The sequence below is a fragment of the Elusimicrobiota bacterium genome (genome assembly GCA_016180815.1).
Lineage (GTDB): Bacteria > Elusimicrobiota > Elusimicrobia > JACQPE01 > JACQPE01 > JACPAN01.
Genome location: JACPAN010000002.1, coordinates 57,672 through 115,342, shown reverse-complemented (window position 1 = coordinate 115,342; position 57,671 = coordinate 57,672). Strand labels below are relative to the sequence as shown.

Below are 57,671 nucleotides of genomic sequence, written 5' to 3'. Positions count from 1 at the left end.
TGTCGGTCCGATTCTTGGAGGCGGCCCAGGAAACGGGCGGCAACAACGGCAAATCAAGGCTGCCGCTGCCGCTGACCGACTCTTTTTCGACCCGGCCCTCGGAAAGCTGGGAAACCAAGTTTGATCCCGTTTGAATGACGCTGGGCGTTAAAACCACCTCGCGGCTGCCGGAAACGCTCAACGGCATGAACGAGAGCCGCGTGAAGTTTAGATTGGCCGTCCGCTGGCTCAACCCTTGGTTGAGAATGGCCTGACCCGGACTCTCAAAATCCTGGTTGTAAGATTTATAGGAGAACCCCCAAGTCATCCAGCGGGGCAGGTTAAAATCCATGGACAAATACTTGGCGACGCCTTTTTTATCCCGCGGTTCGAGCATGAAAATATCGTTGAGCCAGACCTCGTCGTTGATCGCCGGAGCGCCGGCGGGCAAAATAACGCCGGCCACCATTTGCGTGACGTTCGACAAATTGGGGTTTCCCGTGACGCTCACGCCCACGCCCAACTCCGAACGATTCTCAGGAAAAACGTCGTCGACATTGCCGTCCTTGTTTCGATCCTCCAGCCGGATCTTGAACAAATACCATTGCCGGTTCACATTGCCCTGGCCAAGGGGAACGCGGTATTCATAGTAGTCGCCGGCTGAGCCGAACTGGAAAAAGAAGCTGGTGCCCGCCGGCAGCGTGGTTGCCGGACCGTTGAAAAAGAACGCCAGAACCTTATGGCTCTGAAGATTGACGGGGCGCACGAAGGACAGCCGCGTATTGACCGATCCCGGCGATCCGCCGGTGGGTGAGAAATTTTGCAGCGAAATCCTCAACGCCTGCTCGCGTCGCCGCCGCTGCGTTTGCGCAGCCAAGCCGCCGGGCCCAGACTGATTGCCGCCGTAAAGCTCGTCAAAAACCGTTTGGGTCTCCCCGCCCGCTGAGTAAAGGGGTTGATACCCGATATCATCCACATTGTTGATAGGGCCGACCCGCACCGTTCCCGACGAGGAAACCAGCGCCGGGCGCTCCCAGCGGCTGCCCGCAACCCCGATCCTGCCGATGCGCACCGAGCCCATGGTCTTGCCTCCGGGGCGGCGCTTGAGCGTAACCCTCAAGGCCTTGATGCTGACCCACTGGCTTTGATTAGAGGACGTGACGCCCAAGGATACGGCCGTGCTTCGCCATGTGTCGAAATCAACGACGCTCGAAGTGGAGCCGGCCACCAGCCCGAAGCGCCCGCCGATCAACGGGTCTTCGCTGTCCAAGCGGCCGTTTCGATCCAAATCTTCGCTGTCCAAGCGGCCGTTTTGGGGGCCGATTTTTTCGGTCGTCGCATCCGGGTTGTCGTAGGTCCAACCGATATCTTCGCCGAAGTTCAAGCCTCCGTCGCTGTTGACGTCTTCGGTGTCGAGCCGGCCGTCGCCGTCCGCGTCCTCGTCAACGCGGCCGAGATGAAAGGAAATTTCCGGGCCGTCGTTGGAAGTCGTATCCCCGATCAAGGCCAGCTCCAAAAACTCTTTATTTGAAAAATCAAGGCCGATCGGAGAAAACAAAAATTGCACGCTGGCCGCGCTGGAGGCGCTAAAATCGTAATTTAAACGGAGCACTTCCTGGGTATCGTTGTCGCCGACGTCCGCGCCCGGGTTGATGGCTTTGATGCGCTCGCTTTCAGCCGAAAGAGAAACAGTCCCCAGCTTGGCCGGCGTATTGCCCGGAGGATTGGCCGCGGGGAACCAAAATAAAGGCTGCAAAACCACATTGTCTTCGATTTTGATCCCTTCCATGGATTCGATCAGCGCTTTCTTGAAGGTGTTCGGCGAGCGCAAGCTCTGCGCGATTTCACCGTGGAGACTGCTGGTAAACGGCACCATGGGCAGCTTCAAGGAATCCATATGAAGATCGCCCTCGTAAATGGAGTAGCTCGTCGGCAGCGACCGGATGTCCGGGATCGTAGCCGGCTTGGCGGCCTGCTGGAGCAAGATCGAGGAGCCCATGGAGAGCTTGCTCATGGAGAAAGAGCCCAGCTGCACGTTCTTGAGTAAGTCCAGCTCGCCCCGGGCGCCGATCAAGGTTTCGGTCAAACGCGAACCAAACGGAGCGACTTCGTAAGTCACTTCGATCTGGCTATCGGGCCTGATGAGTTCTGGCCTCAGAAACGTCAAAAAGCCCGAATCATAATCAATGAAATAGTCCAGATCGCGGGTCATCAATTGCCCGTCCCGGTACACTTTCTCCGACTGCAAAACCATGTTGGGCTGCAGGATATAGGTCTTCAAAACGAAACGGATTTCAAAAGCGAAGAGGTATTTCGAAATCGGCGTGGGCAAATAAACCTCCGCGTCCGGAATCGGGGCCGCCAGTTGGAACGTGCCCTGCTCGAAGTCCACCGCGATTTGATCGGGATATTTGATCCCCAAAGTGCCGGAAACGTCTTTTCTGCTGCCGTTTTCCAGCAGCTTCAAGATAAAACTGCCTTTGCCGTCGTCTCTTAAAATCTTATTGCGGCGGAAGGAATAAAACGTTTTCGCCTCGCGCCGGTAACCCGTTTCATTGGTCGCGTCCGCGATGGGAAGATCGTTGTCCGTCTTGATAATCTTAGGCTTGCCGGTGCCGGATAACGATGAAAGCTGCTGACCCGATGCCGTGATGTAATTGACCGCGATGATCGCATTGGGAGCCTGGGAACCGGTAAAACGCAAGATGCCGTTTTGATGGTCCACGACATAATCCACCCCCGCGATCAAAACATCCATTTTCCCCGAATATGTCGATGAGGGCACCGCAAAATCTTCGACGCCCGTCTCTTGCGCGTTGGAGTCGTTCGTCGGGTTCCTGTCGTCGCGGAAAACCACGACGCTGCCTGCTTTTAACGGCAAATGGGTTTGAGAAAACGCCAGGTTGTAATAGGTCCGGCGAATATAATCCGTGTCCTTGATGTCCCCCGACTCGAATTGATATTGCCCGGAGAATCGCTTGATGGCGAATTGGCCCTTGGTTTGGCTGCCCACGACCATCAGGCGCGCGCGCCTGAAATCAAACTCGCCCTTGATGCCGAAGAGCTGCTTGGAATAGGACGTGAACTGCGTCTGGGGAAGATTCAGCGTGATGTCGCCGAAGGAAATCTCTTTGACCGTTTCCCCGGGCGCGCCCTTGTACACGATGGAGATATCTCTTTTGTTTTCCTTGGTGTCGTCGTAATCTACGTTGACCATGACCCGGTCCGACACATTGCCGCTGATTCTTAACTGCAGTTCCTGCCTGAGATCGAACGTGGGTTTGGGTTGAGAGCGCGGCCTCAAGGGATGGGGCGCATTGGTGAATTTCTTATTCTGGATATTGAGCGCGATCAGCTTGCGGCCGGCAATGGAAACCTTCCCTTCCCAGGCCGGAATTTCAAGCTCGGGAGGCCTGGGCCTGGGGGTTGCGGCAGGCAGGGCGAGCGGGACGGAAATCGCCAAACGCTTGGCGATTTCCACCTCTTCGTTTTCAAAGGCCGTCAGCGCGCGCTCTTGAAATTCCACTTCTTTCCTGGCCTCATGATAAAGACGGTGCCTGAGACGCAAAGGCCTAAAGCGCGCAATGAAGTCTTCCCAGGGCACGGCTTCCTCTTCGATCACTTCCTCCTCGATGGGGTATTTCAAGCTGGGCAAAATGGGTTCGCCGGATTTTCTGGGGAAGATGACGAAACTCGCGCCTGGGGAATACATGCGCTCGACCTCTTCCATCAGCCAGGGGTCTTCCAGATGGGAAGCGAGCGCCTTGACGGAAAAAATTCCCAAAACCGCCAACAGCGCGGTCCTAAAAAATACCTTAAGGACCTTACGAGACAAGCCCTCTCCCTCCTGTCATACGCAGGCGCAATAATACCTTCTTCAGCCAGGTGGCCACTATCATTGGCTGAAACATAATAAGGCCTCCCCCTAGGGGAGGCGCGCTACCTATAGTTTTATGGAAACAACCCGGAAATGCAATAAAATCATTTGGAAATTGAAAATCTTTTTCTACGCGTTCCTAAAAGAGTGGCTGGGCAACTTTTGCCTGGGAATCGGTATTTTCAGCCTTTTTTTCTTTTTTGCCGAATCATCAAAAATTTTTGAATTAGCCCTGTTGGTCGCAGGCAGCAGCCTCTCGGTTTTTCTGGGCTCGCTTGGCTACCTCTACGCCCAATACTGGATGACCGTGGCCGGATTCATCTGCCCCATGGCCTTGCTCCTGGGCATTGCGCTGACCATGGCCAGGCTTCACGAAGACAATGAGCTGATCGCCTTGGAGAGCCTGGGAGCGGCCGTCCACAAACACCTGCTGGCGCTCTTGGCTGTTCTAGGCGCTGTTCTATCCGCTTGTCTTTTCCCCCTGATCCACCACGCAGGACCATTGGCCCGCCTGCATTTGAAACGATTCGCCTATGAAGGCCGGGATATCGCCAAAAATTTCAGGGTGGAGCCGCAAACCTGGATTGATTTGGGCCGGACTCAAATCTTCGCCGAAGAGGTAACCGGCAACCGTTTAAACAAAGTGGTCATTTATTCGAGCCGGGATCAAAACGCATCCAATGCGGAACAAAAATTTCCCTATAAAGTCACCGGCTCAAGCGCGGTTTACCGGATTCAAGAAGACGCCGAAGGAAAGCCGGGGCTTTTCCTGCGGGTGTTCTCAGGCAAATTGGATTATCCCGACCTGACTGAGCCCGGCAACCTGACCACCTGCTCCTTTGCCACTTATGAAAACACGCTCCCCTTGCTGCCTCCCGCACAACACGAATTATCCCCCAGAGAGATGGTCAGCCGCGAACTTAAAAAGGCGGCCGGCGATTCCCTGCAGCATCGCTTGGAGCTTGAATCAAGGCACGCGCTGGCTATTTCTCCCCTGGCCCTGGCCTTGGCCTGCGGCTTGGTTACGGTTAAATTACGCCGGCGCTCCAAAGGCTTCGGTTTCGGCCTGGCCTTGGCCATGCTGGGGGCTTATTGGCTTCTCCTTGTTCTGGCCACCAGCGTTAAAGAGCCCTGGATGGCCAACCCGGCTTTTCTCTCGTTAAGCTGGCTCTTGTCCCTGCTGTTGGCGCCATGATCAACCGGCATCGTTTCCTTTACGACCGGCATCTGATGAAAGAGTTGGTCTTTCAATTCACCCTATGGTGCGGCTTTTTCACGATTCTTTTCGTTCTTTCCGTATTCCTGGAAAAACTCGACGTTTTTATGAATCACAAGGCGACGATCGGCGCCATCGGCGCTTACTTCGGATGGCAGCTTCCCTTCTGGATTTGGAAAGCCGCTCCGCTGGCCTTTTTGGGGAGTTCCTTGACGGTTTTAGACGACGCGCACCGCACCGGAGAATTGACCGCCTTGGAAGGCCTGGGGATCAGGCCGGCCCGGATTTATCTGCCGTTGATCGCCGCGGCTCTGCTGCTGAACTTGGCCGGATTATGCGGCGTTGAATCCAGGGCGCCGGTTTTCTACCGGCAAGCCAAGGACTATTTAAAAACGGTGATTCAAAAAAAGAACAAACCCTCAGGGCCTCTCGAAAATTTTGTCGCGAAAGGCCGGGAAGGGCGCTATTTCGCTTTCGCATCGTTCGACCCGAAGGACGAAAGCTTCCGGGATTTCTGGCTGGACGAATGGGATGGACAGCGCCATGTGCGCGAGGTATTCGCCAAACGGGGACGCTTCGACGGTAAACGCCTGCTGTGGATGCTTGAAGAGGTCGCGGAACACGCTTATGCCCCCGGACAAATAGATGACACGCAGCCCGGCGCCGTTACCACCAACATCACGTCCAGGCGCATTTTGCAGCTCGATGAAACGCCCGGCGACCTGCTGCCCTGGGCCTGGAGTCCGGATATGATGACTGTGCCGGAGCTGACCGAAAACCTGAAAATCATGCAGCAACGCGGCTTGGCGCACAGAAATCTTCTGACCGAATATCATGCCCGCTGGGCCTGGCCCAGCTCGTTTCTGATCATGGTCATTCTGGCGATTACGGTATTAAACGTCCTGCCTAGGAAAATTTTTAAGGGAAAACTGGTTTTATTCGGGATAACGATCGTTTTAGGATTGGCCTATTGGTTCGTCTTAAACCTGTCCAAGACCCTAGCCGGGCACGGCCTGATTCATCCCCTTCTGGCGGCCTGGGGGCCGCATCTCGTTTTTATTGCAGCGGCTCAAGCGACACGCTCTCCAAAACTTCTTGGTAAATAACCTGATAGGCGGCTTCTAGGGCCTATCGCGTCGTACAGGCATTCCCCGCAGCCAATCTGACCACATCACGGTCAAGACGGCATGCTCGCTCACGCAATTCTAAGTTGACGCCGCAATCTCTCATACGCAGCTCCGCCCGGAAGCCGTCCCATTGACTATCGCTGTCGCAGCGAAAAGAACTCCGTCTGGCTTTTTTAGCCTCGGCTTTATCAAAAATTTTCTCCATATCTTCAATGGCCATGGAAATAATTTGCAGCTTCGCTTCCACGTCAGCCATATTAATCTCTTCACCCTCAAGTCTTGGACCCATCGTTTCCCTATCCAATTCCTCCGTCTGGACCTTAAATTCATCGAGAGAACTCCGGAAATTTCTCCAAATAGTCCTTGGAACATACCAAAAACCGCCGACATGCCTTTCACTCAACCTGCTTTCGAGGTTTTGACACTTGTTATTAAGACCTTCGGCGTTCTCGGGCGCGTTATCTCCAAGACGATCTCTTAGGACAACCAGCAGAGCGGTACAACCATGGCTCACATCACTCTGGGCAGCTTCTATAGTATCGCCTTCCACATCAACGGTCTGTACGGCAAACACATTGCCTAATCCGACAAAACTCATCAGCACGCTTAAAGTGACCCCCCTGATGGCATCTCTGTTTCTCATGCTAGTCCTCCTCCCCAACCGTAATTCAATTTCTCCCCTACCTATGATTTAACAGGGGTTCCCTAAAAAATCAATAGGTAGTAAGGAGACCCTTTGTGCGCGGCTTTTGACGATTGGATGACCCCGGTTACGGGAGGCAGGATTTAAAAAGCCTGTTTGAGACCGGATGAAAACAAAAGCTTGGGTTGGGTTAATTTCTGGACCTGATCCAAAGTGACGCCTTCGGCGAGTTCTTTGACTGCAAGGCCTTGGGGCGTCACTTCCATGACCGCTAATTCGGTGATGATTAAATTCACCACGTTTTTGCCGGTCAAGGGCAAATTACATTGATTGACGATTTTAGGCTGGCCGTCTTTGGTGGCGTGTTCCATGGCGATGATGACTTTTTTAGTGCCGCAGACGATGTCCATGGCTCCGCCCATGCCTTTGACCATTTTCCCCGGGACAATCCAATTGGCCAAATCCCCGTTTTGGGCGACTTGCAGCGCGCCTAACACCGTGACATCCAAATGCCCGCCGCGCACAATGCCGAACGAGTCTACGGAACTAAAATAGGAGCAGCCTGGGAGCTCGGTGATGGTTTCCTTGCCCGCGTTGATTAAATCAGGGTCTTCTTGCCCCTCCCAAGGGTAAGGCCCGTAGCCCAACATGCCGTTTTCCGTGTGAAAAGTGACGCGCACGCCATCGGGAATGTAATTCGCCACCAAGGTGGGCAAACCGATGCCCAAATTAACGTAATCGCCGTCTTTTAACTCTCTGGCGGCCCGGCGCGCGATTTTTTCCCGAATATCCATCAGACTGTCGCTGTTTCCCTCTTTCTGACCGTCCGGCGTTCGATGGGTTTCTCATAACGCTCGCCTTGGAAAATACGCTTGACGAAAATGCCGGGCGTATGGATTTGATCGGGCGGGATTTGCCCGATCTCGACGAGCTCCTCGACCTCCGCGATGGTGACTTTAGCCGCGGTCGCCATCATGGGATTGAAATTCCTGGCTGTTTTTCGGTAAACCAAATTTCCGGCCTTATCCCCCTTCCAGGCGCGGATAAAGGCGAAATCGGCCTTTAGCGGCTTCTCCAATACGAACCAGCGCCCGTCGATTTGCCGGGTTTCTTTGCCTTCGGCCACGATGGTGCCGTAGCCCGTAGGCGTAAAAAAACCGCCGATGCCCGCGCCCCCGGCGCGGATGCGCTCAGCCAAAGTCCCCTGCGGCGTCCATTCCACGTCCAGTTTCTTATCCAAAACCAAACGCTCGAAATGCTTGTTTTCCCCGCCGTAGGACATGATCATTTTTTTGACCTGGCCGTTAGCGATGAGAATCCCCACGCCGTATTGATCGGTCCCGGCATTATTGCCGATCATGGTGAGGTTTTTAACGCCCTTGTCCCTGAGGGCGTGCAGCAAATTTTCCGCAATGCCGCAAAGGCCGAAGCCCCCCGCCATGATCACGGCGCCGTCGGCGATATCCTTGACGGCTTCTTGGGCGGATGAGACGGTCTTGCCCACGTTGAACCTGCGCGCTTAAGTTCCCAACTCCCAGCTGTTGAGGTATTTTTCCTGCTCGTCGCTCAAGGTATCGATGGAAATGCCCAACGTCTTGAGTTTGAGCGCGGCGACCTTCTTGTCGATCTCTTTGGGAACATCGATGACCTCGCGGCCCAAGGCTCCGGCTTTCTGTTTTAGGTAAACGACCGAGAGCGCCTGATTGGCGAACGACATGTCCATAACCGAGGACGGGTGCCCCTCGGCGCAGGCCAAATTGACCAAGCGGCCTTGGCCTAGGACAAAAACGCGGCGTCCGGTTTTCAGGAGATATTCCTCAACCAGGGGCCGCGTTTCCCGGACGGATTTGGTCATGGTTTTCAGCGTCTTCAAGTCGATTTCAACGTCAAAATGCCCGGAGTTGGCTAGAACGGCGCCGTCTTTCATCAAAGCGAAGTGTTCTTTGCCCAATACCGTGGTATTTCCCGTGACCGTGACGAAAATGTCGCCGATCTTGGCGGCTTCTTTCAACGGCAACACGCGGAATCCGTCCATCACCGCTTCCAGAGCGCGCACCGCGTCGACTTCGATCACAATGACCTGGGCGCCCATGCCGCGAGCGCGGCTCGCCACGCCGCGGCCGCACCAGCCGTAGCCGCACACGACGAAATTCTTGCCGGCCAGTAAAAGGTTGGTGGCGCGGATGATGCCGTCAACCGTGGATTGCCCGGTGCCGTAGCGATTGTCGAAAAAGTGCTTGGTGTCCGCGTCATTGATGGCGATGATGGGATAGCGCAGTTTCCCGCTCGCGGCCAAGGACTTCAAACGGATCACGCCCGTGGTTGTTTCCTCTGTGCCGCCCATGGGCGGACGCTCCCCGTGCACGCCGTTTTGATGAATCAACGTCACCAAATCAGCGCCGTCGTCCATGGTGATTTCAGGCTCGATCGCAAGCGCCTTCTTGATGTGACGGTAATAAGCGTCGCGGCCCACGCCGCGCACAGCGTACACGTCAATGCCGAAATCCTTGACGAGCGAGGCCGCCACTTCATCCTGCGTCGAGAGAGGATTGGAGGCGCACAGCGCCACTTTGGCGCCGCCTTCTGAAAGCGTCCGCATCAAATTCGCGGTTTCCGCGGTGACGTGGAGGCAGGCGGAAATGTTCATGCCCTTCAACGGCTTGGATTTCCTCAACTCCTCGCGGATGCTGGCGACGACCGGCATGCCCCGGTCCGCCCACTCGATTTTGTTGAAACCGGCTTTGGCCAGCTTTAAACTTTTAACTTCTGATGACATCATTTCCTCCTGATAATCCTTAAATCAAGCCGCGACTGCGGCTGCTTTGGCCGAACGATGATTCGAATGGCCGTTTTTGACGCCCAACGTTTCCCGCAAAGCCTCGACTTTGTCCGTCGCTTCCCACGGAAACTCCGGACGGCCGAAATGCCCGAACGCTGCAGTCGGCCTGAAGATCGGCCGGCGCAGTTTGAGCTGATTGATGATCCCATTGGGCGTCAATGAGAAAACCTTGCGCACCACTTGAGACACGCGCTCTTCGGAAAGTCCGGGAAGCCCTGTTCCCTGAAAGTCGATATGCACGCTCACCGGCTCGGCCACGCCGATGGCATAGGCCAAGGTCACATAAACTTTCTCCGCCAGCTTGGCGGCCGCGATATTTTTGGCGATGTAACGGGCCATATAAGCCGCGGAACGGTCCACTTTTGTCGGGTCTTTTCCCGAGAAGGCCCCGCCGCCGTGAGGCGCGATGCCGCCGTAAGTGTCCACGATAATTTTGCGCCCGGTCAACCCGGTGTCGCCCGCCGGGCCGCCGATAATGAACTTTCCGGTGGGATTGACCAAAATGCGCGTTTTAGGGTCCAATAATCTCGGCCCTAACACAGGCAGAATAACGGCCTCGATGATTTCTTTTCTGGCTTTTTCGGTAATTTGGCGTCCCGTCTTATCCAGAATCTCATCCGTATGCTGCGTGGATAAAACCACGGTGGTGACTTTCAGCGGCTTGCCGTCCAAATACGTGACCGACACCTGGGATTTGGCGTCCGGGCCCAGGTATTTCAAAACGCCTTTTTCGCGTACCTCTTTCTGGCGGCGGATCAGCTTATGAGAAAGCATGATGGTCAAAGGCATCAATTCCGGCGTTTCCTGGCAGGCGAAGCCCACCATCATGCCCTGATCCCCGGCCCCGCCCGTATCCACGCCTTGGGCGATATCCGGCGATTGTTTGCCGACCACGTTGAGCACCGTGCAGGTTTCCGGCGTCACGCCGAAACGCGTGTCCGTGTAACCGGTGTCTTTGAGAACTTTATGGACGATGCCTTTGACATCGACGTCCGCCTTGGTCGTAATCTCCCCGCCGACGACGATCAACTGAGAAGTGGCGAAGGTTTCGCAAGCCACCCGGCCCGTGGGGTCCTGCCCCAACACCTCGTCTAAGACCGCGTCTGAAATCTGATCGCAGAGTTTATCCGGATGGCCCGGACCTACGGATTCGCTGGTTAACTCATAGTACCCTTTGGACATATGTCGTTGTTCTCCTTATATTTTGATCGCCTATTGCGGATTGGCGCTTAACACAGCGCCTTCGAAAAAAGCCATGTTTTCCTTTAAAACGGCCCCGTCAGCCAACACGCATCCGGAGACGCGCACGCCCGCGGACACTTTGACTTTTTCCCACAAAATCGATTCATCGATCACCGCGCCGCGGCTGATATGGCAGCCGTCGCCGATGACGCTATACGGCAGGATTTTAGCGGATTTTTCAACGGTTACGCCACGGCCGATGGCGACCGGCCCTTCGATGGACACGCCGCTCCCGATGCGGGTCTTCTCCCCGACCCAAACGCCCGGCTCGATTTCTTCCCCCGGAATCTTGACGCGGGTTTTGCCGTCTAAAATATCCTTGTGGCAGCGCCGGTATTCCTTCAAATTGCCGATATCGCACCAATAGCCGTCGAGCACATAGCCGTTGACGACCTGGGATTCGGCCAAAAGCCTGGGGAAAAGTTCGCGCGCAAAATCAAAAGGCCCGTCGCCGGGAATCCAGTCGAGGATTTCCGGCTCGAACATATAAATGCCGGTGTTGACATAAGGGGCGAAGGCCTCGCGCCAGCTCGGCTTCTCGATTAAAGTCGTCACTTGATGGGCGCCGTTTAATTTCACCAGCCCGTAATCAAAACGCGCGTCCACCTGAGCCAAGACCACCGTGGCGATGGCGCCGCTTTTGCGGTGATGCATTTCAAGCTCGTTGATGTTGAGTTCGGAAACGCCGTCGCCGGATAAAACCACGAAGCTGTCTTTTTTAAAAAAATCCTTCAGCGGCGCGATGGAGCCCGCTGTTCCGCGCAATTTTTTCTCTTGGGAATAGCGAATCCCGATATTCCACGTTGTTCCCTTGCCGACGTATTTTTTAATCAGATCGGAATGAAACCAAAGATTAACCGCGGCATCTTTGATCCCTGCGTTAGACAACTTGTCCAAGACATGGCCGATATTGGGCCTGTTGACCACGGGCACCATGGGCTTGGGCCTATCCAGCGTCAACGGGCGCAGACGCGTCCCTTCGCCGGCGGCAAGAACCATGGCTTTCATGGGCTATTTGGAACTCAGTTTCGTTTTCGCCCAGCCTGAAGCCAAGCCCAGCAGTTCGCGCGTCATTTTCTTCGTCGCGGACTCCGCGTAAATCCTCACCAAGGGCTCGGTGCCGGAGGGCCGCAGCAAAAGCCAGCTGCCGTTGTCGAAAAACGCCTTCAACCCGTCGATCATCACTTTTTCCTTCAGCCGGTAGCCGCTGGACTCAAGCCCGGGCAAAAGCTCGCTGACCGCGGCCTCGCGAAAGGCGTCCGCCTGAACGGTCTCGCTTAAATGAAGATCAAAACGCTCGTAATAAGAAGGACCGAATTCCTTAAAAATGCGCTCAACCAATTGACTTGGCTTCAAGCCCAATTCCAGCAGCAGTTCCACCATCAGCAACGCATTGGCTGAGCCGTCGCGATCCGGCAGCAAGCGGCCCAGAGCATAGCCGCCGGATTCCTCGCCGCCTAAAAGAACGTCGCCGGCAACCATGCGTTCCGCGATGTTCTTAAAGCCCACGGGAACCCAGGCGAAAGGAAGGCCGGCTTTGCGGGCCACGCGCTCCCCCAGATACCCCAAAGAAACGCCCTGGACGATTTCGCCGCGATTCTTTTTATGCAGGGCCAGGTAATACGCGTACATCGGGAAAACCGTGGTCGGGGCCAGATAATTGCCTTTGTCATCCACCAGGCTGACACGATCACCGTCGCCGTCTAAAGCCACGCCCAACAACGCCTTCGACTTTTTAACCAGCGTTTTCAACTCCCCCATATTTTTCTCAATGGGTTCGGGAGCGATGCCGCCGAATTCCGGATCCCTCTCTTTGCGCCTAGCCACGATGGAGCGCTCGCCCAGCGCCTCCTCAAGAAATCCGGCTCCTGAGCCATGAAGATAATCAACGGCGATTTTTTTACCTCTCAGCTTCGAGCGCACCCGAACCGCCATTTGCCTCAAATAGGAAACATATTCCCGGCGCAAAGTGCCGTCGGCCAAGCAACGGGTTTTGGGAAGCTCCTCCGGCGCCTGCAGCGTCAAAAATTCGATTTCTTTGGTCATACGCACCGGAGCCGAAGCGCCGTCGGGCGTTTTAATCTTCAAACCGTTATGCGTCGGCGGGTTATGGCTGGCCGTGACGATCAACGCATAAGCCTTGCTCTTCTTCGCCAAATAAGAAAAAGCGGGTGTCGGCAAAATATCGTTGGCCAGGCGCGTCTCGATGCCGGCGCCCGCGGTCACGGACGCGGCCTCTTCCGCGAATTCTCGCGAAGCGAAACGCCGGTCATAACCCACGAAAACCGCTTTGCCGGGGGCATTTTTCTGCATCCAATGGCCCAGGGCCCAGGCGACTTTCCTCACGTTGGCGAATGTAAATTCTTCCGCCATCACCGCCCGCCAGCCGTCCGTGCCGAAACGGATGGGGCTCTTGGGCGCCCGATGCTCCGGCGATTGGCTCACGCGTTCCACGACCTCCATGAATCCCTCGCTTTCATCCGGAAACGCTTGCGGAACGCCTGCTCGGCGCGCCGATCATTTCTCGGAAATACTTAATAGTTTGAGTCAGACCTTCCCTTAAATCGACTTTAGGCTGCCAACTCAACACTTGCTTGGCCAGCCGGATATCGGGGCGGCGTTCCTTCGGATCGTCCGTCGGCAAATCGCGCATCACGATTTTGCCGCGGCTGCCGGTCATCTCCTTAATGGCCTGAGCCAATTCCAAAATCGTCATCTCCGCCGGGTTGCCCAAATTCATGGGGCCGTTATACCCGGACAATAAAAATTTATAAATGCCCTCCACCAAATCGGAAATGTACATAAAGCTTCGCGTTTGGCTTCCCCGGCCGTAGACCGTTATGGGTTTGTGCCGGAGCGCCTGGGTGATGAAATTGGGGATGGCCCGCCCGTCATCCGGGCGCATGCCCGGGCCGTAGGTGTTGAAAATCCGCAAAATACGCACCGGGATGCCGTGAACCCGGTGATAAGCCATAGACATGGCTTCAGCGAAGCGCTTGGCTTCGTCATAAACGCCGCGCGGGCCCACGGGATTGACATTGCCCCAGTAAGTTTCGGGCTGGGGTGAAACCTGGGGATCGCCGTAAACCTCGCTGGTGGAAGCCAGCATGAATATCGCTTTTTTGGCTTTGGCCACGCCCAAGGCGTTATGCGTTCCCAGAGCGCCGACTTTCAACGTCGGGATCGGGTGCTTCAAATAATCGATGGGGCTGGCCGGGCTCGCGAAATGCATGACCGCGTCGATCGAACCTGAAACATGGATGTAATCGCTGACATTGGCGTTGATGAGCTGAAACCGACCGGTTTCATAGAGGCTTTCGAGATTGCGCAAATGCCCGGTCAGCAAATTATCGATGCCGATGACATGATGCTTTTTGGCCACCAGATGGCGCGTCAAATGAGACCCGATGAAGCCCGCGCAGCCGGTTAAAAGGATACGCATCAACGGCCCTAATTGCGGCCGATGCCGCGGTAGCGAAAGCCCAGACTCTTGAGCTTGGCCGAGTCCCAATAATTACGGACATCGATAAGAACGGGCAAGGCCATTTCCTTTTTGACTCGGGCAAAATCCAGCCCGCCGAATTCATCCCATTCCGTGACCAGAATCGCGGCATGCGCTCCCTTCAAGCAGGCGTACGGATCCTGGGCGAAAGAAACGGTATGGTTGCCTAAAATCTGCTTGGCTTTATCCATGCTGGCCGGATCATAAGCCCTGATCAGCACGCCCCGGGACAACAACCTTTTAACGATGTCCAAGCTGGGAGCGAAACGCAAATCATCGGTGTTCGGCTTAAACGACAAACCCAGGATCGCGACGGTTTTCCCCTCCAGATTCCAGAGCTCCTCCTCGAGCTTGTTCAAGACATGGTCTTTCTGCGTTTCATGAATTTCCTTGACGGCTTGCAGCAGTTTGAAATCATAGCCCATGCGCTTGGAGATGTGATAGAAAGCCTCAAGGTCCTTGGGCAGGCAAAAACCGCCGACTAAACCCGGGTTTAAAAAAGCCCGCCCGATTCTTTTATCCATGCCCACGCCCTTGATGACTTGGGTGACGTCCGCGCCGATCAAATCGCAGATGCGCGACAAAGCGTTGGCATAGGCGATTTTGGTCGCCAAAAAAGAATTGGAGGCGTGTTTGATCAACTCCGCGGATTTAATGTCCGTCACGATCACCGGCGCCTTCACCGAAGAGAACAGTTCCCTCAACATTTTCTCGGCGCGCGGCGAATTGACGCCGAACACCACTCGATCCGGCTCGAAAAAATCCTCGATGGCCGTGCCTTCCCTTAAAAATTCGGGATTGCTCGCCACGTCGAAAGGAATATTTTTGGAATTTTCGCCGCCAATGACGCGGGCCACCTGCTCGCCGGTAGCCACCGGCACCGTGGACTTTTCCACGATCAGCGTGTAGTGGCTCAAATTTCTCGCAATTTCGCGGGCCACGGCCTCGATGGCCGAAAGGTCCGCGCTGCCGTCGGATCGCGGCGGGGTGCCGACGCAGATAAACACCACTTCCGCATGGCGCATCATCTCCGCGATGCTTGATCCGAAGCGGAGTTTCCCCTGCCGCTTGGCTTTGGTCAATAATTCGGGGAGTCCGGGCTCAAAAAACGGCGGCTTGCCCTTCTTGAGAACGTCGATTTTCGAAGAATCGTTGTCAACGCAAAAAACATCATGGCCCATTTTTGAAAAACAAGCGCCGGTCACCAAGCCGACATAGCCGCAGCCGATGACGCCGACTTTTTTCGATTTTGAAGGGGAGCGGCCGGGCATATTTAATGAATCGCGCTGAGTTGGCCGCCCGCCGGCGCTTGTTCGCCGTCCGTTTCGAAATAACGCCAGGTTGCGAGCAATCCGGCTTCAAACGCCATCTGCGGTTTGAATTTAAGCAAGCGGCGGGCTTTGGCGATGCTCGCCGAGGTTTTGCGCACGTCGCCGTGGCGGCGAGGCTGAAATTGTTTTTCGAGTTTGCGTCCGATGATCTTTTCGATGATCCGGATCAAATCAAGCAATGAATAACTTTTGCCGCTGGCCACGTTGAAGGCCTCGCCGTAGGCCTTTACCGGGGCCTTAAGCGCCAGCAAATTGGCCTGGACCACGTCGCCGATGTAAGTGAAATCCCGCGACTGACGTCCGTCCCAATGAATCTCAAGCGCCCGGCCTTCCTTGGCTAATTCCATAAAACGGGGGATCACGGCCGAATAAATGGATTCGGGATCCTGACGCGGTCCGTAAACATTGAAATAGCGCAAAGAAATCGTCGGCAGGCCGAAGGATTTGGCGAACACCCGCGCGTAAAGCTCTCCGGCTAATTTGCTGACCGCATAAGGCGAAATGGGTTTGGGCATCAATTCTTCGTGCTGGGGGAATACAAGCCCGTCGCCATAGAGCGATGAGCTTGAAGCGTAAACCACCATTTTGACGCCGGCTTCCTTGGCCAAGCGCAAGACATTAAGCGTCCCCGTGACATTGACGTTATTGGAAAGATTGGGTTGATCCACGCTTTTGGGAACGGAGCGGATGGCCGCCTGATGAAACACATAGCGCACGCCGGATAAAGCCTTCTTTAAAGCGCTTTCGTCGGTAATGCTTCCTTGGTGAAGATCGACTTTGCTTTCGAACAAATGGATGTGCGCTTTTTTTCCGGTGGAAAAATCATCCAGAATGCGCACCTCATAGCCGCGCTCAAGCAAGGATTCCGCGATATGCGAACCGATGAATCCCGCGCCTCCCGTGACCAGCGCCAATTCCTTAGGCATAGGTCGAAATTGTAGCCAAATTTAAAACATGTTCAAAAGGGGCGACGGCTCGAAAGGAGCCGAGAACCGCGGTGAAAGCCGGCGACGGCGGCTTGATCGCTTCGCCGAGGGCGGCGCCCATGGATTCAAAAACCCGGACACGGGTCCCCCCCAAGGCCGGCTCCCCGGCCAATGCCGCGGGCGAGCAGGATCGCGGCGAGTCAAGACCGCCTAGATAAAATTCCTCGAAATGCGGGGACAATTGCCTGAGCATGGCCGGATAATCCTTGTCTTTCATGAAGCCCAAAACAACTCGTCTGGGCCGGACGTCAAAAAACGGCGAACGCCGCCATGTTTTTAGAAAGCAAGAAACAGCCTGCTCATTATGCGCCACGTCCAAAACCCAGGGTTTGCTATCAACGCGGCGCAACTGCCATCGCCCCGGTAGTTCGGCCCTGCCTAAACCCCGCCCAATCGCAACCGGGGATAATTCGAACCCTCGATCGGCCAAGACCTTGAAAATCTCGGCCACCAAAGCCGAATTCGCCGGCTGCTCGGCGCCCAATAAACGCAAGGAATATTTTTGCCCGCCGTATTCGACGCGTTGAAGAGCCTCCTCCCATGAATAAACCGAACGCAAACCGGAAAAATCAGGCTGATGCAGGGCAGCGGATTTGGCTTGGGCGATTTCCCTGATCACGCGCTCGGCTTCGGGCGGCAGCGATCCGGTGAAAACAGGAACATCGTTTTTGACAATGCCTGCTTTCTCGCGGGCGATCTCTTCAATCGTCGAGCCCAAAAAATTCACGTGATCCATGCCGATCGCGGTAATGACGCTCGCCAAGGGCCGCACGATCACATTGGTGGCGTCCAGGCGTCCTCCCAAACCCGTTTCCAAAATGACCGGATCGGCGCCGGTTTCCCGAAAATAAACAAAGGCCGCAACCGTCAGCAATTCGAAATACGTCAAATCATCATGGCCGGGGATGTCCCTTAACCGGCTGATGATAGCCGCGAAATCCGATTCAGGAATCGGCCCGTTTCGGGTTTCAATACGTTCCGTAACGTTGATTAAGTGTGGAGAGCTGTAATGCCCGGCGTTGAATCCCCCCTCAACAAAAACCTGGAAAAGCATTTTGCAAACGGAACCCTTGCCGTTGGTTCCCGCGACGTGAATGACGCGCAAACCATCCTGAGGATTGCCGATGGCCGCCAGAAACCGCCTGACCCGGTCCAAGCCGAGAAGAATTTTTGATTCCTGTTTCCGATCAAGGTAACGCAGGGCCTCGCCGAATAAATCCATTTAAGCCACTCTTTGATAACGGACTTCCACAAATCGCTTGATCCGCGCGCCCAAAGCCGATAATTTTCCCTCCAGATTTTCATAGCCGCGGTCGACGTGATAAATTCTGGAAATCACGCTTTGGCCTCCGGCGGCCAAGGCCGCGGCGATTAAGCCGGCCCCGGCCCTTAAATCACCGGCCATGACCTTGGCCCCGGTCAACGTTCCCGCGCCGCGAATCAGCGCCCGGTCTCCCCTGACGGCGATATCCGCGCCCATGCGGTTTAACTCCGCGACATGAAGAAAACGATTTTCAAAAATGGACTCTTGAACCGTGGTCCGTCCGCGCGCGCGCGACATGAAAGCCGTCCACAACGGCTGAATATCCGTCGGGAAGCCGGGATAAACCTTGGTTTTAATCGACAACGGCCGTGGCCGGAAACCTTTGGGCGTCGATACCCGGATCGCCTGGACCGAAGTTTCGACGCTCACGCCCGCCTTGCGGCAGGCGTCCAGCAGCGCCCGGTTATGCTCCGGCACGCAGCCGGTGATTTCTAACGATGATCCGGGCGCCGAGGCGGCGAATAAAACGAACGTCCCGGTTTCAATGCGGTCCGCGATCACCGCATGATCGGTTCCGCGCAAATTTTTATTCCCCCGGATAACGATCCTCGAGGTCCCCGCTCCTTCGATCATCGCGCCCATGTTTTGAAGCATCGAGGCCAAGTCCGTGATTTCCGGCTCACGGGCCGCGCGCTCGAGGACGCTGACCCCCGGGCAAAACGCCGCGGCCATCATCAAATTTTCCGTGGCGCCCACGCTTTCAAAATGCAAACGGTAACGCGCGGCCTTCAAGCCTGTTTTGGGCGCGGTCAGCTCCAGATCGCCGCCGTGAACGCTGATTTTGGCGCCCATGGCTTTGAAGCCGTCGAGATGAATATCGATGGGTCTCAGGCCGATAGCGCAGCCGCCGGGCAACGAGACTCTGGCCTTTCCCCATCTAGCCAGCATGGGGCCCGCTGAAAGAATGCTGGCGCGCATTTGCTTGACCAAATCATAAGGAGCGGTAATTTCCCTGAACACCGCCCTTGAAAAATTTTTTTCTTCAAGGCAAACCACGTCGCCTCCCTTGAACGCCTCTTTGCCCAACGTTTTCAACAACGAAAGCGCGGTATTCGTGTCCCGGAGAACGGGAAGGCGCCGGATGCGCACGGGTTCGGGTGTCAACAAAGAAGCGAACAAACAGGGAAGGGACGCGTTTTTCGAACCGCTGATTTCAACCGAGCCGCGCAGAGCAAAACCGCCGTCGATTTTATAAGCATCCATGATGGAAGATTATGTTAACTCGCTCTTGCTAAAACAACTCTAAAGAAACCCTGATAATCTTTCATCAGTTTCAACGAATGGAAACCATTTTGTTTAAGAAGAGACTCGATGGTGCGTGCCTGGCCGCGCCCGAATTCAAAGGCCAATAACCCGCCGGGGCAAAGACGCCGGGGGGCCTCATGAATCAACGGCCGGATCACCGCTAAGCCGTCCGGCCCGGCTGCCAACGCGCTTTTAGGCTCCCAGCGTTTGATTTCAGGAGATAGCCGCGCCCAATCGCCCTCGGCAATATAGGGAGGATTCGATACGATCGCGTGAAAACGAATCTTCGAGGGCAATCGCTCAAACAACGGGCCTTTAACCCAACGGATGGAGCCTAGATCGTTCAAACGCCGCCCGTTCTTCCTGGCCACACTTAAAGCCGCAGAGGAACAATCAGTGGCCCAGATTTCAAGAGAGTAGGCATCGCCTAAAAAACGTCGCAGGGCCAAAGCAATATTGCCTGAGCCCGTGCCGATATCCGCGATTGTCAATTTTGCGCCCGCAGACCAGGATAATTTGATTTCCCTGACCGCCAGCTCGACCAAAGACTCGGTTTCCGGTCTGGGGATCAATACCGCTCCCGGGCGCAACCTTAAATCGAGACCCATGAAATCCTGGCTCCCCAAAGCATAAGCCAACGGCAGGCGCCGCCGCCCGACGGCAGCGGCCAAACGCCGGTACTTGCGTCCGGCTGCGGCGGGGACATTCCCCAATAAAACCAGTTCGGTCCGTTCAACGCCCAAAACGCCGGCCAATAAATATTCCGCGGTTGCTTTGGGTTCAGGCGCGCGGCAGGATCGCAGCAGGCGTTCGGCCGCGGATAGGAGCGACGATGCCGTTTCAGGCGCTTTCTGATTTCGGACGCGCAATGCGCTGGATGACATAATCTTTTTGGAGGGCTTCGATAAACGGGCCGATGCCCCCGTCCATGATTTCATCGATATTAAACAGAGAAAGCCCGACGCGATGATCGGTCACCCGGGATTGCATGAAATTGTACGTCCTGATTTTCTCCGAGCGCTCCGCACCCTTGATCTGGGCGCGGCGGGTTTCCGTGACCATATTCGCGTGCCTTTCTTTCTCGACTTGAGCCAGCTTGGCCAAAAGCATTTTCATGGCCTTTTCCCGGTTCTGAAACTGGGACCGCTCCTCCTGGCAGGCCACAACCGTGCCCGTGGGTAAATGCGTAATCCTGACCGCGGTTTCCACCTTGTTGACGTTCTGGCCCCCGGCGCCGCCCGCCCTGAACGTGTCGAATTTCAAATCCTTGGCGTCGATGGCCACTTCCTGAGCCTGCATTTCCGGCAGAACCGCGACTGTGACGGTCGAGGTATGGATGCGGCCGCTGGCCTCGGTTTTAGGCACGCGCTGGACGCGATGGACCCCGCTTTCCCATTTCAGCTGCCGGTAAACGCGAGAACCGGAGACATAAGCCGTGGCTTCCTTGATACCCTTTAAACCTGTGGCATTGACGTCGAGAAGCTCCCATCGAAACCCGCGTGTCTCCGCATAGCGCTGATAAACGCGCAATAAATCGGACGCAAACAGCGCCGCTTCCTCGCCCCCGACCCCGGCCCGAACTTCAAGGAAAATGTTGCGTTCATCCATAGGATCGGAGCCCGCAAAGGCTTCCAAAACGCGCGCCTCGACGGCGATCCGGCGCGCGGCCAAGGCCTTCATCTCCTCTTCCGCCAAGGCCGCCAAATCGGCATCGCCTTTGGCGTCTTTGAGATGGGTCAGTTCCCGGTCCAGCCGCTCGATCTCAGCCAAACCCGAAAGCACTTCCTCCAATTGCCGGCGGCGAACGGAAAGCTCCTTCATCTTCGGCACGGATAAAGCCTGAGGCCGGCTTAAAACGGAAAGAATTTCATCTAGTTCTTTCTTTAAAGGAGCGGCATCGATGGGCAAGAGACGAGGTTGGAGGAAAGGAGCTAAGAGGACTTTTTGGCGACCGGCCGGCTTGAAAGAACCTTGGGCTTTTTGGGCGCCCTGGTGGTCGGCTGCGTGGCTAACGCGGCCTTCTTGGCGGCGGCGGCGCGATCAGCCGCGCGTTTGACGGCCAGCTTCTCGGCTTCTTTCTTTTTCTTGACGCCTTCGGTATGAAGTTTGGCCTGATCGAATTTCTTCAAAAACTTGTCGATGCGTCCGGCTGAATCGAGAAATTTCTGTTTGCCGGTGAAAATAGGATGGCAGGCGCCGCAAATTTCGAGCTTCAATTCCTGCCTGGTGGAACGGGTCGTGAAGGTATTGCCGCAGGCGCAATCCACCTTGGTCAGAAAATACTTCGGATGAACTCCTTCTTTCATATCGGAAGAATTTTAGCTTATTTTCCGGGCTCTGTGGATGCGGCGGGAATTTCGTTAGGGCAACCAGGGAGTCATCGCTTCCCTCGCCGCCTGGGAAGGCCCGGAGGACGGATTCAACTGCAAACGGCCGATGAAAGCCCCCATGAAACTGCCGAAACGCATGCCGTAATCGCCGTTGGCGAACGTCGCTTCCCAAGTGGTGGTGGAACTTCTCATCATGGCCGCCGCCAGGCGGAAAGATTCCCGCAAAATAGTGGCGTTAATGGCCCACAAATAAGCCAAATCCCGGACCTGGGCGTCGGTAAATATGTAATCGCCTTCCGCGCCCACCGCATTGCTGGAAAGCGTGGACACCATGCCGGAATGAACGTAGTTGGTATAAAAAGCATCGGATTCGACGAACCGGCCCAAGGCCTCCGGATCTCCCCTATCGATTAATGCCTGCGTCTGCTCGCCCAATCTCCCTGATGAGGTGAAACCATAAAGTCCGTTGATGGCGTTTTCATTCAACGGCGAACGGCCCAGACTGATCAGCATCGCGATTCTGAAACGCTCTTCCAAAGGAGCGATGGCTTGATGATCCGCCCCTCCTACGTCCGCGGCTTCGTAAAGAACGGAGTCCCGTTTGTCGAAAATATAATGAAGAAGCTCATGAACCAAGGTTGTATCCGGCTCCAAAACGGGTTCGCAGAAGCTCCCTTCATTGCAGCCGAGCCCGATGCCGAGGGTTTTGCTCGGCCAATCATAACGCCCCCCGAACTCCCAGGCCTCGAAACGCCCGCCATTCTGCAGAAAATCTTTGGCGGCCAAAAAAAACGAGCGATCCTCCATTAAGCGGCGCAATGCGTTGCGAAACCTTTCATTCGCGTCGATTTTCCGGCGATAACGCCTGAACACGTCATCGATTTGAGCGGACGGAATGCGGCCGAGGAACGCGGCGTAACTGGTTTCAATCTTCAAATCATCGCTAAAGCCGCCCGTCGCCCGGTCGGGCCTGAGCGTGGAAGCCCTGTCAAAAAGGGAATTGGAGCCCGACGGCATGTAATCGCCGGTTGCAGCCGAACGTCCGGGGAACCGCCACGAATCCCCGCTGTAATGGATCACGGTTTCATCCGCTAGAAGCGGACAAACCAAACAGCAAACGATAAAAACCGGCGCCGGGATCGAACGATGGCCCATGGCATAAGTTTATCAGGGCAAAACCATGACCACAACTTCAAAAACTGCTTCAATAAGGGAGCATGAATCGCGGCATCTTTTCCTTTTGCGCTTTTCTTTTCCTCTGCCTGCCTACGAACGCCTCCAATGAATCGCTCTGGCTGACCGATTGGAACCAGGCCGTGGACATTGCCCGCGCTCAAAATAAACATGTGCTGGTCGACTTTTACGCGCCTTGGTGCTACTCCTGCTACTACATGGACAAGCAGGTGCTGGCCAACAACGGCTTCGCCGCCGCGACGAAGGATTTCGTTCTGCTCAAGGTGGATGTCGATCAGAAAGAGGGCGCCGCTCTCAAAGAAAAACACCGCGTCAGCTTCCTGCCCACATACCTGATTTTGACTTCGGACAGCCGGGTTGCCGGAAGAATCACCGGAGAACAAACGGAAAAAGATTTTCTCGCGCAACTGAGCGAGATTATCAAATCATCCGAATCGGACGAAGAGAAGGCGATCAAAACGCTCCGAGCGCGTTTGGCGGCCGCGGAATATGAAGCAGCCGAGCGCGAGATCGCCGGTTTGGAAAAAACCCTCAACGAACGGCTCGATCAGCGGCTCCAATGGCGAATTTTGACGGATCGCCTCGGCCTGATGGCGGCCGCGCGCTTGGGGCGTCCCGGCGGGCTGGAGCATCTCAAACGCCTGCTTAAAACGGAAACATCGTGCGATCTAGCCTATGACTTTTATTTCGGCCGGAAACTTTTAGAGAACGAGGACCCGCAAACAAAACGAACCGTTCTCAAGAACGCGCAGCAAGCTCTCGAGCGCCTGGTCAATCGCCGCTTTTTCGCCGCCGCCGAAAATCGCTGCGCCGACTTTCGCACCGGGATCGAAACGCTGGCCGATGTTTACGCCCAACGCGGCGCAAAAAACAAACAAGCCGCCCTATTAAAGCGCGCCGTCCGCCAAATTCAACAAGACGCCCCTCGTGTCGGCGCGGACAGGAACCGCGACGACAATCTGCGATTTTTTCTGGAGCTCGCTGGAGATGACGGAAAAATCCGTTCCTTCTATGCTGAATTGATCGAAGCTTATCCCCAGGATTACGTTTACCCCCACCGTTTTTCAAAGTATCTGGTCGGCAGCGGCCAAGCGCAAGAAGCGCTCTCCTGGAATGAACGGGCGGCCAAGCTCTGTTACGGAGCCAATTGCCTGGCTGTCGCCGGCGTCAAAGCCAAGGCTATGGCTGCGCTGGGCCGGCGCGAGGAAGCCGTGCGGTTGCTTCAAAACGCCGCCCAAAAAAATCAACGGGCGTTTCCCAAAGAAAGCGCCGCATTGGCGGTCGTAGCCAAAGAATTGAGCAATAAATAAGGGACCGTTAAGGAGGAACGAATCGCATGTTCTTGACGCGATTGACGATCAGCTTGGTGGAATTCGTGGTGCAGGTTATTTTGGCCGTATTGTCGGTTTATGTCAGCTACACAATCTTCAACCGGGCCAATACGGATTTTAATCAGGAGGAAGAGCTTAAAAAAGGCAATATCGCGGTTGCCGTCCTGCTCGCCTCGATTATGGTTTCATCCGGAATGATCATTCAAAAGGGCCTTTACCCGATCATGAGCCTGCTGAAAATTTATTTCACTTCCCCCGGGCGCCAAACCATGGCCCAATGGCAATTGCCGCTGTTCGCCCTGGCGCATTTCGTGATGGTTTTCACGCTGACCGTGTTGACCATCTCCTTCGCTCTGCGGCTTTACGGCCGGCTGACCGTCAAAATCCAGGAAGGCAAAGAGTTGGAGCGCGGCAACGCGGCCGTGGGAATCGTCCTAGCCGGCGTAGTATTCATCGTATCCTTATACGTGGGCGAAGGCATCGGCAATTTGACTAAAACCCTGATCCCCCAGCCCTCGATCGGCAAAATTCAAATCTTGAAGTAACATGCCTGGGATGCGCCGAATTCCGGCTGTCCTTTTCTTTTCTTTCGCCTTGGAAACAGGGCTCGCCTGGCATTGGGATTCTCCCGCCGGCCGGCTCCGGGAAACGCTCTTCGCGGACTCGGGTGAAGCGGATCAGGAGGAAACCGCGGAACCGCCTTATCAGCGCATCCGTCGGAATAATTCCGGGTTCAACCTTGAATTCGGCTTCGTCAGTTTCGACCGCGAGCCGCATTCGGTCCGGTTTCAAATGGATCAGCGTATCGTTAATCAGGCGATCACAGAATTCGGCTATACGGACGCGGGCTTGGAAGCGGTCGATACATGGCTGGAGGAAACCCAGCAGCAAACGAATCGCGATTTAAAACGCGATTGGGTGTCGGGCTCGGTTTCCGCCAAAAACCAAGCGGAACTCGACCGTAAGGTTGCCGCCGTTCGCGCGCACAATACAAATCTCGAGACTGCGCAGCGACGGAAAATAAAAGACCTCCAAACCGAATACGAAGAACGGCGCGTCGCTTATTTTCAACGCCAAGGTTTCAAACTCTTGCCCGGCAATACCGTGACCGTGGATATTCCGGCGCTCGTGCGCAACAACGTCCGGCGGCTGATGCCGGTCGCCGCGCAATTCGACCTCATCCGCGAAAAAAACAATTACGGCTCCGAAGATTTGATCGGCGCGGTCACGGCCATGATCCAGACCGCGCTTGAATACAAAATACCTCCGGCCATGGAAGGGTCCTTACATACCGGAGGCGTCCTAACTCCCATCAAGGCCCTGGTCTCCGGGTGGGGTGATTGCGACACAAAAACAGCGCTGTTGGCCTCGATTCTTCTTAATTGGGACGCCGCCAAAATCGTCGGCGTCGGCCTGCCCGGGCATTATGTCATGGGTTTTGAAGGAGTGCCCGACCGCGGCGACGCTTATATCGAATACAGGGGAACGACCTATGTCTTAATCGAACCGGCCGGCCCGGCCTGGGCTCACCCCGGCGAGGTCAGCGAACAAACCATGACCAAGCTTCAATTGGCCCAAGGGGTTTCCATCGAACCCTTCAGCGCGCCCTAGGTACCCGCAGCAAACGGCCGGAATCCAAAAGCAAATAGCATTCGATCTCATTGCGGCCGCGGCGCAGCGCATCCTCCGGCACCAGGACGGAAAAAACAGCTCCCTTCGACGCCGAAGGAACGCTCCTGGTCACCGCCCGGATAATCCCATTGACGGCAACGGCCAAATAAAGCGGCGTCCGTCGCGCTCTTGGGCCGGACAATCGTCCCCTGATCAAACATGGGACATCGTCGGACCCGGGATCGACGCGCGCATAACGGTTTTCCCGCTCGACAACCACGGTTAAATCCGGACTATCCCCGTCAGCCAGCGCTTCGGCGCTGCGCTCGATGATCTCCTTGCGCGAACCGATGTTGAAAATTTCACGCCATGGCGTTCCGGAGCCAAAAACAGCCGCCCGCCTCTTAAACGCCTCGGCGGCGTCCTGTAAAGGCGCATGAAATATCATCTTCCTGGGTTTGACGCTCGTGACCGCAATTTTTTTCCGGCGCTCCGGCCGATTCGTATCGAACGCGGACTGCCCGTCCATGGGCCAAGGAATGGCGATCCCCAAAAGCTCTGCGACGGTCGCGATGATGTCGATGGTCTCGACATTGCGGTCGCTGACTAAAGCGGCGCGCTGATTGGGAGCCTTGACGAACAACGGCACATAAAGAAGCTCCGCGGCATTGACTTTCGAGAGCTTGCGATTGTGCATCCCGGGCCGGATGTTGACGCCGTGATCGGCGGTGACAATGATCAACGATTGGTCGTAAAGGCCCAAAGCCTTAAGCTTGGCCACCAGATCGCCCAACAAATGATCCACGAAGCCGACCTGCAACAAATAGCGCTGATGGGCCTGGGTCACCAGCCAATCATCCCGAGAGCATAGGCCGTTCTGTAAATCAAAACCGTCCGGTATTTCATCCGGCGCCGCATAGGCTCTGCCGGAAGGAAAAAAACGCCAGGTCGCATGGGGCAGGGTTATGTGCGCAAAATACAAAGCAGGGCGCCCTCCGGCGGGAGCGAGCGAATCCATAAACTTGCCGTAAACCGCCAACGGCCCGTCATGAAGTTCTTGCGACTGGTCCCCTCGGAAATTTTTCCATTTTTGCGTAATCGACGGCAGGATGAAAACGATATCCTCCGGAAGCACGATATGCAGGTAAACAAGGAAACAATCAAGGATCAAGCCGCGCATCCGCTGCGCGGCGTCTTCGATGAAGGCCTCTTCCTTGCACAAGGGGCTGGGGCACATTTTTCGCGCAGAACCGAAAACATTCATTTCATAAGTTCTACCCAAAAGAGTGAACAGATTCCTTGGGTAATAAGAGTAGGTCAGCGGAAGATGGCCGTCGAGTCCCGGATAAGACCCCGTCAGGATGGCCGGCAACGCCAATGAGGTCCCGTCGGAGACGCCCGTGGCCTCGCGAAACCAAGTCGAATCCTTGGCCAACGCGGCAAAGTGCGGATAACGAACGGCGTCAATCCGGCGGCGCTCATTTAAGAGGCTCGACCGGTCGAACTCATCGAACACCACGAAAACCACGGGAGCCGGCTTGGCGACGTGCGTATAAAATACCGACTCAACGCCGGAAACAAGCATATTCCTGATCGGCTGAGCGGCCAAAAATAAACAAGGAAACGCCGCAGCCGCCAGCGAAAGCGCGGTTAAAAACGTCCGCGCCGGCCGGAAACGCCGCAGCAAGATCAGCGTCCACGCTCCCAGAACGCAGGCCGCCGAGATCAGGCCCGCGCCGGGAAGAAAACCGGCGGCTACTTTTTTAACCGGCGGCAAAAAAACGGCTGCCGCCAGCAAGGCCACCCAAAAACCATGCACCCGCCGGCGCGGTTTTTCGCCCCGGCGGCCGGCGATCCATTCGGAGCAAACAAGAAGCGCCGGGACGAGCAGGCTCAACGTCAGCGTCAACGCAACGATATCCGCTCCGGAGGACTCGCGCATCACGAAAAAAATCGCATGGCGGGCCAACAGATCGTACAGAGGCTGGGCCAAAGCAAAATTGACCAGCCCGAAAAGATGCAGGCTGTCGATTAAAAAATCGCGATCGACAAGAGCGGCGTCCGGACGTCTAAGACTTAGCTTGCGCAAAATAAAGCACCCGGGTGCGGCAGGTGAGTTCCTGGCGCTTTTGAACGTCGAAGGCTTCATTCAAGAGTTTTTCAAAATAACCCCTTGAATAATCGGCAAGACCGCCGTCTTTATTTCTCAACAGCCTGCGGGCCATGGGATCGGCTTCATCGATGAACTCAATGATCAGCGCTCCGGAAACATCGGCAAGCCAATCCACAATTTGAGCAAGCGGAATATTGGCGCTGATGGCCAAATGATGAATAAGCGCCAAGCAAAGAACCAAATCCGGGCGACCGCGCGCCTCAAGGGCCTTGAATTCAAGCCCCCGCCAGCCGCCTCCCGAAGAGACATTCGCAAAATCCATCACCAGGGGCACAATGGAACGATCGCCGTTGTTTTTAAGTTCCCCATAACAATGTTCGATCACGGCCGCATCGCCGTCCATGGCAACGACATAATCGGCTTTAACCGCGGCTAATCGCGAAAAAACACCCCGATTGCACCCCAAATCCCAGACCAGCTTGCAGGAACGCGAATCCACGGCCTCGGCGACGAATGCCTTTTTCATCCGCTCATCCTGCTCGACATAGCTGTTGTGTTGATAGTAACCCGACCAGGAGGAATGTTCCGGCGTCCACTTCATCGCGCCGATGATGGCGCGCAGGCCGTCGATATTCTTAAGAATCAGGCTTTTATTGAACCCGCTTGAACGAAGCTCGTCCTTGACGTCGCTGTCCTGGGATTCATAGCGGTCCTCCATCGCCGCATGAAGGCGCACGTGGGTCAGGACGCCCGGCCTCAGCGTGTCCCGCAACGACATCATATTGCGGCAATCGCGCGGCTTGATGCCTTCCGGAGAACCTTTCAGCAACGTTTGAAAAGCGATATTTTTATACGCCTGCAGCATCAGGGGATAGAGAAAAAGCCGGCAAAACTGACGGTACCCCGTCCAGGGCTCTCCATCGGCATAAGGACGAAAAGATCCGATATCGATGAAAACCGGGCGGCTCCCTTCCCATTGAATATTAAAAGCGGACGCATCCTTTAGAATCATCCCCTCCGCAAGAGCGGCTTGCAAGAGCTCCAGATGCAGGAGCGCGGCGTCCTTAAGCATGCCGAACGTCCATTCATAGGGATAGGATAGGAAACGAACGGGACGATGCCGCAGAAGCCCAGGCCAATGGCCGGGCGGCAGCCGGCAGACGCCCGGCGCCGCGTCGATTTCCCGGGTTTCGACGAGATTCCCCAAGCTCAAAAAACGCCGATAAAAATCTTTGGAAGCAAGGCATCTCCAGTTGCGAAGACCCTCCTCGCTGAGGCAGCGCCAAACCTCGCCGTTGCCGACCATCACTCTGTTGGCGCCGTCGCGGAAGGAAGCCGGATCGACGCGGGTTTCTTTCACTGGGAATCCCGGCCGGGCTTGTTTTTTCTTTGTTCCTCCGGTTTCATCAGACCCAACCTGCCGAGAAGCCGCCTGGCAAAAAGCTTCAACATCACCGCGACGCCGGCGACCCCGGCCACGATCAACTGGGCCATCATGCTGCCGCTGCCGGGATCCAGGTACGCGTAAAGAGGCCAGGGCGAACAAATAAACGCGATCACCACCAGCCAGGCCGGGCAAAATCCCCCTCGATTCATAGGGTCCGTTAAGGAATTAATGATCAATTTGCCGGGGCGATTTTGGAGCGAGGCAAGGCGCCGCGAGGCGCGGCGTGCCCGCAGGGCACGTAAGCCTCGCGGCAACGCAGCCGCAGCCCAAAAGCGCCCCGGCCCTTCGGGGAGGCCCATCTTCGCACCGGCTGCGTCGTTGCTCCTCCTCAACGTACCCTCTAGGTACGCTGTCGTCGTCGCGCCTAGCATTCGGTGCAAATCTGGGCCTCCAAATTGATCATTAATTCCTTAACGGACCCTTAATCCAATCATAAAACAATATGATGTTGGTATCCTCAAGAAAATTGATGATTCCACTCTTCAACCGCTATGATCAGACGCCCGGCGAGGAGAACGTCGCCGCCCGGGAAATCAAAAGCCGCCTGGACAACGGCGAACGGGTGAACCTGCTGGACGTTCGCGAACCGTGGGAATACGAAACCGCGAAAATCGAAGGCGCGAAACTCATCCCATTGGCCGAACTTGACCAGCGCAAAACGGAACTCGACCCGAACACGGAATTGATCGTCTACTGCCACAAAGGCGTGCGCGGATTGAAAGCCGTCCGGCACCTTAAAAACTGCGGATTTACCAACACCAAAAACCTTTCCGGCGGCATCGAAGCCTGGTCGGATATCGACCCGTCGGTTCCGAAATATTAAATGCCCGAGCATCCCCTCCGGATCGTCATCCTGGGGGGCGGGTTTGCGGGGCTCGCCTGCGCCCAGCGCCTTGAACGGCTCCTTCACGATTCTTCTTCAGGCGGCCTAAAAATCAATGGACGCGATGTCCAATTGATCCTCATCGCCCGCGACAACTATTTCAATTTTCAACCGCTGTTGGCCGATGTCGTCGGCGGCTCCATCGAACCGCGCCATGTGGTCAGCCCTTTAAGGCGCCTTCTGCCTTTGACCGACGTCCGCCAATGCGAAATCGAATCCATCGATCTTAAAAACCGGCGCGTCAATTTTTATCCGGCCGACCAACGGGCCATCCCCCCGATCGACGCCGATCATCTGGTTCTTGCTTTGGGCCAAGCTACGGATTTTTCACGCATCCCGGGCATGGCCGAACACGCTTTGGCGCTTAAAAACTTGGGTGATGCGCTTCGTATCAGAAACCATGTGGTCAGCCGCCTCGAGGAGGCGACGCTCGAAGAATCCGAAGATGAACGCCGGCGTCTGTTAACCTTTGTCGTCGTCGGCGCCGGATTCAGCGGCGTCGAAGTCGCCGGGCAAATCAATGATTTGGCGAGCGACGCCCTGCGCAGCTATCCCAGACTGACGAAGAATGACCGGCGTCCCTTCCGCGTGATCGTGATCCAAAAAAGCGATCGCATCCTACAGCAGCTCGATCCCGATCTTTCGTCCTTCGCGTTGCAATGCCTCAAACAAAGAGGCATCGAAATCAAGCTTTCCCAAGGCGTAGCCGCCGTCAAGACCGGAGGTCTTCGCCTGGACGACGGCGAAGAAATTAAGGCGGCGACGATGATCGCCACCGTCGGCAACACCATCCATCCCCTCCTCGCTCATTTGCCGCTTAAGCGCCGGGGAAACCGCATCGAAGTTTTGCCCACTCTCGAGATGGCGGACTTCAAAGGCGTCTGGGCCTCGGGCGATTGCGCAGCCGTGCCTTCGCCCCAAGACGGCTGGGCCCCGGAAATGGCCCAATTCGCGGTCCGTGAAGGCCGGCTCCTGGCCGACAACCTGATCGCGGCCATGAAAAACCGGACGCTGAAAAAATTTTCCTACAAAAGCATGGGGCAATTAGCCTCTTTAGGCCACCATCAAGCCGTGGCTCAAGTTTTTAGCCTACGCTTCGGCGGTATTGCGGCTTGGTGGCTCTGGCGCACGGTCTATCTCTTCAAGCTGCCGGGCATCGACCGGCGCCTAAGGGTTTTGTTTGATTGGACGCTTGACCTTCTCTTCTCTCGCGATATCGTCAAATTAAACGTCAGCCCCACCAGCGCCGTCAGCCGGGCGCATTACGAGGCCGGGGAGACCATCTTCAAGACGGGCGATCCCTCGCAAACGTTTTACATCGTTGAAAAAGGAACGGTTGAGCTTCTGGAAGCGGATGCCCAAGGGCGAAGCCAAACCATCGCGCAATTGGGACCGGGGTCTCATTTGGGCGAACGCTCCCTCATCGCCAAGAATCCCCACGCTTTGACGGCGCGGGCCGCCACTGCGATCGATCTGCTGACGATTCATCGCGCGGATTTCACGGCCCTGGCCAATAACCTTCCCCCTTTGCGCCAAGCCATCGAAGAGGCGCTGCGGCGCTGGGAAAAAAGCCCTAAAAATCCTAATCCCCTACCCTAAATTCCAGGATCATCCGCTGGTTGCGGGACCATTGTCGGATTAAACTTTTCTTATGAAACCACCGCTGAGGATGCGCCTGAGAATCGCGGGATTAGGGGCCTTCCTGGCAGCCGCAGTCGGTTTTGCCGTTCATGCAGGAGACGCGGATGGGGACGATCCTGACGCCGATCTTGAATTCGACATGCTCATTGATGAGCTGCGCGGCCCACGCTTTGACGACATCGTTGAAGGCCTCGCCAATCAAGCGCTGCCACCGGGGCCATTCCGGATTTATGCCAGAGGCTCAAAAGCGGAATATAGGCCCCGGCGCATGAATGAAACCCACACCGAACGCCGGAATCAAATGATCGACCTGCTCACGGCGCCCGAAGGCCATTTGGCCAGGGGTTTGCATGAACTGGCCGCGCGGACACGCCGTAATCGCCTGGAACATGGGGCGTTCATTTTATCCGACGGCCGCCTGGGAGAAACCGTCGTCGGCACAATCAACTATGTGGATGTTCCCGAAGAACGGCCCGCCGATGCCGTAGGTTTTGTTCATACTCACCCCAGACCCTGCGACGTCATCACGCCCCCATCAGGCAATGACCATGGCATGCTCTCGTTTCCCGATTCTCCCCTGCAGTTGGTGATTGAAGCCATTGCCACCGAGCCTCCGGCCGCAGACGGACGCTGCTATAGAGTTTGGGGCGTTCTTGAGCCGCGCCATGCGACGCTTTTAGGATATCTTGAGCCCGAATCCGGTTTCCGGATCCTGAACGCTGAAGATCCGACCAGCGAAAGAGCCTATGCCATTATTGACGAGGATCAGCTCAGCATGGAACAGCTTTTTGATGATGATCGCCGGGAGCGGGAGCGCCGCGAACGAAGATCGCGCATTTACAGCCGGCCGCGCCCATAAAAGGCGCCGGACCTACTTCTTTCCGAATTTCTTTTTGGGATTGAGCGGACGGCCGAAGTGGTCGCGGATTTCAAAATGAAGGTGCGGGCCGGTCGACAGGCCCGTTGAGCCGACGCGGGCGATCATTTTCTTGCCCCCCTCAACCCACTGTCCGTCTTTGACGTAGATGCGGGACAAATGCCCATAGCGGGTGGTGGTGCCGTCGGAATGCTTAATAATGACCATCAGGCCGTAGCCCTCGCGCCAATTGGCGAAAATAACCCGGCCGGAACGCGAAGCGTAAACGGGCGTGTTATAGGCCTGAGGAAAATCCATGCCATCATGAAATTTCTTTCTTTTGAGGATCGGGTGGTACCTCAAACCGAACCCGGATGAAATCCTAGGGTAATGCCAATATTTGAACGGAATGCGAAAGGTGTCAAATTCAAGATAGGTATCCGGAATCAAAAGGTAAGACCCTGGATTGAGCTCAAAATCCGCCAATAGGGCGTAGCCCGGAAAACTATTGGCCTTGACGATCTCCGCTTTAAGTTTTTGCTCCGCGGCGTTGTCACGGCGTCCGTACAAACGCGCCACATCGGCGAGCGTTTCTCCCTGCCCGTTTTTCTGCTTAACATGATGAAGCGTGCCGCGCTTATTTAACACCACGATATCGCTGCCCGGTTTCATCCAAATGAGCTCCGCTGCATTGCTGGACTGAATGCTCTCCACGCTGGTCCCGTAGTTCATAGCCAGCTTCCAAATATTGTCCGTGGGTTTGATCTGGTGGCGGGCCCAGATCAAGCGCCGTATTTTCTTCAATTCCTCGGGTTTAACCGCGAACGCAGGAGCTTCTATTTTGCGCACGACATGCGCCCAGCTCGCATCCCTTAAGGAAAAACGAACCCAGGGCGACGGAGCGCCGACGCCCAAAACCTGGGTCACGGAAACAACGAACAGCCATAAAGCGCCGATTACGGTAAACATCGTTAATTTAAGGTTAAGGCAAGGCATGACAAATGACCTGGGCCCTTCGGACCCCGTCGATAGGACTTTAGGTACCCCCTCCCTGGGACCGCCGCCTGGGTCCCGATCAGTCCTTCAGGCTGGAAATCTCCATGGACTTCAAAAAGTCCTTGTTTGACTTGACGGAAGCCAGCTTGTCGATCAAGAGCTCCATGGCCTCCACCGGATTCAAGCCGGAAAGGACCTTGCGCAGCACCCAGACCTTGTTAAGCTCATCGTCTTTTAAGAGCAACTCTTCCTTTCTGGTGCCGCTTCGATTAATATCGATAGCCGGGAAAATTCTCTTATCCGAAAGCTTGCGGTCGAGGTAAACTTCCATATTCCCGGTTCCTTTGAATTCCTCGAAGATCACGTCATCCATGCGGCTGCCGGTCTCGATCAAGGCCGTGGCTAAAATCGTCAAACTCCCGCCCTCTTCGATGTTTCTGGCCGCGCCGAAGAAACGTTTGGGCCGCTGAAGGCTGGTGGCCTCGATGCCGCCTGAGAGCACGCGCCCGGACGACGGGGTGATCGTGTTGTAGGCGCGGGCCATGCGGGTGATGGAGTCCAACAAAATCAAAACATCCTTGCCGTTTTCCACCATGCGTTTGGCTTTCTCGATGACCATCTCCGCCACCTGAACGTGCCTGTCCGCCGGCTCATCGAAGGTCGAGGAAATGACCTCGCCTTTGACGGAGCGCTGCATATCCGTGACTTCCTCCGGACGCTCATCGATCAAGAGCACGATGATGCTGACTTCCGGATGATTCGTGGCCACGGCATTGGCGATTCTCTGAAGAATCATGGTTTTGCCGGCGCGGGGAGGCGAGACAATCAAACCTCGCTGCCCTTTGCCGATTGGCGCGATCAAATCCAAACAACGCGCGGTCAACTCGTTTTTAACCGTCTCTAAAACGATTTTCGTCTTGGGATAAAAAGGCGTCAAATTATCGAAGAGCGGCCGTCCGCTCAATTGCTCGACAGCAACGGTGTTGACCGCTTTTAATTGCAGTAAAGCGAAAAACCGCTCCCCCTCTTTTGGCGGCCGCATCAGGCCCGCGACCATATCGCCTTTTCTCAGGCCGAAGCGCTTGATCTGGCTGGGGCTGACGTAAATATCGTCCGGGCCGGGCAAATAATTATTGTTGGGCGAACGCAGAAAACCGAAGCCGTCCGGAAGGATTTCAAGCACGCCCTGAGCCTCCACGATGCCGTGCTCCTTGGCCTGGGCTTCCAAAATCTTGGCGATCATCTCCTGTTTTCTCAGGCCTGCAGTCGAATCGATTTTTAATTCATTGGCCACTCGGACCAATTCAGGATAAGACATGCTGGAAAGCGCCTGGGTGTCGAACATGTGCCTGTTATTCATAGGGCGTCCTGTTCCGGCGCCGGGCGCGCTGGTTTCCGGTGCGTTTGTCATTTGCTGCTTCTCCTTTTCCACGTTGTTTCCTCGCCTCCCGATAATCCCGCAGGATTGCTTGACATGCATTTTGGATTGCCCGGACTTGTCCGGTCAGTTTTTGGCGAGCGCCGTTATTATCCAAAATAAAATCAGCTTTGCAACACTTTTCGTCGAGCGGCATCTGGGAGCTCCGGCGCCGCTCGATGTCATCCTTGGTCCAGCCCTTGGCCGATAAGCGGCGCCGGATCGTTTCAGGCGAAGCCCAAACCGTCAGGCTCGCGTCATAAAGCGGGCGCCGCTTCAATAATTTTTTCTCGTTCTCAAAAAGCAACGGAACCTCCACCACGCGCAGCGCCGCTTTCGAATTCGCCAAGCGCTTGCTGAGTTCCGTCAAAATCGCCGGATGAAGCAACGCTTCCAAACGCCGGCGTCTGCTCGGGTTGTTAAAAATAAGGGACGCGGTTTTGGCGCGATCCAGACGCCCGCTTGCGTCTAAAACGCCGCCGCCGAACAAACGCCCGATTCGGGCGACGAGCGGGCCGCGCCCGGCGGTCAGATCTCTGGCGATGGCGTCGCAATCGAAGGTCGCGGCCCCCATTTGGGCGAACGCCTTCAGCGCCGAGGATTTCCCTGATCCGAACCCTCCGGTCAAAGCCAACGTCAAGACAGGCTTGGATTTTTTCATTTCTGACAGTTTCGACAAAAAAATGTGGACCGCTGCGCGGTCAAAACCACTTTGACGGGCGCGCCGCAGCGTGGGCACGGCGAGCCTTTTTTGAGGCCGTAAATCGTGAAACGGTTTTGAAAAGCTCCTTTGCGCCCGTCCGGATGGTAAAAATCGCGCATGGAAATTCCCCCATCCCTCAAGGCCCGGCCTAAAATACGCCGCAGCGATGCCCACAGCCTGCCGGTCTCCTCGCGCGACAAGGAACATGCCCGCCGCCACGGCCGGATTCCGGCGTCGAACAAAACCTCATTGGCGTAAATATTCCCTAAGCCGGCGATTTTATCCTGATCCATGAGCAAAGCTTTAATCCTGGCTTTGGACGCGCAAAACGATTCTTCGAATTCGCGGGGAGGCTGCAGCCTGGAAATGGCGCTCAATACATCCCATCCTGCGGGCAAACGCCCCTGCCAAGACACGCGGCCGAAACGCCTCGGATCGATCAGCGAGCAGGACGCGCCGTCGAATTCCAGCACAAGGCGCGGCGGACGGGCCGCGTCCGCGTTGACCTGAAGCGAGCCGGTCATGCCCAGCCAAAGCGTAAACGACCGGTCCTCGGCCAGAACGAATCGCAGCGCCTTGCCGCGCCTGTCGATGGCGCGCAAAACTCCCGAATAACGCCCGAAGTCGGCCGGGCGTTCCAAGAGCGCGTCCAACAAACGCACCCGGCAAAGCCTGCGCCCCACGATCAAAGGCTCAAGCTTGCGCCTGGTGATTTCGACTTCAACACATTCGGGCATGAAAAATTTAAAAAACGATCGGCTAGCTTTTCTTTTGGCGGCTGGCGTCATCGAGTTTGCGGCGCTCCCATGGAGTCAAGGATTGAATGCCGCGCGCGTTGATTTTTTCAAGGATGCGGTCGATTTCCTCTTCTTCATCATCCTCCGCCACGTTCTCTTCGCGACGCTTGTCTTCCGGAGGACGCCGCAGCCATTGCGCAAAGGACGACCAAAAATCCATGTCCGGCAGCCGGAAATACAGCCAGCCCACGGCCAGCCCGCCTAAATGCGCGAAACGCGCGACCGGGCTGGGCGTTTGGCTGAGCATGAACTCAAGCAAAAACAAGAGCACAACCAAATGCCGGGCGCGCATCGGAAACAGGCCGTACATGTAAATGACGGCATTGGGATTTTGCCTGGCCCACGCGTAGAGAAGCCCGTAAATGGCGCCGGAGGCCCCGATGGTCGGGATATTGCTGGAGAACTGAACCGCGACCGTGAGCACGCCCGCGCCCACCCCGCAAATCAAAAAATACGTCAGGAAACGCCGCTCTCCCCATTCCTGAGCGAGAGAAGACCCGAACCAATAAAGAGACAACGCGTTGAACAGTAAATGAATCAAGCTGCCGTGAAGCACCATATAGGTCGCCAATTGCCAAATCCAGAAGCGCTTGATCACCAGGGCCGGGGTCAGGCCCAACGCCAGGATGCTTTGATAAGGGAACATCTGCTGGGCGATGAACGCCGCGATCAGAGCGACGATCATGAACTTGATAATGCGGGGCAGGCTGTAGGGCGGGTACATCAGTTCATCTCCCGCCAATTGCGGCCTGTTTTCGAATGGACCGCCAGAGGCACCTTCAATTCCATGGCCTGCTCCATGATTTTTCGAAACGCATCGCCGTGCGCTTGGAGCTCATCGGACGGGCCTTCGAGCAGGATTTCATCATGGACCTGGATCAACATCCGGCTTTGAAGGCCGCGCTCCTTAATGTAACGCTCCAACGCCAGCATCGCCAATTTGATGACGTCCGCGGCGCTGCCTTGAACCGGCGTATTGACCGCGGCGCGTTCGGAAAATTCCCTCAAGTCGCGCCTCTGAGCGTTGATATTGGGCAGGGGCCGGCGCCGGCCTAAAATCGTTTCCACGTACCCGCGCTCATGCGCCTGAAAAATGACCTGTTCCCGCCAGGAAGCCACGCCCGGGAAGCGTTGATTATAAAGCGCGATGAAGCTCTGCGCCTCCTCCTCGCTCATGTTTAATTCGCGGCCCAAACCCCACGAACTCATCCCATAAAGGATGCCAAAATTAACGGCCTTCGCGCGACGGCGCATTTCCGGGGTGACGGGCGCGCCCGGCTCGGCCAAAACAGCCCTGGCCGTCTCTTCGTGAATATCGCGGCCCTCCCTAAAAAATTTAATCAAATCCGGGTCTCCGGAAAGATGGGCGAATACGCGCAAATCGATTTGAGAATAATCCAGGGAAACGAGATTCCATTCGGGCCGCGAAGCGACGAACGCCTGGCGCACGGCCAAGCCGTGATCCGTCCGAATGGGGATATTCTGGAGATTGGGGTTTGTGCACGACACGCGCCCGGTCTGGGTGCCCTCCTGATGGAACGTGGCGTGAATTTGCCCGGTGGCGGGATTGACCGCCTGCAAAAGCCCCTCGACATAAGTCGATCGCAGTTTGCTCAACTCCCTGAAAGCCAGCAAGCGGCTGACCGAAGGATGAGCGGGCTCCAGGCGCTTCAAGACCTCCTCATCCGTTGAATAACCTGTTTTCGTTTTCTTAATCACGGGCAATTTGAGTTGCTCAAAAAAAAGTACGGCCAATTGCTTTGGCGAGTTCAAATTCAAACTTTCGTCCGCGCCGGAAAGCCGCAAAAATTCCCCCCGCAAACGCTCCAATTCCCGGCTCCATTGCAAATTCAAACGCTCCAGATAAGCCGCGTCCACGCGCACCCCGGCGGACTCCATTCGCCAAAGGACGCCCGTTAAGGGCAACTCCACGTCCTCGTACAAACGCCAAACGCCCTGGCGCTCGAGCTCGGCTTTGAGTTCGAACGCCAGCGCCGCCAGATCGCGGGCTTTGTATTTAGCCATCAGCCAATCCAACGCATAAGATTCTTCCGATGTATCGGCAATCCACGCGAGAAGTTTCGCGTCAAGGAGTTCGCCGGCGACTCGATCCGCCCAAACAGGGTGTTCGTGCAGGCGCCGTTTCCAGTCGAACGCGATTTTAACGACCGCGGCGTCCTCGAGGGCGCGGTCGTCCTCGCCCGTATTAAGTGTACCCTCCTCCGGAACAAAAAATCGAGGGGCTTGGCCGACGGTTTTTGGGGAGTCCTGCGCGACTTGGCCCAAGGGCCATCCCATGAGCTTCAAATCCTTGATCAGACTGGCGAACCCAAGCCGAAGCAGCAATGGCTCGAATTGCGGTTGAGGCTCCTTGCGCACGCTAAAACGCCTGGGATCGAACTCAAGGGGCAATTCCGTGTTGAGCCGGACTAATTTTTTGTTGGCCGCCAAACGCTCCCGGCTCTCAAGCAAAGATTGGCGGACCTTGGACGACATTTTAGAATCGGAGCCCGCGGCCTTTTGAATCAACGTATCAAGATCGCCGTATTCCTTAAGAAGGCCGACCGCAGTTTTAGGGCCCACGCCCGGAACGCCGCGAATATTGTCCGTGGCATCGCCGACTAACGTGAAATAGTCCACCAGCTTGCAGGGCGGCAGGCCGAATTTTTTCTCCACCTCGGCATCGCCCAGCCACTCGTCCTTGTGCTCAAGATAACTCCGGATTCCGGGGCCGATCAATTGCAGCATGTCTTTGTCCGAGGTAACCAAAACAACGTCCAGGCCTTTTTCTTTAGCTCGAACGCTTAAAGTGGCCATCAAGTCATCCGCCTCATGGCCCAAGGCCTCAACCGACGGCAATCCCCAGGCTGCCACGAATTCCCGGACCAAAATCATCTGGGATTTCAAGTCATCCGGCGCCTCCACCCGGTTGGCCTTGTATTCGGGGTCCACGCTCATGCGCTCGGTGGGCTTGGAGTCCCAGCAAACCGCAAAATACAGGGGCGAAAATTGCTTCAACAGCTTGACGATGGTGCGCGCAAACCCGAACACCGCGCCCACCGGCTCGCCCTGCTTGGTCGACAGGCGAAGAACGTGGTACGCCCGGTGCAGATAATGGTAGGCGTCGAACAGGACTAACGTGTTTTCGGGATTAAAGGTATTTGGCAATCTCGTCGAGCATGGAAGGATGGAATCCCTCGAAGCGGCGGACCACTTGGCCCTTTTTATCGATCAAGTAAAGCGTCGGCAAATAGCGGACCTGATAATAGGCGTCGGAAGCATCGTCTTGGCCTCTCATCAGCACCGGGAACGTCAAACCGTGCTTCTTCTGAAAATTCGCCACCGTGCTTTCGGGCTCGCCGACGTCGATGCCGACCACCACGAAATCCTTGGCCGTATTTTTCTCATAAAAGCTCTGCAGATAAGGCATCGAGGAATTGCAGTACGGGCACCAGGTCGTAAAAAACGCCAACAGCACGGTTTTCTTGCCCAACAGCGGCGAGAGCTCCCAATTGCTTTTGGTCGAGACAGCCGGCAGAGTAAAATTGGGCGCCAAATTCTGCGATTGGGCGAATTTTTGCGCCGGGGCATCGGCCCCGGCGCGCTCTTTTTTGCAGCCAGGCAAAGCGACCGTCAGCAAAGCGGCGGCCGGGATGATAAATAAACGGAATGTTTTGTTCATGAATCGTCCCCCCACCGCGAAAATTTGAAAACGGCGCTTAAAGAAGAGCGTCGAGCTTCTATTTAATCTCGCCCTTAGGGTGAACGCCGATCAATTGATCGACGGGTTTCCCGCCCTTGAAGAGAACCAGCGTCGGAATGGCCGTAATGCGCAGCTTGGACGCCTCGACCGGATTTTCATCGGTGTTGACCTTGAGGAATTTCACTTTCCCATCGAATTCCTTAGAGAGTTCCTCAAGCGTCGGCGCCAAAGCCCGGCACGGGCCGCACCACGGCGCCCAAAAATCCACGATCACAGGAACGGACGAGTTTTTAACTTCCGTATCAAAGTCTTTGTCTTGAATGTCTGTCGGCATGATGGAATTATTATGCGTGAGGTTGACCGCTAAAGTCAAGGCGACGCGGCCGGCTGTCAGTAGGGAGGAAGATTGGGATTCGTATTGAACCGGCGGGCCTGGCAGAACTTTTTGACTTGAGTTTGATTAAGCTCATCTCGATCGACACCCCCTTGGCAGGCGTTCATGATATTGGCTTGGCTGAGCCGTCCTCCCTCGTGGCCGAGACCGACCGCATGGCCCACTTCATGAGCGAGGGTTTCAAAGCATGTGCGCTCTTCAAGTTCATAAGCGTTGACGATGACGACGGTCGCCGGCAAAATCTCCCCTGCCTCATCTTCACCGAATTCCGCTTCCACGGCTTCGCGGCAGCTTTCGTGCAAATCATTGATAAACATGCCGTTGGAATCCGGACCGCGGCGAATATCCGTGGCATAGGGCATAAAAACGACGGCCAAGCGTCCCCTGAACCCTCTGCCCAAGACGCCCAACGAACCCTCCAGTAAAACACTGTTGACCGCGCGGCAAAGCTTGGCGAAATTATCAATTCTGTTGCCGCTCTCATCTTCATAAGCGGGGAAATGAATCGGGTCAACGGGAGCCATAGCATCGGCAAGCCTGACGGCATGATCTTCAAGAATTTGATTGGCCTGACTTAAAAATTGCCCGACATAACCTGTGCTCATGAGCCCGGAAAAAAAGGTGATCGGGATAGTTTTGGATTTTTTACAGCAATAGTGCATAAGGTTGTCCCGGCCATAACCATCGCAAGGTTTAACCCAATCGGTTGTTTTATCCTCGGCTGAAACCGAAAAGCTCACGATCAAGGCCAAAAAAAACGCCGCGACGAAAACCTTAGCGTTCATCCTTCCATATTTACCACGGATCGAAATAAAATGCCATCCCGAGCCTTCAAAATTCCGGGGGCTCGGGATGACTCGCGGCCGAACTCCTGATACGCTATTGATACGTGAAAAAATCCTTCCTCTTCATTCTTGGGGCCGCGATCGTCGTGACCGCGGCTGCCATGTCCCTGATCCGCCTCGTCGTGGACCCGGACATCCCCGCGCCCGGCATCACGGCGCCTAATCTCGACCGGGAATACCGCCGCATGGCGAAAGCCACCCAAGAAGAAAAAGCCTATATCGACCAGGTCAACACCCCGACCCTCGCATCCGGCGGGGCCGATGATCCCTCCCTCGGTCTGGCCGTGCCTGAAACCGGCGAGCAAGAACAGCGGCATCGAGAACAGCCGGGGCTTGTGCCGCCTGATTTAGGCTTGACGCCGCGGCGCATTGAAAACCATTGCCAACAACGAATGCAGCCTCCTCAAGACAATTGGGAGCCGTCGGCCGAGGACGTTCTCGTCAGCGACAAAGACCTCGAACGATTGGCCGTCTATTACGAAAGCCTGGCCAAAGCCGCCAGAACGATTCAATACCACACGACGTTCGTCATCGCCTACGGGAAAAAGCCGGATCGAAATCTCATAGCGCCGGTCGCAGACGCCGGGCGCATATTCCAAAACCTCAAAGCGCCGGGGCGCCTCTACGCCCGCAGCCCCGACGATCACGACTGGCAGACGCTGGCTCGCTGGCCCTATGTCAACAATGAGGCCATGATGAATTGGGCTAAAGAAGCGGCGCGTTTGAAGCCCGTCCGCCAGACATCGCTGATTCATGTGGAAATCGCCATGCAAGCCAAAGACACCATGGACGCCATCGTAAAGTTGATGCTTGAAAAATACGCGTCAGCACCCGAGCCCTTGCGCGGCATCATTCGCGCGGATGCCGCCGTGATGAAGGATTATATTTCCGTCTTTAAAACCCTCAGCCTTAAAGAAAAAAGCGCGGGAACGCTCAAGCGTGTGGGCCGGGAAAAAATCAGACGGGCTTTGGACCTGATCGCTTCCCGCAAGGAACTGACTAAACTCACCGATTTCCAAAAACGTTCCAAGCTGAACATCGAATTCTCTTATCTGTTCGGAGAAGGGGTCAAGGGCATGTACGTGCATCAAAACAATCAACGCCGCATCGAGTTGAGCACGGAATTCCTGGCTCCGCAAGAAGCCGCTGACGACGAGGTCGCCGCCTTTCTGACCCATGAGCTGCGGCACGCTTGGGATGATTGGCCGGATAATCCCATCTCCACCGTGGAACGGGAATTCCGCGCGTTCAGCGTCCAGGCCGCTTTCTTGAAAAAAGCTTCGCCCTCGGCCATCTCACCGTTTCATAAACAAATCCTTTCCCTCTGGAAAAGCTGGGACAAAAGCGAATTGCAGGACTATATTGAAAACGCCTATTGCTCCCATTTCCCCGGCAAATCCCTGACGAGCGGCCAAGACGATATCCTGGCCATCCCCGTGGTGGCGCCGGGGAAACCGCCTTATCAAAGAGGGCCGGTGGCTTTTGACGCCGCTTGGGCGTCCTCTAACAGGGGCATCATTGAAACCATGGCCCCCGCTCAAGGCGGCGGCTTCCTGGTTGCGGGCCATCATCACGGCAAATCAGGAAAACGCAAAGCCTGGATTCAAAAAATCGACGGCAAGGGAAATCCCGGATGGTCCTGGACCGAGAATATCCGGGCGGGACAAGAAAGCCTGTTTCACGCCGTCACCCTGGATGATGAAGGAAATATTTACGCCGCCGGCGCGCAGGGCAAGCAGCTCAGGGATGGACTGCGGGCCTGGATCGCCAAATTTTCCCCGGACGGACGGCTCTTATGGCAACGCGAACCCGGCTCCTGCGCCAACGCGACTGAAATTACCTCCCTTGCTTTCCTCGGCCGTCATCTGTTGGCCGCCGGCAAAGAAACGTCTTGCCATGAAACCTCCGATGACAACATCGACACCTCGCTCGATCAAGCGCTTCTCTGGATTGTGGATTCCGAAACGGGAAAAATCAAAAAAGATTTTTTTTGGCCCATGGACGCGCGTTTTGGAGGGCCGGTCAAAATGAGCGAGATTAACGATATCGCCGCCAACAACGGCGAAGCCTATGTCCTGGCCACGGTGTACCGGTCGACCCAAACATTGCGCGACGCCGGATACTGGATCACGAAACTCGACCGCAACCTGACGGTGAAGTGGAGCAAAAGCGACGAGGGCATGGGCGAAGCCGTGGCTGTGGATCAACGGGGCCGTATTTTTGCGGCGGGCATTCACCCCGATGAAGGCGGCGGCGCCTCAGCCATGCTCAGCGTCTTGGATCAGGATGGCGCTAAACTTTGGGCCGTCAAAGAAAAAGGGCCCACGCACGGAGAGAATTCCTGGAACGACGTGGCCGTCGACGAACAAGGGCGCATTTTCGTCATCGGTCAGGTCCGCGTCCCCGGGCAGTCTCTGGATGTTTGGGTCCAGGGCTATCACCCGGACGGCAATTTGATCAGCTCTTTCGGCTACAACGGCGAAGACGATAATTATGACGCGGGCTACGCGCTCGCGTTTAACGGCGGGTTTATTTGCGGCGCCGGGTATGAAACCGTCCGCAATTTAGGCGACAACCCCTGGCTGCGCTGCTGGGATTTGAAACGCCCGGCCCTGTTGTCATCGGAAAACAAGTAAGCCACGGTTGTGATTTGATATGGTATTGACAAGACAATACTTAGCTGGTAATATCAATATATATGGAACTTAAACCCTTTACCACTAAGCTTGATAAGAAAACGATTGATGCGCTCAAAGCGCTTTCCCTGAAAACACGCATTCCGCAATCGGAATTGGTTAGAGAAGGGATCGCTTTGGTGCTGCGCCGCCATGCCGAAGACGTCATCACGCCGTATTTGCGGACCGAAGTCGAAGATTTATTGCAGGAAGACCGTAATTTACTGCGGCGTCTTTCCGACGCTTGAAATACCTTTACCCCACCCAAGTCCTTTTCCTTCATAAGCGGATTCTGGAGACTTCCCAAGGGGCTCCCGGAGTCCGGGATCAAGGACTTTTAGAATCAGCTATTTACAGGCCTCGGGCCAGTTTCGGGGGGCAGGATTTATACCCTGATTTATTTTCCAAAGCCGCCGCCCTCCTGCATTCCATCGTCAAAAACCATCCCTTCGTCGATGCCAATAAACGCACGGGGTTTGAAGCGATGCGGCTTTTTTTAAGGATCAACGGATGGGATATCAAAGCGACGGAGGAAGAAAAATTTCAATGGATTTTAAGCGTGGCTTCGGGTTCAAAGCCGGATGAGCAGAAAATATCGGTTTGGATTCAAACGCACGCCGTGCGTAGGAATAAACCCGCCTAAGGGTCCCTAAGCCGCTAAAGACTCTCGTTTCGATAAACCATTTGGCCGCGATGGAGGGTGGCGAGCACGCTTCCGTAAAGAGACCGGCCCAAGAACGGGCTGTTCCTGGATTTAGACGCGAATGAGCGAAACGTCGTTTCTCTATCGGGATAAAAAATCACGAAGTCAGCCGGTTCGCCGGGCTCGATTTTAGGCGCCGGCCTGTTCATGATCCGCGCCGGTCCCGTGGTCAATAGTTCGATGGCCGTCAGCAAAGAAATAATACCGGGCCTGACCAAATAAGTGATGGTCACCGGCAGCATGGTTTCCAAGCCGATCATGCCGAAGGGCGCGGCCAGCAATCCCTGGTTTTTCTCCCAATCCGAATGCGGCGCATGGTCCGAGGCAATGGCGTCGACGGTGCCGTCGATGATGGCCTCATGGAGCGCTTTGACATCGTCTTCGGTTCTCAACGGCGGATTGACCTTAGCCAGGGGGCCCATGTCCCGCACCGCTTCTTCGGTCAACGCGAAATGATGCGGGCAAACCTCGCAGGTGAGGCGCTTGGCCAAGCCGTTTTTTTTGGCCTTCCTGACCAATTCAACGGCTTCTTTCGTGGACAAATGCGCCAAATGTAAACGGCCCCGGCTGTTTTTTAAAACTTGAATGTCGCGAAAAACGGAAACCGCCTCGGATTCCCTGGGGATGCCGGGCACGCCCAAGCTGCGGCTGACCCGGCCCTCATGAATGGCGCCTCCTCTGATCATGCTTCCCTCTTCGCAATGGTCGATAACCAAGGAATCCATGGCGCTGGTTTCATCCAAAGCCGCACGCAAAATCTGCGCGTCCTTGACCGGCGCGCCGTCGTCGCTGAACGCGGCCGCGCCCAATTTCCTCAAACGGTATAAATCCGTGGGCTCCGCGCCCTCGCGCCCTTTGGTCACGGCCGCGATGATTTCGATATCAACCAGCTTTTCCTGAGCCTTACCCTGGGCTTCGACCAGCTTATACGTCTCTTCATTATCGATAGCCGGCTCGGTATTGGGCATCACGAACATCCGGCCCACCCCGCCTCTCACAGCGGCCTGCGCGCCGGTGGCCATGGTTTCTTTATGCTCTTGGCCAGGTTCTCTTAAATGAACATGAATGTCCCAGAGCGCAGGCGCCACCGCGGCGCCGTGCACATGAAAAACCTCGGTGCCCGGCAATGTGACGGAGGGTTTCAGCCAGCGTTTGTCGACGCGCGCGATTTTTCCGTTCTGAATCAGGATATCGGCTTCGTATTCGGTTTGAGCGGCGGGATCGATAACCTTGCCGCCGACGATTTGAAGAAGAGGGCCTTGCGCCACTAGCAGGCTTGATGGAGGCGCTTGAGAATGGCCATGCGGATAAAAACCCCGTTGGCCACTTGATCGAGCACGCAAGAATGCGGCCCGTCCGCCACCTCGCGATCGATTTCAACGCCCACGTTCATGGGGCCGGGATGAAAAATCAAAACGTCTTTTTTGCAGAACTTGACCAATCGCTCCTCGGTCAAGCCCCAAGCCTCCCGATAGGAGCCCGGGGTCATGGGCATTTTCTGCCCGTGTCGCTCCAATTGCACGCGCAGCACGTGCACCACGTCCGCCTGGGCCAGGGCCTTGTTGAGCTCCGGCACATAAGAAATACCCCAGCTTTCCAGCTCCTCTTCGGAGGGCATCAAGCTCGGCGGGCCGGAAACGATAACGTTTTTAACGCCCAGGGTTTTCAACAGCTCGATATTCGATCTCGCCACGCGTGAAAACAGAATGTCCCCCAAGAATAAAACCGTGCCGCCGGCTAATGAGCCGCGCCGCTCTAAAACCGTGAATGTGTCCAATAAAGCCTGGGTCGGATGCTCGTGGGAGCCGTCGCCCGCGTTGATGATATGGGCTTTTTTGGCCACGCGCGCGGCACGCTGCCCGGACAAGGCTTCGCCGTGGCGGATGATCAAAAAATGACAGCCCATGGCCTCCATGGTCATCACCGTGTCTTCCAACGATTCCCCCTTTTGCACGCTGGAAAACGCGATTTCAACGGTCACGGGATCCGCGCCCAAACGCTTGGCCGCGATATGAAACGACGCCCTCGTTCGGGTCGAGGGTTCGAAAAATAACAGGCCGACATGCTGCCCTTTCAAATCCTCGGACCAGGGATGGCCGGCTTTCTCCGCCGTTTTAAAGCGCCTGGCTTCGTCAAACAGCGCTTCAACCCATACTTTGGGCAATTCGGCTGAAGTCAGCAAATGCCGCGACGGCGCCGTTGATTTCGCCGCTTTTTTAACCGGGCGTTTCTCGCTAGCCAACCTTGGCGCCATCATTGGCCTCCCGATTTTCTCTTTCGAGTTTCTTTTTGTATTCATCAAGCTTCGCGGAAAGTTTTTTATCGTTGAGCGCCAAAATTTGCAACGCGCAATAAGCCGCGTTTTTCATGCCCGTATCTCCCAGCCCGCAAAAAGCCACGGGCACGCCCGCAGGCATTTGAATCAGGGACATCAGGGAATCGAGTCCGCCCAAATATTTGGCCGGAATGCCCACGCCCAAGACCGGGCGCGTGGTCAAGGACGCGGCGACCCCGGGCAAATGCGCGGCGCCGCCCGCCGCGCAGATAAAAACGTTCACGCCCGCTTTCTCGCCTTTTTTAATCACTTCGTGCAGCCAGGCCGGAGCCCGGTGAGCCGAAGCAACCCGCAACGAGCCTTTGACGCCGAATGTTTCCAGCACGCCTAAAGCCGCCTTGCCGTACTCGAGATCGGATCTAGAACCGAGGATAATGTAAACCATATCAGCTCCCTGCCTAGGCTCCTATATCCATTCGAAATTGCATGCCTTCGAACTTGATTTTAGCAACTCCGCCGTAAGCCATGCGCCGGGCCTCATCCGGCGAACGTCCCGTACCCACCACGGACAAAACCCGGCCTCCGTTGGTCAACACCTGATCGCCCTTTTTCATTGTTCCGGCATGAAAAACAAGGGCGCCTCCCGCAGCCGCGGAATCAAGGGTAATGGGCCGCCCGGTGACAGATTCCTGAGGGTATCCCTCGGACGCCATCACCACGCAAGTCGAGGCCCGGGGACGGTTTTCGAGTTCGCGCAAAAATAAATCGTGGGAAAATTTAGCCAGCATGCCCTGATGCGTGGCCTCCATCAACTCCAAATAAGGCAAATCAACCAACGGAACCAGCGCCTGGGCCTCCGGATCGCCGAAGCGCACGTTGAATTCCAAAACATAGGGGCCCTTGGGCGTCAGCATCAAGCCGAAATAAATAACCCCTTTAAAAAGAATCCCCTCTTTTTCCAACCCAATCCTGAATTGTTCGAGAATTGCTTCATTGATGCGCGGCAACAGCATGCGGTCAACGGGAACCGGCGCGATCACGCCCATGCCCCCGGTATTGGGGCCTTCATGCCCGTCTTTCAAGCGCTTGTAATCGCGGCACGGGGGCAGCAGCACATACTGCGACCCGTCGAAAAAAGCCAACAGGGACAGTTCCGGCCCCTCCAAAAATTCCTCAACCACAATGCGCCGCCCGGCATCGCCCAAACTCTGCTCTTCCATGAACGAACGCAGCGTCGCCTCAGCCGACGGCCAATCTTCGGCGATGACGCTGCCCTTGCCCGCAGCCAAGCCGTCCGCCTTGATCACCAATGGATACGGGGCTTTTTCGCAATAATCGAGCGCCGGGCCCAGTTTGTCGAACACCTTGTACGCGGCCGTGGGGATTCGGTAGCGCTGGCAAAAATTTTTGGCGAAAATTTTGGACGCCTCCAATTGCGCGGCCATGCGCCCGACTCCGAACACTTTAAATCCATACTGGGTCAAATCATCCGCCGCGCCCTCGGCCAACGGCGACTCAGGGCCGAAAATTACCATCTCAACACCCAGCTTATTGGCCAAAGACGCCCAAGAGGTATCGTCGGTTTTTTTGACATTGGTTCCCAATAATTCGGTCCCGGCATTGCCCGGAGCGAATATCAGCTGAGTCGAAGAGCTTTCCTGCTTGATTTTCCATCCGAGCGCATGCTCACGCCCTCCGGAACCCACGATTAAAACTTTCATACTTGCCGGGTATTCGTCATCCCCTCGCTTCCTCGGCCAAACTCTTTTTCACGGCTTCCTGAGCGATTCTGTAGCGCCCGCTAAAGCAGGCATGGCAAAACGAATCCTGATTTCCCCCGGCCGCAGCCAGCATACCTTCCAACGAAAGATACTTCAAGCTGTCCACTCCCAAAAATTTCTGAATCTCCTCCACCGAATGGCCGGAAGCGATTAATTCTTTACGCGTGGGCATGTCGATGCCGTAAAAACACGGCCAGGCAATGGGCGGGCTGGCCACGCGCATGTGCACTTCTTTGGCGCCGCCGATTTCCCTGATCAAGCGGATGATTTTTTTGGACGTAGTGCCGCGCACGATGGAATCATCGATGACCACCACTTTTTTCCCCTGCAGCAGGCCGCGCACCGGATTGAATTTCAAGCGCGCGGCAAAATCCCTGATGGTTTGCTTCGGCGCGATGAACGTCCGGCCGATATAGTGGCTGCGCACCAGACCGGCTTCCAAGGGCAGGCCCAGGCATTGCGCGTAGCCCAAGGCCTGAACGCTGGCGGAGTCCGGGACCGCCATCACGCAATCCGCCCCTGGCACCGGCGCTTCCTCGGCCAAGCGCCGGCCCATTTCCCGGCGGGCCCGGTAAACGTCCTGACTGAACACAACGCTGTCCGGCCGCGCAAAATACACCAGCTCAAAAACGCAGGGCAGGCTCCCGGCTTTCGACGACGCATGCTTGGGCTTTAACGCAAAACTCTGAACCTTGCCTTTTCTGGGCGCGACCAAAATTTCCCCGGCCTTCACTTCCCGCTCCACCTGGGCGCCGATTAAATCGAACGCATTGGTTTCCGACGCAAAAACATAGCCGTCGTTGAACCGGCCCATGGTCAAGGGCCGCACCCCGCCCGGATCGCGCACCGCCACCAAATAATCAGGCATCAACAACAGAAGACTATACGAGCCTTCGATGGAAGCCAAGGCGCGGTTGATGCAATAAGCCAAAAGCCTGGGCGTGACTTTTTTCCGGCGCGCGTGCACGCGCTGAATCTCCTGGACGATGGCCACCAGCAGCACCTCCGTGTCCGACTCGCTGTAAAACAAAGCGCCTTTGTGCTGCAGGGAAGCGCGCATCTCTTTGTACCCGGGGATATTCCCGTTATGCGCGATGGCCAATTCCCCGACCGGCGTGTTGTACGCCATCAAGGGCTGCGCGTTTCTCTCCAGCGAGCCGCCGGACGTTGAATAGCGCGTGTGCCCGACCGCAAAATCCCCGGTCAAGTCTTTCAAGATTTCGGGTTTGATGCCCTCATCCACCAAACCGGAAGCCACGGCGCGCAAGCAAGACTCACCGCCTGTGCTGACAATACCCGCCGCCTCCTGCCCCCGGTGCTGCAAAGCGTGCAGACCCAGGTAAGTCAAATAACTCGCGTCTTTATTGTGAGTAACGCCGAAAATTCCACACATTTGAATCGATTAATTAGATAGGCGCACCGCAGCCTTCAAAAACTCCAGCCCCCAGGGCTTGCCGGCTTGGCTGCCCGAGGAATCGTAATGCTGATCGCTGATCACGAAGCGTTCGGGGTGCGGCATCAGGCCGATGACATTACCCTCCCTGTTGGTAATGCCCGCAATGGCGTTTTCCGAACCATTCGGGTTCTCTTTAGAGTATCGCAAAAACACATGGCCTTCGCGGCCCAGGCGATCGAGCGTCTCGGGCGTGGCCGCCACGAAGCGGCCCTCGCCGTGCGCGATAGGCAGCTCAAATTGCGCCAAAAGCCGCCGCTTATCCGCGGGCAGTTTTTTGGCGAACACGGAATTATTTTCCAACTCAAGCCCGACCCAGCGGCACTCGAAACGGTTGGAGGCGTTATAGGTCAAGGAAACGCAAGGCGTCTCCCCCCAGGGCAGTAGGCCCATTTTCGTCAGCACTTGAAATCCGTTGCACACGCCCAACACGGGGCGGCCTTTCTCAGCAAAGCGGCGCAGATTTTGACCCAAGGCCGACTCCAGGAATAAAGCGAAGAGTTTGCCCGAGCCCAAATAATCGCCGTAAGAAAACCCGCCCGGCACAAACAACAAACCGTAATCAAAAAGAATTTGCGGGCGTTCTTGCAACTCTTTTAAATAACGGATTTCCGGCTTGGCTCCGGCCAGCTCGAGACCCCATTTCGCCTCTTGATCGCAATTAGTCCCCGGCGCTTTAACGATGAGAGCCTTGACGCTCATTCGCCTTTCCCCCTGAAAGCCTTTTCCAAATCAACGGCCGTCCATTGGCCCAATGTTCGCTTTCCCTGAACCAATTTCATCAACGGTTTCTTCGTCACGCGCCCCAAACGCTTGAAGGAGACGCTTTTCATGGCCCAATCAAACGCCTTGGCCTTGTCCGGCTCCACTTCAACTAAAAACCTGGTCGGCGATTCATCGAACAACAGAGCGGGGTTTTCCGGACAATCCGCTTCAAGGCCCAAGCCGGAATCCATCATCATCTCGGACAAAGCCACGAACACTCCCCCTTCCGAAACATCATGGCAGGAAACCGCCAATTCCTTGCCCAAAGCCCAACTCATGCTTTTGTGAATGCCGGGCGCCGTCGTTAAATCCACCTCAGGCGCGGGGCCGTTGAATTTCAAAAGCCCGGCGATCGCCGAGCCTCCCCATCGCTCCTGCGTCCGCCCGACAAGGTAAAGAAAATTCCCCGGCTTCTTCAACACAACGCTCAACGTTCGGCGCGCGTCCTTTAAAACGCCCAACGCCGTGACCAGCATGACGGTCGGGATATTGCGATTGTCGCTGGTCGTATTGTTTAAACTATCTTTGCCGGAGACGAACGGAACGCCGTAAGCCAACGCCGCATCCTTCAAAGCCTCGGACACAATCACCAATTCGCTTAAAACTTTTTTATCCGCGGTCGAGCCCGCGCAATAATTATCCAGCGCCGCGATATGGGTCAACCCGCCGCCCACCGCAACCACGTTTCGCAACGCCTCGTCGAAGGCCGCCAACGCCATGACCCGGCTGTCGATTTTGGCCAAGGCTCCGGACCAGCCCAAGCCCAAGGCCGCGCCTTTCCAGGAATCATAAAGCGGGCGAAGCACCACCGCGTCGCTGGGCGCATGCCCGCGCTTTCCGGTCAAGGGCTTGATCAAGGTGCGCCCGCCCACTTCATGATCGTATTGGCGGATGATGCGCTCTTTCGACGCGATATTGGGCGAGGACAAAATTTTGAGGCCCAATTTTTTCACATCGCGAGGCTTGACGCTTAACACACGCGGCCTCCCGGCTTTCTCAACCTTGGGCGCGCTCTCGACCGTAAAACTTCTCTTGGGCACATCGCGCAAAAACTTAATCGGCACATTGACCAGCGATTCGCCGTGATAGCCGATCTCAACGGACGGCTCGCGCGTGAATTCCCCCAAACACGCGAAATCAAATTCAAAAGCCGCCAGCAAACGCTCCGCATCCGCTTTGCGGCCCGGCGGCACGGAAATCATCATGCGCTCCTGGGATTCAGAAACCAACACCTCCCAGCCTTCCATGCCCGGCTCTTTCAGCGCCACGCCATCGAGCTTGGCGCGCACGCCCAGGCCCCCTAAATCCGCCAATTCCCAAATCGCGCAAGCGATCCCGCCCGCGCCCAAATCCGTGATGGAATTGAAGCAGTCCGCTTTGGATGCTTCGACTAAAAAATCCCAAACTTTTTTCTCCAAAATCGGATTGCCGATCTGCACCACCGAGGTGGTCAATTCATCCGTCAATTTCTGCGAAGAAAACGTGGCTCCGTGAATTCCGTCTCTGCCTGTTTTCCCGCCCAATAAATAAACCAGGTCCCCGGGCTTGGGCCCTCGTTTCTCGACGCGGTCGCGGCGGATCAAGCCCACGGTGCCGCAAAAAACCAAGGGCAGGCCCTTATACGCCTCATCCCAATAAATCAGTCCGGCCACGGTCGGGATGCCCATGCGATTGCCGTAATCGCGCACGCCCGCGGCCAGAGCATCCACCACGCGCGGCTTTCCCGGCTCAACGCAGAAAACATCGAGCGAAGCGATGGGGTGCGCGGATAATCCCGTGCCCAGCACGTCGCGGATCACCCCGCCGATACCCGTTGACGCGCCGCCGTAAGGATCAAGCGCGGAGGGATGATTATGCGTTTCCACTTTAACGGCCACGCCCCATTTTCCGTCTAAGGCAATAATCCCGGCATTATCCTTGAACGCGGACCAAACCCAGGGTCTTTTCAAGCGCCGCGTGGCCTCAAAAACAGTTTCTTTCAACAAATTTCTGTATTCTGCTGGGGACCCGCCTCTCGGCGGGCCAGCGTCCCCCGGAGCTCTGCGCAGGGGGGGTTTTTTCGCCCCATTGCCGAGTTTTTGCCCCCCGACTCTAAACTCGCCCCTTAACGTTTTATGCCGCGTGTGCTCGCTCCAGGCCTGCGCGATCATTTCCAACTCAGCCATGGACGGCGGCCTTTTTGACCGGACGAAGAAATCCACAATGACCCGCTTTTCCAAATCGGACAAAGCCAAATGCCGTTCCTTGGAGAGCCGATCCAATTCCGACATTGAAAACGTTCTTATCTTGGCGGTTATCATGAAATTTTTTCAACCGTTTCGATCAAGGGATTGTAAAGCTCTTGGACTTTCAGTAGGGCTTTGGCCGGTTTTTTAAAGCCCCGGCCAAAATGCACGCGCTCGATGCCCTCATCCAAACCCAAACGCTTAGCCGCGTACAAGGCCATGTCTCCCTCTGCGTCATACACCCCTTTTTTGAACCAAACAATCACGGATGGGCCCGCCTCAGCCCCGTCGAACGCATAATGCTCGGCCACGGGATCGGCGAACAAAAGTTCGGCCAAACCCTGCAATCGTTTTTCTTCGATGGATAGGCCGGAGGTTTCGATTTCGTAAACGCGAAAAGTTGCTGTTTTTGTTTTGGAAAAAACAAAAACGCGGGATGGCAAAGTTTTAAATATCCGGGTCGCGGCCGGCGACGGCTTTAAAGAGCTTGATGTACGTGGCCCTGGTCTCTTCGATGAGCGCGGGCGGAAGAATGGGCACAGGCGGCTTTTTGTCCCATTTCGCCGTCTTCTCCAAATAATCGCGCACCACCTGCTTGTCTAAGGCCGGCAATTCTTCTTTGCCGCCCGCGGCCTGGTATTTTTCCCAGTCGCGCCGCCACCAGAATCGCGACGAATCCGGCGTCAGGACCTCATCCGCCAGGACAATGCGCCCCTCCTCGTCTTCCCCCAGCTCGAATTTGGTGTCCACCAAAATCAAGCCCCGCTCCTCGAGATGCTCGGTCGCTGTTTTAAAAATCTGCATCACGCTGCCGTGAATATGATCCGCCTTGGCCTTGCCCAATTCTTTTTCCACGGTCCACCAGGAAACATCCTCGTCATGGCTGCCTTTTTCCATGGCCTTGGTGGTGGGCGTCAGCAAACACTCTGGCAATTGGTCCCCGCGCTTTAACCCCTCGCGCAGTTTATGATCCACCCCCGCTTTCCCTTCTTTAACGTAGGACTTCCACCCGCTGCCCGCCAAATATCCCCGAACAATGAATTCAAAGGGAAAAATTTTGACTTTTTTAACCAGCATGGCGCGTTTCGCCAATTCAACCGGAACAAGGTCCATCTCGCGGGCGGCCAGCCAGTGATTCGGCAAAACATTCTGCAATCGCTCGAACCAATATTTGGAAAGTTGGGTCAAAATTTTGCCCTTGTCCGAAACATAATCCGGCAAAATCCAATCGAAAGCGCTGATCCGGTCGGAGGCCACCAACGCCCAAGTTTTAGGATCGATTTCGTAAATATCCCGCACCTTGCCTGAATAAACCGATTGCCAATTCGGCGGAACCGAATATTTTGCTTGAGGCTTTAATGTGCTGGCCATAATCACTCCCACTCAATGGTGGCCGGCGGCTTGCTGGTGATGTCATAGACCACTCGGCTGACCTCATGCACTTCATTGACGATGCGCCGGCTCATGGCGCCCAACAAATCATGCGGCAGCTTTGACCAGTCCGCGGTCATGCCGTCGAAGGATTCCACGGCGCGGATGGCGATGACTTCCTGATAGCTTCTCATATCGCCCATCACGCCCACGGTGCGGATGCCCAAGAGCACGGGAAACACCTGCCATAAACGCTCGTAATAATTCGCGCGGCGGATTTCCTCATCAACGATGGCATCCACGCGCCGCAAAATTTCCGCGCGCCCCGGCGTCACTTCCCCGATAATGCGCACCGCAAAGCCGGGTCCCGGGAACGGATGCCGCCCCAAAATCTCCTCGCCCAAACCCAATTCGCGGCCTAATTCCCGGACCTCGTCTTTAAACAAGCTCCTGACCGGCTCCAAAAGCTTCAACTTCAAGTCCTTGGGCAATCCGCCTACGTTATGATGCGTTTTAATCACATGCGCTTTCCCGGAAACGCTTTTTCCGCTTTCGATGACATCAGGGTACAGCGTGCCCTGGGCCAAGAATAAAAGCCCTTTTTGAGACGCCGCAATTTCCTCAAAAATCCGCGCAAACAATAAGCCGATGGTTTTTCTTTTCTCCTCAGGATCGGTCACGCCTTTAAGCGCGGTGAAGAACCTGTTCTTGGCGTCCATGACCATGAGCGAATCCTCGAACAGCTTGCCGAAAATCCTTCTGATCCGGTCCGTTTCCCCTTCTTTCAACATGCCGTTGTCCACGAACACGGCCAAAATCTGCTTGCCGATGGCCTTATGAATCAGCCGGGCCACGACCGAGGAATCCACGCCGCCGGAAAGCGCGACTAAAACCTTGTACGGGCCCACGGCCTTGGTGATATCTTTGGTGGCGGCGTCGATCCAATTTTTCATCTGCCAAGTGGGCTTGGCGCCGCACACCTCGTACACAAAATTCTTGATAATCGCGCCGCCGTGCTGGGTATGGCTGACCTCCGGATGAAATTGAAGCCCGTAGAGTTTCTTGGGCGGATTGGCGATGGCCGCGTACGGCGCATTGTCCGAGGAGCCCAAAGCCACGAAGCCGAAGGGCAATTGCGACACTTCATCGCCGTGACTCATCCACACGTCGAATTTTGGTTTGACGCCGGTGAACAAACTGCCTGAACGGATCAAAGACAATTTAGCCAAGCCGAATTCTTTTTTAGGCGCGCGTTTGACTTTCCCGCCCAAAACCTTGGCCAAAACCTGATGCCCGTAGCACACGCCTAGAATCGGCACGCCCAGCATAAAAATCCCCGGATGCGGCAACGGCATGTCCTTGCCGTTGGCGCCGTGCCCGTTTGATTCCGTGGCCACGGAATCCGGGCCGCCGGATAAAATAATGCCGATGGGATGTTTCTTCCTGATCTGGTCCAACGGCGTGCTGTAGGGCAAAATTTCGCAATAAACTTTCATTTCCCGGACGCGCCGGGCTAACAACTGGGTGTACTGGGAGCCGAAATCAAGAATAACGATCATTAAACGCTGCCCACTCCCTGAATTTTTTGGATCATTTTTCCTTCCTGGCCGATTTCCGGCGCGATGATGAGCTCGGCCTGCTGGAACTCCGAAATGGTTTTGGCGCCCACATAGCCCATCGAGGTTTTGAGCGCGCCGACTAGATTCTGCGTACCGTCGTCTTTAAACGCCGGGCCGAACAAAATCTGCTCCAAACTGGCGTCCTGCCCGACTTTAATGCGCGTGCCGCGCGGCAAATACTTCGACGGCATGGCCATGCCCCAGTGATAGCCCTTGCCCGGCGCTTCCTTGGCGCGGGCGAATGTGGAGCCCAGCATCACAAAATCCGCGCCCGCCACAACCGCCTTGCAAATATCCCCGCCGGTTCTCATGCCCCCGTCCGCGATAATGGCCACATGACGCCCGGTTTTCTTCAAATACGAATCCCTGGCCGTGGCCGCGTCCACAATCGCGGTGATTTGCGGAACGCCCACGCCCAACACTTGGCGCGAGGTGCAGGCTGAGCCCGGGCCAACGCCCACTAAAATCCCGGCGCAGCCCGTATCCATCAGTTCCAACGCCGCCTGATACGTAACGCAATTGCCCAGCACAACCGGGATTCTCATGGTCTTACAGAAATCCTTCAAATTCAAATACGTGCCGTTGGTGCTCTCATGTCGATTCGTGACCACCGTGGCCTGAATGAAAAACACATCCGCGCCCGCCTTCTCCGCGACTTTGCCCCAGCGCGAGGCGTTTTGAGGGATGGTGGAAACCGCGGCCAAGCCGCCCTTGTTCTTGATTTCCTTGATTCTCTGGGCAATCAACTGCTCCTGAACGGGTTTGGCATAAATCTCCTGCATCACGCGCGTGACTTTGTCCTGAGGCGCCTTGATGATTTTGGCCAAGGCCTCTTTGGGATTTTTGTAGCGCGTCTGAACGCCGTCCAAATTCAACACGGCCAAGCCGCCCATTTTGGACATGGTCGCCACAAAATCCACGTCCGTGACCCCGTCCATGGAAGAGGCCATAAACGGAATTGCCAATTTCATTCTGCCCAAGCGCGAAGATGAATCCACGATTTCCGGATTGACGGTCAAAGCGCCGGGGACAATGGAAACCTCGTCAAAACTGTAGGAGCGCCTCGCCTCACGGTCACGTCCGATAAAAAAGCCCATTTAATTCACCTGCTTCCTAAACATTTAAAGAATACTCGACCCTGCATATTTCCCAGGGTCCCCCGATCGTTCAGGACCCTTCGGTCAAATATCTAGTCTCGAGTCTTCTAAAAAAGACTATCTAACGCTCATCGG

52 protein-coding genes (2 of these 52 cut by a window edge) are annotated in these 57,671 nt (G+C 55.8%); 11 read left to right on the top strand and 41 right to left on the bottom strand.

The genetic code is table 11. From position 1 onward, the window contains the following. Positions 1-3,814 carry the 5' portion of a hypothetical protein gene (locus tag HYT79_00575; GenBank protein ID MBI2069072.1) on the bottom strand. Its footprint begins 1,562 nt before the window's first position, so the window shows 3,814 of its 5,376 coding nt (coding positions 1-3,814); the start codon lies at positions 3,812-3,814; its stop codon lies beyond the left edge, outside the window. 157 nt (positions 3,815-3,971) lie between these two features. On the opposite strand from HYT79_00575, the gene HYT79_00570 reads away from it, so the two are divergent. Together HYT79_00570 and HYT79_00565 are read left to right on the top strand one after the other, a co-directional pair. Further along, entirely contained in the window at positions 3,972-5,051 is a 1,080-nt protein-coding gene (locus tag HYT79_00570) for an LptF/LptG family permease (protein ID MBI2069071.1), read from the top strand. Next, complete coding sequence (locus HYT79_00565) at positions 5,048-6,178, top strand: LptF/LptG family permease (protein ID MBI2069070.1); 1,131 nt, start codon at positions 5,048-5,050, stop codon at positions 6,176-6,178. Before HYT79_00570 ends, HYT79_00565 begins: the two co-directional genes overlap by 4 nt. Before the next feature lie 22 nt (positions 6,179-6,200). Here HYT79_00565 and HYT79_00560 read toward each other — a convergent pair whose 3' ends face one another. The 16 genes from HYT79_00560 to HYT79_00485 all read right to left on the bottom strand — a co-directional run bounded on the left by HYT79_00560 (position 6,201) and on the right by HYT79_00485 (position 22,796). Continuing rightward, positions 6,201-6,842, bottom strand: coding sequence for a hypothetical protein (locus HYT79_00560; protein ID MBI2069069.1), 642 nt, complete (start codon positions 6,840-6,842; stop codon positions 6,201-6,203). A 143-nt stretch (positions 6,843-6,985) separates the two neighbouring features. After that, positions 6,986-7,636, bottom strand: a complete 651-nt coding sequence (locus HYT79_00555; GenBank protein ID MBI2069068.1) for a CoA transferase subunit B — start codon at positions 7,634-7,636, stop codon at positions 6,986-6,988. Continuing rightward, positions 7,636-8,346, bottom strand: a complete 711-nt coding sequence (locus tag HYT79_00550; GenBank protein ID MBI2069067.1) for a CoA transferase subunit A — start codon at positions 8,344-8,346, stop codon at positions 7,636-7,638. Before HYT79_00550 ends, HYT79_00555 begins: the two co-directional genes overlap by 1 nt. A gap of 15 nt (positions 8,347-8,361) precedes the next feature. Then, positions 8,362-9,618, bottom strand: coding sequence for an adenosylhomocysteinase (locus HYT79_00545; protein ID MBI2069066.1), 1,257 nt, complete (start codon positions 9,616-9,618; stop codon positions 8,362-8,364). A 24-nt stretch (positions 9,619-9,642) separates the two neighbouring features. Beyond that, entirely contained in the window at positions 9,643-10,863 is a 1,221-nt protein-coding gene (locus HYT79_00540) for a methionine adenosyltransferase (GenBank protein ID MBI2069065.1), read from the bottom strand. 30 nt (positions 10,864-10,893) lie between these two features. Further along, positions 10,894-11,931 carry an NDP-sugar synthase gene (locus tag HYT79_00535; protein MBI2069064.1) on the bottom strand — a complete coding sequence of 346 codons (1,038 nt, stop codon included), beginning with the start codon at positions 11,929-11,931 and terminating at the stop codon, positions 10,894-10,896. Positions 11,932-11,934: 3 nt separating this feature from the next. Beyond that, the gene (locus HYT79_00530) at positions 11,935-13,377 is read right to left on the bottom strand and encodes a phosphoglucomutase/phosphomannomutase family protein (protein MBI2069063.1); all 1,443 of its coding nucleotides are present in this window, start codon (positions 13,375-13,377) and stop codon (positions 11,935-11,937) included. A 22-nt stretch (positions 13,378-13,399) separates the two neighbouring features. After that, complete coding sequence (locus tag HYT79_00525; protein ID MBI2069062.1) at positions 13,400-14,365, bottom strand: SDR family oxidoreductase; 966 nt, start codon at positions 14,363-14,365, stop codon at positions 13,400-13,402. A gap of 8 nt (positions 14,366-14,373) precedes the next feature. After that, a complete protein-coding gene (locus HYT79_00520; GenBank protein ID MBI2069061.1) occupies positions 14,374-15,696 on the bottom strand; it encodes a UDP-glucose/GDP-mannose dehydrogenase family protein in 1,323 nt (440 codons plus the stop codon). Positions 15,697-15,698: 2 nt separating this feature from the next. Continuing rightward, complete coding sequence (locus HYT79_00515; GenBank protein MBI2069060.1) at positions 15,699-16,682, bottom strand: SDR family oxidoreductase; 984 nt, start codon at positions 16,680-16,682, stop codon at positions 15,699-15,701. Next, a complete protein-coding gene (locus HYT79_00510; protein MBI2069059.1) occupies positions 16,675-17,964 on the bottom strand; it encodes a bifunctional folylpolyglutamate synthase/dihydrofolate synthase in 1,290 nt (429 codons plus the stop codon). The genes HYT79_00515 and HYT79_00510 overlap by 8 nt, the downstream gene beginning before the upstream one ends. Next, complete coding sequence (murA, locus tag HYT79_00505; protein MBI2069058.1) at positions 17,965-19,269, bottom strand: UDP-N-acetylglucosamine 1-carboxyvinyltransferase; 1,305 nt, start codon at positions 19,267-19,269, stop codon at positions 17,965-17,967. 14 nt (positions 19,270-19,283) lie between these two features. Beyond that, positions 19,284-20,195, bottom strand: a complete 912-nt coding sequence (prmC, locus tag HYT79_00500; protein MBI2069057.1) for a peptide chain release factor N(5)-glutamine methyltransferase — start codon at positions 20,193-20,195, stop codon at positions 19,284-19,286. Continuing rightward, positions 20,152-21,219: a peptide chain release factor 1 gene (prfA, locus tag HYT79_00495; protein MBI2069056.1), complete on the bottom strand. Its 1,068-nt coding sequence runs from the start codon at positions 21,217-21,219 to the stop codon at positions 20,152-20,154. Before prfA ends, prmC begins: the two co-directional genes overlap by 44 nt. A 23-nt stretch (positions 21,220-21,242) precedes the next feature. Beyond that, positions 21,243-21,617: a 50S ribosomal protein L31 gene (rpmE, locus tag HYT79_00490; GenBank protein MBI2069055.1), complete on the bottom strand. Its 375-nt coding sequence runs from the start codon at positions 21,615-21,617 to the stop codon at positions 21,243-21,245. A gap of 54 nt (positions 21,618-21,671) precedes the next feature. Beyond that, the gene (locus HYT79_00485) at positions 21,672-22,796 is read right to left on the bottom strand and encodes a hypothetical protein (GenBank protein ID MBI2069054.1); all 1,125 of its coding nucleotides are present in this window, start codon (positions 22,794-22,796) and stop codon (positions 21,672-21,674) included. 62 nt (positions 22,797-22,858) lie between these two features. Between HYT79_00485 and HYT79_00480 the strand changes: the two genes are divergently transcribed. Genes HYT79_00480 through HYT79_00470 form a run of 3 tightly spaced genes read left to right on the top strand, consistent with a single transcriptional unit; the run spans position 22,859 to position 25,777 of the window. Then, the gene (locus HYT79_00480) at positions 22,859-24,145 is read left to right on the top strand and encodes a thioredoxin family protein (protein ID MBI2069053.1); all 1,287 of its coding nucleotides are present in this window, start codon (positions 22,859-22,861) and stop codon (positions 24,143-24,145) included. A 26-nt stretch (positions 24,146-24,171) separates the two neighbouring features. After that, positions 24,172-24,711 (top strand): DUF350 domain-containing protein, encoded by a 540-nt coding sequence (locus HYT79_00475; GenBank protein MBI2069052.1) that lies wholly within the window; start codon positions 24,172-24,174, stop codon positions 24,709-24,711. Between the two features lie 10 nt (positions 24,712-24,721). After that, positions 24,722-25,777 (top strand): hypothetical protein, encoded by a 1,056-nt coding sequence (locus tag HYT79_00470; GenBank protein MBI2069051.1) that lies wholly within the window; start codon positions 24,722-24,724, stop codon positions 25,775-25,777. On the opposite strand, the gene HYT79_00465 is transcribed toward HYT79_00470, so the two are convergent. From HYT79_00465 to HYT79_00455, 3 genes are read right to left on the bottom strand one after another with little or no spacing between them, the layout of a single operon-like run. Then, positions 25,764-27,866 carry a sulfatase-like hydrolase/transferase gene (locus tag HYT79_00465; protein ID MBI2069050.1) on the bottom strand — a complete coding sequence of 701 codons (2,103 nt, stop codon included), beginning with the start codon at positions 27,864-27,866 and terminating at the stop codon, positions 25,764-25,766. The genes HYT79_00470 and HYT79_00465 overlap by 14 nt on opposite strands. After that, positions 27,847-29,250 carry a class I SAM-dependent methyltransferase gene (locus HYT79_00460; protein MBI2069049.1) on the bottom strand — a complete coding sequence of 468 codons (1,404 nt, stop codon included), beginning with the start codon at positions 29,248-29,250 and terminating at the stop codon, positions 27,847-27,849. The genes HYT79_00465 and HYT79_00460 overlap by 20 nt, the downstream gene beginning before the upstream one ends. Then, positions 29,247-29,513, bottom strand: coding sequence for a hypothetical protein (locus HYT79_00455; protein ID MBI2069048.1), 267 nt, complete (start codon positions 29,511-29,513; stop codon positions 29,247-29,249). Before HYT79_00455 ends, HYT79_00460 begins: the two co-directional genes overlap by 4 nt. 293 nt (positions 29,514-29,806) lie before the next feature. Here HYT79_00455 and HYT79_00450 point away from each other — a divergent pair, with 293 nt between their 5' ends. Genes HYT79_00450 through HYT79_00440 form a run of 3 tightly spaced genes read left to right on the top strand, consistent with a single transcriptional unit; the run spans position 29,807 to position 32,720 of the window. Further along, entirely contained in the window at positions 29,807-30,160 is a 354-nt protein-coding gene (locus HYT79_00450) for a rhodanese-like domain-containing protein (protein ID MBI2069047.1), read from the top strand. After that, entirely contained in the window at positions 30,161-31,819 is a 1,659-nt protein-coding gene (locus tag HYT79_00445) for an FAD-dependent oxidoreductase (GenBank protein ID MBI2069046.1), read from the top strand. Between the two features lie 52 nt (positions 31,820-31,871). After that, a complete protein-coding gene (locus tag HYT79_00440; GenBank protein ID MBI2069045.1) occupies positions 31,872-32,720 on the top strand; it encodes a hypothetical protein in 849 nt (282 codons plus the stop codon). 12 nt (positions 32,721-32,732) lie between these two features. On the opposite strand, the gene HYT79_00435 is transcribed toward HYT79_00440, so the two are convergent. From HYT79_00435 to HYT79_00395, 9 genes are all read right to left on the bottom strand, one after another. Next, on the bottom strand, positions 32,733-33,713 hold the full coding sequence (locus HYT79_00435) for a M23 family metallopeptidase (protein MBI2069044.1): 981 nt from the start codon (positions 33,711-33,713) through the stop codon (positions 32,733-32,735). Positions 33,714-33,792: 79 nt separating this feature from the next. Then, positions 33,793-35,058, bottom strand: a complete 1,266-nt coding sequence (rho, locus tag HYT79_00430; protein ID MBI2069043.1) for a transcription termination factor Rho — start codon at positions 35,056-35,058, stop codon at positions 33,793-33,795. A gap of 7 nt (positions 35,059-35,065) precedes the next feature. Next, a complete protein-coding gene (locus HYT79_00425) occupies positions 35,066-35,791 on the bottom strand; it encodes a dephospho-CoA kinase (GenBank protein ID MBI2069042.1) in 726 nt (241 codons plus the stop codon). Further along, on the bottom strand, positions 35,788-36,570 hold the full coding sequence (locus HYT79_00420) for a DNA-formamidopyrimidine glycosylase (protein ID MBI2069041.1): 783 nt from the start codon (positions 36,568-36,570) through the stop codon (positions 35,788-35,790). Before HYT79_00420 ends, HYT79_00425 begins: the two co-directional genes overlap by 4 nt. Before the next feature lie 22 nt (positions 36,571-36,592). Beyond that, a complete protein-coding gene (locus tag HYT79_00415; protein MBI2069040.1) occupies positions 36,593-37,372 on the bottom strand; it encodes a rhomboid family intramembrane serine protease in 780 nt (259 codons plus the stop codon). Further along, positions 37,354-39,798, bottom strand: a complete 2,445-nt coding sequence (locus HYT79_00410; protein ID MBI2069039.1) for a hypothetical protein — start codon at positions 39,796-39,798, stop codon at positions 37,354-37,356. The genes HYT79_00415 and HYT79_00410 overlap by 19 nt, the downstream gene beginning before the upstream one ends. After that, positions 39,782-40,312, bottom strand: a complete 531-nt coding sequence (locus HYT79_00405) for a TlpA family protein disulfide reductase (protein MBI2069038.1) — start codon at positions 40,310-40,312, stop codon at positions 39,782-39,784. Before HYT79_00405 ends, HYT79_00410 begins: the two co-directional genes overlap by 17 nt. A 58-nt stretch (positions 40,313-40,370) precedes the next feature. After that, positions 40,371-40,667: a thioredoxin gene (trxA, locus tag HYT79_00400; GenBank protein ID MBI2069037.1), complete on the bottom strand. Its 297-nt coding sequence runs from the start codon at positions 40,665-40,667 to the stop codon at positions 40,371-40,373. 56 nt (positions 40,668-40,723) lie between these two features. Then, entirely contained in the window at positions 40,724-41,512 is a 789-nt protein-coding gene (locus HYT79_00395) for a hypothetical protein (GenBank protein ID MBI2069036.1), read from the bottom strand. Between the two features lie 104 nt (positions 41,513-41,616). Here HYT79_00395 and HYT79_00390 point away from each other — a divergent pair, with 104 nt between their 5' ends. The 3 genes from HYT79_00390 (at position 41,617) to HYT79_00380 (ending at position 44,890) form a co-directional block, all read left to right on the top strand. Beyond that, complete coding sequence (locus HYT79_00390) at positions 41,617-44,208, top strand: hypothetical protein (GenBank protein MBI2069035.1); 2,592 nt, start codon at positions 41,617-41,619, stop codon at positions 44,206-44,208. A 62-nt stretch (positions 44,209-44,270) separates the two neighbouring features. Then, complete coding sequence (locus HYT79_00385) at positions 44,271-44,495, top strand: ribbon-helix-helix domain-containing protein (GenBank protein ID MBI2069034.1); 225 nt, start codon at positions 44,271-44,273, stop codon at positions 44,493-44,495. Continuing rightward, positions 44,492-44,890 carry a type II toxin-antitoxin system death-on-curing family toxin gene (locus HYT79_00380; GenBank protein MBI2069033.1) on the top strand — a complete coding sequence of 133 codons (399 nt, stop codon included), beginning with the start codon at positions 44,492-44,494 and terminating at the stop codon, positions 44,888-44,890. The genes HYT79_00385 and HYT79_00380 overlap by 4 nt, the downstream gene beginning before the upstream one ends. Before the next feature lie 14 nt (positions 44,891-44,904). On the opposite strand, the gene HYT79_00375 is transcribed toward HYT79_00380, so the two are convergent. The 12 genes from HYT79_00375 to HYT79_00320 all read right to left on the bottom strand — a co-directional run. Next, entirely contained in the window at positions 44,905-46,218 is a 1,314-nt protein-coding gene (locus tag HYT79_00375) for a dihydroorotase (protein MBI2069032.1), read from the bottom strand. Continuing rightward, a complete protein-coding gene (locus HYT79_00370) occupies positions 46,218-47,207 on the bottom strand; it encodes an aspartate carbamoyltransferase catalytic subunit (protein ID MBI2069031.1) in 990 nt (329 codons plus the stop codon). The genes HYT79_00375 and HYT79_00370 overlap by 1 nt, the downstream gene beginning before the upstream one ends. Continuing rightward, positions 47,185-47,670, bottom strand: coding sequence for a 5-(carboxyamino)imidazole ribonucleotide mutase (gene purE, locus HYT79_00365; GenBank protein MBI2069030.1), 486 nt, complete (start codon positions 47,668-47,670; stop codon positions 47,185-47,187). Before purE ends, HYT79_00370 begins: the two co-directional genes overlap by 23 nt. Before the next feature lie 13 nt (positions 47,671-47,683). Further along, entirely contained in the window at positions 47,684-48,946 is a 1,263-nt protein-coding gene (gene purD, locus HYT79_00360; GenBank protein ID MBI2069029.1) for a phosphoribosylamine--glycine ligase, read from the bottom strand. A 16-nt stretch (positions 48,947-48,962) separates the two neighbouring features. Then, positions 48,963-50,399, bottom strand: coding sequence for an amidophosphoribosyltransferase (purF, locus tag HYT79_00355; GenBank protein ID MBI2069028.1), 1,437 nt, complete (start codon positions 50,397-50,399; stop codon positions 48,963-48,965). Positions 50,400-50,408: 9 nt separating this feature from the next. Next, entirely contained in the window at positions 50,409-51,161 is a 753-nt protein-coding gene (gene purQ, locus HYT79_00350; GenBank protein MBI2069027.1) for a phosphoribosylformylglycinamidine synthase I, read from the bottom strand. Next, positions 51,158-53,494 (bottom strand): phosphoribosylformylglycinamidine synthase subunit PurL, encoded by a 2,337-nt coding sequence (gene purL, locus HYT79_00345; protein MBI2069026.1) that lies wholly within the window; start codon positions 53,492-53,494, stop codon positions 51,158-51,160. The genes purQ and purL overlap by 4 nt, the downstream gene beginning before the upstream one ends. Before the next feature lie 26 nt (positions 53,495-53,520). Beyond that, entirely contained in the window at positions 53,521-53,892 is a 372-nt protein-coding gene (locus HYT79_00340) for a hypothetical protein (protein MBI2069025.1), read from the bottom strand. A gap of 4 nt (positions 53,893-53,896) precedes the next feature. After that, complete coding sequence (locus HYT79_00335; protein ID MBI2069024.1) at positions 53,897-54,820, bottom strand: phosphoribosylaminoimidazolesuccinocarboxamide synthase; 924 nt, start codon at positions 54,818-54,820, stop codon at positions 53,897-53,899. A gap of 2 nt (positions 54,821-54,822) precedes the next feature. Next, positions 54,823-56,379, bottom strand: a complete 1,557-nt coding sequence (guaA, locus tag HYT79_00330) for a glutamine-hydrolyzing GMP synthase (protein ID MBI2069023.1) — start codon at positions 56,377-56,379, stop codon at positions 54,823-54,825. Further along, complete coding sequence (locus tag HYT79_00325; protein ID MBI2069022.1) at positions 56,379-57,536, bottom strand: GuaB3 family IMP dehydrogenase-related protein; 1,158 nt, start codon at positions 57,534-57,536, stop codon at positions 56,379-56,381. The genes guaA and HYT79_00325 overlap by 1 nt, the downstream gene beginning before the upstream one ends. 117 nt (positions 57,537-57,653) lie before the next feature. After that, positions 57,654-57,671, bottom strand: the end of a protein-coding gene (locus HYT79_00320; GenBank protein MBI2069021.1) for a hypothetical protein. 273 nt of this gene lie beyond the right edge of the window; the window shows 18 of its 291 coding nt (coding positions 274-291); its start codon lies beyond the right edge, outside the window; it ends in the stop codon at positions 57,654-57,656.

Bases quoted from the DNA above. Each gene is read 5' to 3' on its own strand.
- HYT79_00565 (MBI2069070.1), top strand. From the start codon at position 5,048: ATGATCAACCGGCATCGTTTCCTTTACGACCGGCATCTGATGAAAGAG.
- HYT79_00560 (MBI2069069.1), bottom strand. From the start codon at position 6,842: ATGAGAAACAGAGATGCCATCAGGGGGGTCACTTTAAGCGTGCTGATG.
- HYT79_00555 (MBI2069068.1), bottom strand. From the start codon at position 7,636: ATGGATATTCGGGAAAAAATCGCGCGCCGGGCCGCCAGAGAGTTAAAA.
- HYT79_00545 (MBI2069066.1), bottom strand. From the start codon at position 9,618: ATGTCATCAGAAGTTAAAAGTTTAAAGCTGGCCAAAGCCGGTTTCAAC.
- HYT79_00540 (MBI2069065.1), bottom strand. From the start codon at position 10,863: ATGTCCAAAGGGTACTATGAGTTAACCAGCGAATCCGTAGGTCCGGGC.
- HYT79_00535 (MBI2069064.1), bottom strand. From the start codon at position 11,931: ATGAAAGCCATGGTTCTTGCCGCCGGCGAAGGGACGCGTCTGCGCCCG.
- HYT79_00525 (MBI2069062.1), bottom strand. From the start codon at position 14,365: ATGCGTATCCTTTTAACCGGCTGCGCGGGCTTCATCGGGTCTCATTTG.
- HYT79_00520 (MBI2069061.1), bottom strand. From the start codon at position 15,696: ATGCCCGGCCGCTCCCCTTCAAAATCGAAAAAAGTCGGCGTCATCGGC.
- HYT79_00515 (MBI2069060.1), bottom strand. From the start codon at position 16,682: ATGCCTAAGGAATTGGCGCTGGTCACGGGAGGCGCGGGATTCATCGGT.
- HYT79_00510 (MBI2069059.1), bottom strand. From the start codon at position 17,964: ATGGATTTATTCGGCGAGGCCCTGCGTTACCTTGATCGGAAACAGGAA.
- murA (MBI2069058.1), bottom strand. From the start codon at position 19,269: ATGGATGCTTATAAAATCGACGGCGGTTTTGCTCTGCGCGGCTCGGTT.
- prmC (MBI2069057.1), bottom strand. From the start codon at position 20,195: ATGTCATCCAGCGCATTGCGCGTCCGAAATCAGAAAGCGCCTGAAACG.
- rpmE (MBI2069055.1), bottom strand. From the start codon at position 21,617: ATGAAAGAAGGAGTTCATCCGAAGTATTTTCTGACCAAGGTGGATTGC.
- HYT79_00485 (MBI2069054.1), bottom strand. From the start codon at position 22,796: ATGGGCCATCGTTCGATCCCGGCGCCGGTTTTTATCGTTTGCTGTTTG.
- HYT79_00480 (MBI2069053.1), top strand. From the start codon at position 22,859: ATGAATCGCGGCATCTTTTCCTTTTGCGCTTTTCTTTTCCTCTGCCTG.
- HYT79_00475 (MBI2069052.1), top strand. From the start codon at position 24,172: ATGTTCTTGACGCGATTGACGATCAGCTTGGTGGAATTCGTGGTGCAG.
- HYT79_00470 (MBI2069051.1), top strand. From the start codon at position 24,722: ATGCGCCGAATTCCGGCTGTCCTTTTCTTTTCTTTCGCCTTGGAAACA.
- HYT79_00450 (MBI2069047.1), top strand. From the start codon at position 29,807: ATGATTCCACTCTTCAACCGCTATGATCAGACGCCCGGCGAGGAGAAC.
- HYT79_00445 (MBI2069046.1), top strand. From the start codon at position 30,161: ATGCCCGAGCATCCCCTCCGGATCGTCATCCTGGGGGGCGGGTTTGCG.
- HYT79_00440 (MBI2069045.1), top strand. From the start codon at position 31,872: ATGAAACCACCGCTGAGGATGCGCCTGAGAATCGCGGGATTAGGGGCC.
- HYT79_00435 (MBI2069044.1), bottom strand. From the start codon at position 33,713: ATGCCTTGCCTTAACCTTAAATTAACGATGTTTACCGTAATCGGCGCT.
- rho (MBI2069043.1), bottom strand. From the start codon at position 35,058: ATGTTCGACACCCAGGCGCTTTCCAGCATGTCTTATCCTGAATTGGTC.
- HYT79_00425 (MBI2069042.1), bottom strand. From the start codon at position 35,791: ATGAAAAAATCCAAGCCTGTCTTGACGTTGGCTTTGACCGGAGGGTTC.
- HYT79_00420 (MBI2069041.1), bottom strand. From the start codon at position 36,570: ATGCCCGAATGTGTTGAAGTCGAAATCACCAGGCGCAAGCTTGAGCCT.
- HYT79_00405 (MBI2069038.1), bottom strand. From the start codon at position 40,312: ATGAACAAAACATTCCGTTTATTTATCATCCCGGCCGCCGCTTTGCTG.
- trxA (MBI2069037.1), bottom strand. From the start codon at position 40,667: ATGCCGACAGACATTCAAGACAAAGACTTTGATACGGAAGTTAAAAAC.
- HYT79_00395 (MBI2069036.1), bottom strand. From the start codon at position 41,512: ATGAACGCTAAGGTTTTCGTCGCGGCGTTTTTTTTGGCCTTGATCGTG.
- HYT79_00385 (MBI2069034.1), top strand. From the start codon at position 44,271: ATGGAACTTAAACCCTTTACCACTAAGCTTGATAAGAAAACGATTGAT.
- HYT79_00370 (MBI2069031.1), bottom strand. From the start codon at position 47,207: ATGATGGCGCCAAGGTTGGCTAGCGAGAAACGCCCGGTTAAAAAAGCG.
- purE (MBI2069030.1), bottom strand. From the start codon at position 47,670: ATGGTTTACATTATCCTCGGTTCTAGATCCGATCTCGAGTACGGCAAG.
- purD (MBI2069029.1), bottom strand. From the start codon at position 48,946: ATGAAAGTTTTAATCGTGGGTTCCGGAGGGCGTGAGCATGCGCTCGGA.
- purF (MBI2069028.1), bottom strand. From the start codon at position 50,399: ATGTGTGGAATTTTCGGCGTTACTCACAATAAAGACGCGAGTTATTTG.
- purQ (MBI2069027.1), bottom strand. From the start codon at position 51,161: ATGAGCGTCAAGGCTCTCATCGTTAAAGCGCCGGGGACTAATTGCGAT.
- purL (MBI2069026.1), bottom strand. From the start codon at position 53,494: ATGTCGGAATTGGATCGGCTCTCCAAGGAACGGCATTTGGCTTTGTCC.
- HYT79_00335 (MBI2069024.1), bottom strand. From the start codon at position 54,820: ATGGCCAGCACATTAAAGCCTCAAGCAAAATATTCGGTTCCGCCGAAT.
- guaA (MBI2069023.1), bottom strand. From the start codon at position 56,379: ATGATCGTTATTCTTGATTTCGGCTCCCAGTACACCCAGTTGTTAGCC.
- HYT79_00325 (MBI2069022.1), bottom strand. From the start codon at position 57,536: ATGGGCTTTTTTATCGGACGTGACCGTGAGGCGAGGCGCTCCTACAGT.